At 63.7% G+C, this 57,671-nt stretch carries 49 protein-coding genes and 1 tRNA gene (1 of these 50 running past the window's edge); 29 read left to right on the top strand and 21 right to left on the bottom strand.

Annotated elements, in window-relative coordinates; genetic code table 11:
• The 8 genes from CAG46_RS25550 to CAG46_RS25515 form a co-directional block, all read right to left on the bottom strand.
• Positions 1 to 389, bottom strand: the 5' portion of a protein-coding gene (locus tag CAG46_RS25550) for a phosphoglycolate phosphatase (protein WP_085618962.1). Its footprint begins 430 nt before the window's first position; only the first 389 of its 819 coding nucleotides appear in the window; its start codon is at positions 387 to 389; its stop codon lies beyond the left edge, outside the window.
• Positions 386 to 1,060: a ribulose-phosphate 3-epimerase gene (gene rpe / locus CAG46_RS25545; protein ID WP_075044416.1), complete on the bottom strand. Its 675-nt coding sequence runs from the start codon at positions 1,058 to 1,060 to the stop codon at positions 386 to 388. Before rpe ends, CAG46_RS25550 begins: the two co-directional genes overlap by 4 nt.
• 194 nt (positions 1,061 to 1,254) lie before the next feature.
• Complete coding sequence (locus tag CAG46_RS25540) at positions 1,255 to 2,082, bottom strand: ABC transporter permease (RefSeq protein ID WP_013970603.1); 828 nt, start codon at positions 2,080 to 2,082, stop codon at positions 1,255 to 1,257.
• Positions 2,083 to 2,093: 11 nt separating this feature from the next.
• Positions 2,094 to 3,341 (bottom strand): ABC transporter permease, encoded by a 1,248-nt coding sequence (locus CAG46_RS25535; protein WP_013970602.1) that lies wholly within the window; start codon positions 3,339 to 3,341, stop codon positions 2,094 to 2,096.
• 157 nt (positions 3,342 to 3,498) lie between these two features.
• Positions 3,499 to 4,539, bottom strand: coding sequence for an ABC transporter substrate-binding protein (locus tag CAG46_RS25530; protein WP_085618960.1), 1,041 nt, complete (start codon positions 4,537 to 4,539; stop codon positions 3,499 to 3,501).
• Positions 4,540 to 4,579: 40 nt separating this feature from the next.
• Positions 4,580 to 5,704 (bottom strand): ABC transporter ATP-binding protein, encoded by a 1,125-nt coding sequence (locus CAG46_RS25525; protein ID WP_012270208.1) that lies wholly within the window; start codon positions 5,702 to 5,704, stop codon positions 4,580 to 4,582.
• A gap of 296 nt (positions 5,705 to 6,000) precedes the next feature.
• Entirely contained in the window at positions 6,001 to 6,633 is a 633-nt protein-coding gene (locus tag CAG46_RS25520; RefSeq protein ID WP_170929296.1) for a response regulator transcription factor, read from the bottom strand.
• A 7-nt stretch (positions 6,634 to 6,640) separates the two neighbouring features.
• Positions 6,641 to 9,028 (bottom strand): PAS domain S-box protein, encoded by a 2,388-nt coding sequence (locus CAG46_RS25515; RefSeq protein WP_085618958.1) that lies wholly within the window; start codon positions 9,026 to 9,028, stop codon positions 6,641 to 6,643.
• Positions 9,029 to 9,121: 93 nt separating this feature from the next.
• Here CAG46_RS25515 and CAG46_RS25510 point away from each other — a divergent pair, with 93 nt between their 5' ends.
• A complete protein-coding gene (locus CAG46_RS25510; protein WP_085618956.1) occupies positions 9,122 to 10,120 on the top strand; it encodes an alpha/beta hydrolase family protein in 999 nt (332 codons plus the stop codon).
• A gap of 138 nt (positions 10,121 to 10,258) precedes the next feature.
• Here CAG46_RS25510 and CAG46_RS25505 read toward each other — a convergent pair whose 3' ends face one another.
• Genes CAG46_RS25505 through CAG46_RS25495 form a run of 3 tightly spaced genes read right to left on the bottom strand, consistent with a single transcriptional unit; the run spans position 10,259 to position 12,715 of the window.
• The gene (locus CAG46_RS25505; RefSeq protein ID WP_085618954.1) at positions 10,259 to 11,026 is read right to left on the bottom strand and encodes a TerB family tellurite resistance protein; all 768 of its coding nucleotides are present in this window, start codon (positions 11,024 to 11,026) and stop codon (positions 10,259 to 10,261) included.
• A gap of 1 nt (position 11,027) precedes the next feature.
• Positions 11,028 to 11,699, bottom strand: a complete 672-nt coding sequence (gene murU / locus CAG46_RS25500; protein WP_085618952.1) for an N-acetylmuramate alpha-1-phosphate uridylyltransferase MurU — start codon at positions 11,697 to 11,699, stop codon at positions 11,028 to 11,030.
• The gene (locus CAG46_RS25495) at positions 11,696 to 12,715 is read right to left on the bottom strand and encodes an aminoglycoside phosphotransferase family protein (RefSeq protein WP_085618950.1); all 1,020 of its coding nucleotides are present in this window, start codon (positions 12,713 to 12,715) and stop codon (positions 11,696 to 11,698) included. The genes murU and CAG46_RS25495 overlap by 4 nt, the downstream gene beginning before the upstream one ends.
• Before the next feature lie 130 nt (positions 12,716 to 12,845).
• On the opposite strand from CAG46_RS25495, the gene CAG46_RS25490 reads away from it, so the two are divergent.
• The 11 genes from CAG46_RS25490 (at position 12,846) to CAG46_RS25440 (ending at position 26,862) form a co-directional block, all read left to right on the top strand.
• Positions 12,846 to 15,647 (top strand): LPS-assembly protein LptD, encoded by a 2,802-nt coding sequence (locus CAG46_RS25490; protein WP_085591385.1) that lies wholly within the window; start codon positions 12,846 to 12,848, stop codon positions 15,645 to 15,647.
• Positions 15,628 to 16,947, top strand: coding sequence for a peptidylprolyl isomerase (locus tag CAG46_RS25485; protein ID WP_085618947.1), 1,320 nt, complete (start codon positions 15,628 to 15,630; stop codon positions 16,945 to 16,947). Before CAG46_RS25490 ends, CAG46_RS25485 begins: the two co-directional genes overlap by 20 nt.
• Positions 16,944 to 17,933, top strand: a complete 990-nt coding sequence (gene pdxA / locus CAG46_RS25480; protein ID WP_075044408.1) for a 4-hydroxythreonine-4-phosphate dehydrogenase PdxA — start codon at positions 16,944 to 16,946, stop codon at positions 17,931 to 17,933. Before CAG46_RS25485 ends, pdxA begins: the two co-directional genes overlap by 4 nt.
• Positions 17,930 to 18,730: a 16S rRNA (adenine(1518)-N(6)/adenine(1519)-N(6))-dimethyltransferase RsmA gene (gene rsmA / locus CAG46_RS25475; RefSeq protein WP_025337458.1), complete on the top strand. Its 801-nt coding sequence runs from the start codon at positions 17,930 to 17,932 to the stop codon at positions 18,728 to 18,730. The genes pdxA and rsmA overlap by 4 nt, the downstream gene beginning before the upstream one ends.
• Positions 18,731 to 18,936: 206 nt before the next feature.
• Positions 18,937 to 19,317: a Co2+/Mg2+ efflux protein ApaG gene (gene apaG, locus CAG46_RS25470; RefSeq protein WP_012270198.1), complete on the top strand. Its 381-nt coding sequence runs from the start codon at positions 18,937 to 18,939 to the stop codon at positions 19,315 to 19,317.
• Positions 19,317 to 20,183 carry a symmetrical bis(5'-nucleosyl)-tetraphosphatase gene (locus CAG46_RS25465; RefSeq protein WP_085618945.1) on the top strand — a complete coding sequence of 289 codons (867 nt, stop codon included), beginning with the start codon at positions 19,317 to 19,319 and terminating at the stop codon, positions 20,181 to 20,183. Before apaG ends, CAG46_RS25465 begins: the two co-directional genes overlap by 1 nt.
• A gap of 14 nt (positions 20,184 to 20,197) precedes the next feature.
• A complete protein-coding gene (gene glpE, locus CAG46_RS25460; RefSeq protein ID WP_085618943.1) occupies positions 20,198 to 20,527 on the top strand; it encodes a thiosulfate sulfurtransferase GlpE in 330 nt (109 codons plus the stop codon).
• A 283-nt stretch (positions 20,528 to 20,810) separates the two neighbouring features.
• Positions 20,811 to 22,733 (top strand): PrkA family serine protein kinase, encoded by a 1,923-nt coding sequence (locus CAG46_RS25455; RefSeq protein ID WP_015268718.1) that lies wholly within the window; start codon positions 20,811 to 20,813, stop codon positions 22,731 to 22,733.
• 130 nt (positions 22,734 to 22,863) lie between these two features.
• The gene (locus CAG46_RS25450; RefSeq protein ID WP_013970586.1) at positions 22,864 to 24,135 is read left to right on the top strand and encodes a YeaH/YhbH family protein; all 1,272 of its coding nucleotides are present in this window, start codon (positions 22,864 to 22,866) and stop codon (positions 24,133 to 24,135) included.
• Entirely contained in the window at positions 24,132 to 25,700 is a 1,569-nt protein-coding gene (locus CAG46_RS25445; protein ID WP_085618940.1) for a SpoVR family protein, read from the top strand. Before CAG46_RS25450 ends, CAG46_RS25445 begins: the two co-directional genes overlap by 4 nt.
• 55 nt (positions 25,701 to 25,755) lie before the next feature.
• Positions 25,756 to 26,862, top strand: coding sequence for a multifunctional CCA addition/repair protein (locus tag CAG46_RS25440; protein WP_085618938.1), 1,107 nt, complete (start codon positions 25,756 to 25,758; stop codon positions 26,860 to 26,862).
• A 228-nt stretch (positions 26,863 to 27,090) separates the two neighbouring features.
• On the opposite strand, the gene folK is transcribed toward CAG46_RS25440, so the two are convergent.
• Complete coding sequence (gene folK / locus CAG46_RS25435) at positions 27,091 to 27,600, bottom strand: 2-amino-4-hydroxy-6-hydroxymethyldihydropteridine diphosphokinase (RefSeq protein WP_085618935.1); 510 nt, start codon at positions 27,598 to 27,600, stop codon at positions 27,091 to 27,093.
• Positions 27,591 to 27,947, bottom strand: coding sequence for a dihydroneopterin aldolase (gene folB, locus CAG46_RS25430; protein WP_004375185.1), 357 nt, complete (start codon positions 27,945 to 27,947; stop codon positions 27,591 to 27,593). The genes folK and folB overlap by 10 nt, the downstream gene beginning before the upstream one ends.
• Positions 27,948 to 28,021: 74 nt before the next feature.
• On the opposite strand from folB, the gene plsY reads away from it, so the two are divergent.
• Positions 28,022 to 28,591, top strand: coding sequence for a glycerol-3-phosphate 1-O-acyltransferase PlsY (gene plsY, locus CAG46_RS25425; RefSeq protein WP_013970581.1), 570 nt, complete (start codon positions 28,022 to 28,024; stop codon positions 28,589 to 28,591).
• Between the two features lie 3 nt (positions 28,592 to 28,594).
• Here plsY and tsaD read toward each other — a convergent pair whose 3' ends face one another.
• Complete coding sequence (tsaD, locus tag CAG46_RS25420) at positions 28,595 to 29,620, bottom strand: tRNA (adenosine(37)-N6)-threonylcarbamoyltransferase complex transferase subunit TsaD (RefSeq protein ID WP_025337452.1); 1,026 nt, start codon at positions 29,618 to 29,620, stop codon at positions 28,595 to 28,597.
• 204 nt (positions 29,621 to 29,824) lie between these two features.
• Here tsaD and rpsU point away from each other — a divergent pair, with 204 nt between their 5' ends.
• The 5 genes from rpsU (at position 29,825) to CAG46_RS25395 (ending at position 38,292) form a co-directional block, all read left to right on the top strand.
• Positions 29,825 to 30,040, top strand: a complete 216-nt coding sequence (gene rpsU, locus CAG46_RS25415) for a 30S ribosomal protein S21 (protein ID WP_003255575.1) — start codon at positions 29,825 to 29,827, stop codon at positions 30,038 to 30,040.
• A 303-nt stretch (positions 30,041 to 30,343) separates the two neighbouring features.
• Entirely contained in the window at positions 30,344 to 32,326 is a 1,983-nt protein-coding gene (gene dnaG, locus CAG46_RS25410; RefSeq protein ID WP_025337451.1) for a DNA primase, read from the top strand.
• Between the two features lie 67 nt (positions 32,327 to 32,393).
• A complete protein-coding gene (gene rpoD / locus CAG46_RS25405; RefSeq protein ID WP_025337450.1) occupies positions 32,394 to 34,244 on the top strand; it encodes an RNA polymerase sigma factor RpoD in 1,851 nt (616 codons plus the stop codon).
• A 211-nt stretch (positions 34,245 to 34,455) separates the two neighbouring features.
• On the top strand, positions 34,456 to 38,199 hold the full coding sequence (locus CAG46_RS25400) for an EAL domain-containing protein (RefSeq protein WP_085618933.1): 3,744 nt from the start codon (positions 34,456 to 34,458) through the stop codon (positions 38,197 to 38,199).
• Positions 38,200 to 38,215: 16 nt separating this feature from the next.
• Positions 38,216 to 38,292 (top strand) — tRNA-Ile (locus CAG46_RS25395).
• A 57-nt stretch (positions 38,293 to 38,349) separates the two neighbouring features.
• Here the strand turns inward: CAG46_RS25395 and CAG46_RS25390 are convergent.
• Both CAG46_RS25390 and CAG46_RS25385 read right to left on the bottom strand, forming a co-directional pair.
• The gene (locus CAG46_RS25390) at positions 38,350 to 38,877 is read right to left on the bottom strand and encodes a DUF2442 domain-containing protein (protein ID WP_170978807.1); all 528 of its coding nucleotides are present in this window, start codon (positions 38,875 to 38,877) and stop codon (positions 38,350 to 38,352) included.
• Complete coding sequence (locus CAG46_RS25385) at positions 38,874 to 39,116, bottom strand: DUF4160 domain-containing protein (protein ID WP_075046929.1); 243 nt, start codon at positions 39,114 to 39,116, stop codon at positions 38,874 to 38,876. The genes CAG46_RS25390 and CAG46_RS25385 overlap by 4 nt, the downstream gene beginning before the upstream one ends.
• A gap of 284 nt (positions 39,117 to 39,400) precedes the next feature.
• Here CAG46_RS25385 and CAG46_RS25380 point away from each other — a divergent pair, with 284 nt between their 5' ends.
• A complete protein-coding gene (locus CAG46_RS25380) occupies positions 39,401 to 39,862 on the top strand; it encodes an Lrp/AsnC family transcriptional regulator (RefSeq protein WP_015268712.1) in 462 nt (153 codons plus the stop codon).
• 13 nt (positions 39,863 to 39,875) lie between these two features.
• Here the strand turns inward: CAG46_RS25380 and CAG46_RS25375 are convergent, their stop codons facing one another.
• Complete coding sequence (locus CAG46_RS25375; RefSeq protein ID WP_025337447.1) at positions 39,876 to 40,166, bottom strand: hypothetical protein; 291 nt, start codon at positions 40,164 to 40,166, stop codon at positions 39,876 to 39,878.
• Positions 40,167 to 40,778: 612 nt separating this feature from the next.
• On the opposite strand from CAG46_RS25375, the gene CAG46_RS25370 reads away from it, so the two are divergent.
• The 9 genes from CAG46_RS25370 to CAG46_RS25325 all read left to right on the top strand — a co-directional run bounded on the left by CAG46_RS25370 (position 40,779) and on the right by CAG46_RS25325 (position 51,051).
• On the top strand, positions 40,779 to 42,461 hold the full coding sequence (locus tag CAG46_RS25370) for an NAD(P)/FAD-dependent oxidoreductase (protein WP_013970572.1): 1,683 nt from the start codon (positions 40,779 to 40,781) through the stop codon (positions 42,459 to 42,461).
• A gap of 14 nt (positions 42,462 to 42,475) precedes the next feature.
• Positions 42,476 to 43,270: a carbon-nitrogen hydrolase family protein gene (locus CAG46_RS25365; RefSeq protein WP_085618929.1), complete on the top strand. Its 795-nt coding sequence runs from the start codon at positions 42,476 to 42,478 to the stop codon at positions 43,268 to 43,270.
• A 158-nt stretch (positions 43,271 to 43,428) separates the two neighbouring features.
• The gene (gene pqqF, locus CAG46_RS25360) at positions 43,429 to 45,729 is read left to right on the top strand and encodes a pyrroloquinoline quinone biosynthesis protein PqqF (RefSeq protein WP_085618927.1); all 2,301 of its coding nucleotides are present in this window, start codon (positions 43,429 to 43,431) and stop codon (positions 45,727 to 45,729) included.
• Positions 45,730 to 45,887: 158 nt separating this feature from the next.
• Entirely contained in the window at positions 45,888 to 45,959 is a 72-nt protein-coding gene (pqqA, locus tag CAG46_RS25355; protein ID WP_003243383.1) for a pyrroloquinoline quinone precursor peptide PqqA, read from the top strand.
• A gap of 78 nt (positions 45,960 to 46,037) precedes the next feature.
• On the top strand, positions 46,038 to 46,949 hold the full coding sequence (gene pqqB, locus CAG46_RS25350) for a pyrroloquinoline quinone biosynthesis protein PqqB (protein WP_075044397.1): 912 nt from the start codon (positions 46,038 to 46,040) through the stop codon (positions 46,947 to 46,949).
• 153 nt (positions 46,950 to 47,102) lie between these two features.
• Positions 47,103 to 47,858, top strand: a complete 756-nt coding sequence (gene pqqC / locus CAG46_RS25340) for a pyrroloquinoline-quinone synthase PqqC (RefSeq protein ID WP_003255592.1) — start codon at positions 47,103 to 47,105, stop codon at positions 47,856 to 47,858.
• Positions 47,855 to 48,130 (top strand): pyrroloquinoline quinone biosynthesis peptide chaperone PqqD, encoded by a 276-nt coding sequence (gene pqqD / locus CAG46_RS25335; RefSeq protein ID WP_004375207.1) that lies wholly within the window; start codon positions 47,855 to 47,857, stop codon positions 48,128 to 48,130. Before pqqC ends, pqqD begins: the two co-directional genes overlap by 4 nt.
• Complete coding sequence (gene pqqE, locus CAG46_RS25330; protein WP_085618925.1) at positions 48,102 to 49,262, top strand: pyrroloquinoline quinone biosynthesis protein PqqE; 1,161 nt, start codon at positions 48,102 to 48,104, stop codon at positions 49,260 to 49,262. The genes pqqD and pqqE overlap by 29 nt, the downstream gene beginning before the upstream one ends.
• Complete coding sequence (locus CAG46_RS25325) at positions 49,228 to 51,051, top strand: S9 family peptidase (protein ID WP_085618923.1); 1,824 nt, start codon at positions 49,228 to 49,230, stop codon at positions 51,049 to 51,051. Before pqqE ends, CAG46_RS25325 begins: the two co-directional genes overlap by 35 nt.
• Before the next feature lie 132 nt (positions 51,052 to 51,183).
• On the opposite strand, the gene CAG46_RS25320 is transcribed toward CAG46_RS25325, so the two are convergent.
• On the bottom strand, positions 51,184 to 51,342 hold the full coding sequence (locus CAG46_RS25320; protein ID WP_009681539.1) for a YqaE/Pmp3 family membrane protein: 159 nt from the start codon (positions 51,340 to 51,342) through the stop codon (positions 51,184 to 51,186).
• Positions 51,343 to 51,495: 153 nt separating this feature from the next.
• On the bottom strand, positions 51,496 to 52,776 hold the full coding sequence (locus CAG46_RS25315) for an aspartate aminotransferase family protein (RefSeq protein ID WP_085618921.1): 1,281 nt from the start codon (positions 52,774 to 52,776) through the stop codon (positions 51,496 to 51,498).
• Between the two features lie 209 nt (positions 52,777 to 52,985).
• Between CAG46_RS25315 and CAG46_RS25310 the strand changes: the two genes are divergently transcribed.
• A complete protein-coding gene (locus tag CAG46_RS25310) occupies positions 52,986 to 53,909 on the top strand; it encodes a LysR family transcriptional regulator (RefSeq protein ID WP_004375209.1) in 924 nt (307 codons plus the stop codon).
• A gap of 356 nt (positions 53,910 to 54,265) precedes the next feature.
• Here the strand turns inward: CAG46_RS25310 and CAG46_RS25305 are convergent, their stop codons facing one another.
• A complete protein-coding gene (locus tag CAG46_RS25305; protein WP_085618919.1) occupies positions 54,266 to 56,044 on the bottom strand; it encodes an acyl-CoA dehydrogenase C-terminal domain-containing protein in 1,779 nt (592 codons plus the stop codon).
• Between the two features lie 123 nt (positions 56,045 to 56,167).
• Positions 56,168 to 57,451, bottom strand: a complete 1,284-nt coding sequence (locus CAG46_RS25300; protein ID WP_025337436.1) for a diguanylate cyclase — start codon at positions 57,449 to 57,451, stop codon at positions 56,168 to 56,170.
• Positions 57,452 to 57,671 lie beyond the last annotated feature (220 nt).

The following is a 57,671-nucleotide window of genomic DNA, read 5'->3' as shown; positions in this document are numbered from 1 at the left end:
AAGCGTTCGGGCTTATTGGTGATCAGCGCCATTTCCACGCCCTGCTTGCGCAGCCAGCGCAGGGTGTCCTGCACACCGGGGTAGACCACGGTCAGTTCGTGGCTTTCGGCATAGGCGTCCATGAACAACGCCAACGCCTGGTCGGCCAGCGCATCGTCCACGGCAGCGTGGTCGATGCCACCGGCCAGCGCCCGGCGCACCAGCACCTGGGCACCGTTGCCCACCCAGTGGCGCACCGCCTCCAGGCCGGCAGGCGGGCGCCCCAGTTCGAGCAGCATGCGGTCCACGGCGGCGGCCAGGTCTGGCACGGAATCGATCAGGGTACCGTCCAGATCGAACATCACCAGCCTGGGCAGCGTCCCCGGGAACAGCTGCTCGAAGCCGCTCATGGGCGGGCCTGAGCCAGTTCGGAACGCATCCTGGCGATCACTTCCTGGTAGTCCGGGGCGTTGAAGATTGCCGAGCCGGCCACGAAGGTGTCGGCGCCAGCGGCAGCGATCTCGCGGATGTTGTTGACGTTGACGCCACCGTCGATTTCCAGGCGGATATCACGGCCGCTGGCGTCGATCAGCGCACGCGCCTCGCGCAGCTTGTCGAGGGTGCCAGGGATGAACTTCTGCCCGCCGAAGCCCGGGTTGACGCTCATCAGCAGCACCATGTCGACCTTGTCCATCACGTACTTCAGCGCGTCCAGGCTGGTGGCCGGGTTGAACACCAGGCCGGCCTTGCAGCCACCGTCCTTGATCAGCTGCAGCGAACGGTCGATGTGCTGCGAGGCTTCCGGGTGGAAGGTGATGTAGGTGGCACCAGCTTCGATGAAGTCGCCGATGATGCGGTCGACCGGGCTGACCATCAGGTGCACATCGATCGGGGCGGTGACGCCATACTTGCGCAGGGCGGTGCAGACCATCGGGCCGATGGTCAGGTTGGGGACGTAGTGGTTGTCCATGACATCGAAGTGGACGATGTCGGCACCCGCGGCCAATACCTTGTCGACGTCCTCGCCCAGTCGGGCGAAATCGGCGGAGAGAATGGAGGGGGCAATAGCGTAGGGCTGCATGGCGCACCTGTTGGCAGAATCACGGTGGCGCGCATTGTAACCCAGGGAAGCGGATGAAGGCTGATTAGCATCAACCTGTACCGGCCCCTTCGCGGCTAAAGCCGCTCCCACAGGGACCCCGCAGGCATCGAAAGCTGCGCAAATCCTGTGGGAGCGGCTTTAGCCGCGAAGAGGCCAGCACAGGCAACACACCTTCAACCAGGCTGCTGGGTCCTCAGCTTCTCGCTACGCCCACGCAACCACTCAAGGGTCAGCAGCAATACCACCGAGAAGGCAATCAGCAAGGTCGCCGCCGCGGCAATGGTCGGGCTCAGGTTCTCGCGAATACCACTGAACATCTGTCGCGGCAGGGTCGCCTGCTCCGGCCCGGCCAGGAACAGGGTCACCACTACTTCGTCAAACGACGTGGCAAAGGCGAACAACGCCCCCGAAATCACCCCGGGCGCGATCAGCGGCAGGGTCACCCGGCGGAAAGTCAGCAGCGGCGAGGCGCCCAGGCTGGCTGCCGCGCGCACCAGGTTGTAGTTGAAGCCCTGCAAGGTCGCCGACACGGTAATGATGACGAACGGCACGCCCAGTACCGCATGCACCAGAATCAGCGAGGTGAAGCTGTTGCCCATGCCCAGCGGGGCGAAGAACAGGTAGCTGGCCACACCGATGATCACCACCGGCACCACCATCGGTGAAATCACCAGCGCCATCACCAGCGACTTGCCAGGGAAGTCGCCACGGGTCAGGCCGATGGCCGCCAGGGTGCCGAACACCATGGCCAGCACTGTGGCTGCCGGGGCGACGATGATGCTGTTCTTCAAGGCCCGCATCCACTCGGCCGAGCCGAAGAAGTCCTGGTACCACTGCAGCGAGAAGCCCTGCAGCGGGTACACCAGGAAACTGCCACTGTTGAACGACAGCGGCACGATCACCAGCACCGGCAGTATGAGGAACAGCAGGATCAAACCGCAAAGAATGCGCAGGCTGTAGAACCACACCCGCTCCACGGGCGACATGTAAGGGCTCAGCATGACAAGGCTCCTCAGCTCAGGCGCAGGCGGCTGGCGCCGACCAGCCAGCTATAGATCAGGTACAACAGCACGGTCGCCAGCAGCAACAGCCCGCCCAGCGCGGTGGCCATGCCCCAGTTGATGCTGGTGTTGGTGTAGAAGGCCACGAAGTAGCTGACCATCTGGTCATTCGGGCTGCCCAGCAGTGCCGGGGTGATGTAGTAGCCGATGGCCAGGATGAACACCAGCAGGCAACCAGCGCCAACCCCGGCGTAGGTCTGCGGGAAGTAGACCCGCCAGAAACTGGCGAACGGGTGGCAGCCCAGCGAGATCGCCGCACGCATGTAACTTGGCGAAATGCCCTTCATCACGCTGTACAGCGGCAGGATCATGAACGGCAACAGGATGTGCACCATCGAGATGTACACGCCGGTGCGGTTGAACACCAGTTCCAGCGGCTGGTCGATGATGCCCATGGCCATCAGCGCGCTGTTGATCAGGCCACCCGACTGCAGCAGCACGATCCACGCCGCCACCCGCACCAGGATCGAGGTCCAGAACGGCAGCAGCACCAGGATCATCAGCAGGTTGCTCTGCCGGGTCGGCAGGTTGGCCAGCAGGTAGGCCAGCGGGTAGGCCAGCACCAGGCAGATGGCAGTAATCACCACACCCATCCACAGGGTGCGGGCGAAGATATCCAGGTAGATGGCCTGGTCCGGGGTGGCCTTGGCCAGTTCGCCAAGGTCATCGATGCGGTGGTCGAGCGAAGCCAGCAGGTAGAACGAGGTGACCGTACTGGTGTTGCGGCGGATCGCCTGCCAGTAGGCCGGGTCGCCCCAACGCTCGTCGAGGGCCTGCAAGGCATCTTTATAGGAAGCGGGTTCGCTCTTGAACGGCAGCGCCCGCGCGGTCTTGGCCAACAGGCTGCGGTAACCGGCCAGCTCCATGTTCAGGCGCTTGGAAAGGTCGCCCAGGGTCTGGTTCTTGCGCGACTCGGCCAGGTCCTGGCTCAACGCCTTGTACACGTCCTCGCCCGGCAGGCTCTTGCCATCCCACTGGGTGATGACGCCCACGGTGCGCGGCAGGCCGCCAACCACTTCTGGGTTGCCGACGCTCTTGTACAGCAGCGCCGCGATCGGCACCAGGAACACCAGCAGGAGAAACAGCGCCAGCGGCGCGATCAACGCCTGCGCCTTCCAGCGGTTGACCCGCTCGGCGTGCTTGAGGCGCTGCTTGAGACTTGGACCTGCGCCTTCTTTGAGGGGCACTGCAATGGCCATGGCGAACTCCGCGATACGAACTGAAAATGGGGCTGCTGCGCAGCCCATCGCAGGCAAGCCAGCTCCTACAGATACTCCGCTGGCTCCAGGGCAGCGGCCCCCTGTGGGAGCTGGCTTGCCGGCGATGGGCCGCAACGCGGCCCCCTACGCTGGTCGTTTACTTCTTCGCCGCCCAGGCGTTGAAGCGTTGCTCCAGCTGCTCGCTGTTGTCAGCCCAGAAGGCCACGTCGATCTGCACCTGGTTGGCGATGTTTTCAGGCGTGGTCGGCATGTCCTTCTTCACCGCGTCCGACAGCAGGCTCACGGCCTTGGAATTGGCCGGGCCGTAGGCGATGTTCTCGGAGTAGGTCTTCTGCTGCTCGGGCTGCACGCTGAAGGCGATGAATTTCTTCGCTTCCTCGGCATCCTTGGCGCCTTTCGGGATGGCCCAGGCGTCGAAGTCGTAGATGCCGCCGTTCCACACCACCTTCAGGTTGCTCTCTTTCTGCACCGCAGCGATGCGGCCGTTGTAGGCAGAGCTCATGACCACGTCACCCGAGGCCAGGTACTGCGGCGGCTGGGCGCCAGCTTCCCACCACTGGATGCTTGGCTTGAGTTCGTCGAGTTTCTTGAAGGCACGGTCCACGCCCTCTTTGGTGCCCAGCACCTGGTACACGTCCTTCGGCGCCACGCCGTCGGCCATCAGGGCGAATTCCAGGGTGTACTTGGCGCCCTTGCGCAGGCCGCGCTTGCCCGGGAATTTCTTGGTATCCCAGAAATCGGCCCAGCTGGTCGGTGCGGTCTTCAGCTTGTCGGCGTTGTAGGCCAGCACAGTGGACCATACGAAGAAGCCCACGCCGCATGGCTGGATGGCACCCGGCACGTAGTCGGCCTCATTACCGAACAGGGCCGGGTCGAGTTCTTCGAACATGCCCTCGTCACAGCCGCGGGCCAGTTCTGGCGACTCGACTTCCACCAGGTTCCAGGACACGCTCTTGGTGTCGACCATGGCTTTGACCTTGGCCATCTCGCCGTTGTACTCGCCTGCGACGATCTTGCCCTTGCCGGCCTTCTCCCACGGTTCGTAGAACGCCTTGACCTGGGCCGCCTTGTTGGCACCGCCGAACGAGACCACGGTGAGGTCTGCGGCCATGGCCTGGCCAGCGGCGAACAGCCCCAGGGCCAGGGCCAGGGCGGTCAGTTTCAACTGCTTGCGCATTATTATTCTCTCCACAGTACAGGGTTGGTGAAGCAATCGATCAATGGGCTTCGGCAATCGGATCGAGCGCGCGGGCGTGCTCCACCTCCCAGCCCAGCGGTACCACATCGCCCACGGCCAGGGCCGGGTCGAGCTCGGCAATCGGCTGTTTCACGAAGAAGTCGCCCTTGCCGCAAACCTCCAGGCGCACCCGCACGTGGTCGCCCAGGTAAATGAATTCGGCCACCCGGCCCGAGAAGCGGTTCACGCAGCTTTCGCTGTGGCCGTTCAGGCGCACGCGCTCCGGGCGGATCGACAGGGTCACCGGCTCGCCGGCCTGGCCGACATTCACCGCCAGCGCCTCGACCCGCTCGCCACGCGGCAACTGCACCTGGCAGCGCTTGCCATCACTGGCCAGCAAGGTGCCGTTGATGCGGTTGTTCTCGCCGATGAAGTTGGCGACGAAGGTGTTGCAGGGTTCTTCGTACAGCGTGCGCGGGTCGGCGATCTGCTGGATTTCACCCTGGTGGAACACGGCCACCCGGTCGGACATGGTCAGCGCTTCGCCCTGGTCGTGGGTCACGTACACCACGGTCACGCCCAGGCGCTGGTGGATGTGCTTGATCTCCATCTGCATGTGCTCGCGCAGCTGCTTGTCCAGCGCGCCCAGCGGTTCGTCCATCAGCACCAGCTGCGGCTCGAACACCAGCGCGCGGGCCAGGGCCACACGCTGCTGCTGGCCGCCGGACAGCTGGCCGGGGTAACGCTTGGCGAAGGCATCGAGCTGGACCATGTTCAGCACCCGCTTGACCCGCTCGCTGATGTCGGTCTTGCTCAGGTTGCGCACGGTCAGCGGGAAGGCCAGGTTCTCGGCCACGGTCATGTGCGGGAACAGCGCGTAGTTCTGGAACACCATGCCGATGTCGCGCTTGTGCGGCGGCACGTTGTTGATCGAACGCCCGGCCAGCTGGATTTCACCGGCGGTGGGGGTTTCGAAGCCGGCCAGCATCATCAGGCTGGTGGTCTTGCCCGAGCCGGACGGGCCAAGCAGGGTGAGGAACTCGCCCTTGCGAATATCCAGGTTGAGGTCTTTGACGATCAGCGACTCGCCGTCGTAGCTCTTCTGCACACCACGGAAGCTGACCAGCGTTTCGCTGGTTGCAGCGTTCGACTTCGCCTCGCTCATGCCTGCACCTTCTTGTTGGATGACTGCGTAGGCAAAGACTAGACAAGCGGCAAGCGCCGGAAAATCGGGGGTGCTGAGAGAATGCCATCATCCGGATGGAAGATTTGTTGTAGGGATTCCCCTACAAAGATGGCGGGTTTGGAACACTTCTTTCAGCCCTCCGGTACGCCCCTGTGGGAGCGGGTTCACCCGCGAAGAGGCCAGCCCAGGCACCGCAGATGGCAGGTCAGGCCCTTTCGCGGGTAAACCCGCTCCCACAGGGATTCGCTACAGGCGGCAGGAAGCGCATGTCGCATTCAGACCAGCTTGTGCTCCATGGCGTACTTCACCAGCTCAGCCAGCGAGTTCACTTTCAGCTTCTGCATCAGGCGCGCCTTGTGGGTGCTGATGGTCTTGCTCGACAGCGCCAGCTGCTGGGCGATGTCGTTGACGTTGGCGCCCTGGGCCAGGCGTTCGAACACCGAAAACTCCCGCTCGGACAGCAGCGTGTGCAACGGCCGCGACTCCGTCAGGCCCACTTCGAAGACCATGCGGTCGGCCAGCGCCGGGTCGATATAACGCCCGCCAGCGGCAACCCGGCGAATCGCGGTCAGCAACAGCGCCGGGTCGCTGTCCTTGGTGGCATAGCCCGCCGCCCCGGCCTTCAACGCCCGCGCCGCCATCTGCGCTTCATCGTGCATCGACAGCATCAAAATCGCCGGGGCGTCGTGCAACGCGCGGATCCGCGGGATCGCCTCCAGGCCATTCACACCCGGCATCGAGATATCCAGCAGTACCACCTCGCACGGCGTGTGGCGCAGGGTTTCCAGCAACTGCTCACCGTTACCGGCCTCCCCCGCCACCTGCATGTCCTTGGCCAGGCCAATCAACTGCTTGATGCCCTCACGGACAATGGTGTGGTCTTCGGCCACCAGCACTCGAATCACGATCGCTCTCCTACTCCAACGGTATGGCCACGCTCAGGCTGGTGCCTTCGCCCGGTTCACTGTCCAGCGCCATGCTGCCGCCCAGCATCAGTACCCGCTCACGCACCCCGACCAGGCCGAACGAGGTGGGCCGGGGCTGGTCGCGGCAAAAGCCCTGGCCGTCATCGCTGACAGTCATGCGCAATTGCCCGTGCTCACGCACCAGTTCGATCTCCACGCTGTGCGCCTGGGCATGGCGCATCACGTTGGTCAGTGCCTCCTGGAGGATACGGAACAGCCCGGTGGCCTTGGCGTCGCTCAATGCTGGCAGATTATCCGGTACTTGCACCAGGCAGGGGATCTGCGTGCGTGCTTCAAAACGCCGCGCCTGCCATTCGATGGCCGAGGCGATGCCGGCATCGAGAATCGGCGGGCGCAAGGCGGTGGCCACGTCGCGCACCAGCTGGAACAGTTGGGCGATCAGGCGTTTCATGCTGGTCAGGCGCTCGTTCAGGCCCGGGTCCAGCTCGGCGAAGGCCAGTTCGCACATCGACACCTCCAGCTTGAGCACGGTCAGCATCTGCCCCAGTTCATCGTGCACTTCCCGGGCGATGCGGGCCTTTTCTTCCTCACGCACGCTCTCCAGGTGGGCCGACAGTTCGCGCAGCTGCTCCTGGGACCTGGCCAGCGCCAACTCGGCCCGCTTGCCCTGGGTGATGTCCCACACCACGCCGTCCCACACCACCTGGCCGTTGCCCAGGCGCCGGGTGCTGGCCTTGATGTCGGCCCAGCGCTGTTCACCCTGGCGGGTGAGGATGCGCCCCTGCCAGGACCAGTCCTGGTCGCTGGCCAGGGCCAGGTCCTGCACTCGGTGGTAATCGGCGCGGTCCTCGGGATGGACCAGGTTGCGCAGGCCCATCTGCGGGTGCTGGATCTCGCTGGGCGAATAGCCCACCAAGGCCTCGCTGCCCTCACTGATGTAGGGGAATTCCAGGTCGCCCTCGGCCGGGTCGCGCTCCAGGCGGAACACCAACCCCGGCACGTTGCCGGCAATGCCCTTGAGGCGCGCCTCGCTTTCGCGCAGGGCCGCCAGGGCACGGTGGCGCTCGGTGACATCGGCGAGGTACACCACCAGGTACTCGGAGTCACGAAAGCGCAGAAAACTCAGCGACAGCTCGACCGGCAGCAGGCTGTGGTCAGCCCGGCGGCACTGCGTCTCGAACTGGCCGACACCGCCCGACCCGGTGCGCGCGCCCTTCCACAGCTCCAGCCAGCGGTCCATGGTCAGGCTGGGTTCAAAGTCGCTCAGCGGACGCTCCAGCAGCGCGCCTTCGCCGTAGCCCAGCATGCGCTCGGCGGCATGGTTGGCGTAGCGTACGTGGCTGTCCCAGTTGACCCAGAGGATGCCCACCGTGCTCTGGTCGATGGCGAACTGGCTCAGGCGCAACGCTTCTTCGCGCACCTGCCGCTCCACCAGGCTTTCGCGCGTGGCCAGCAGGCTGCGCTCCAGCTGGCGCTGCTGCCGACGCTGCCACAGCAGGGTGGCCAGCGCGCACAACAGCAGCATGCCGAACAGCAGGGCCAGGTTCTGCCAGAACCCCGTCGACTCGCTCAGGCGTGGGTACTTTGGCTGCAGCCAACGCTGGTGCAGTTGCTCCAGTTCCTTGGCCGGCAGCGTCTGCAGGCCACGCTCGAGCACATCGGCCAGCAGCGGCCAGTCGCGCCGCGAACCGATGCGCAACAGCTGCGGCAGGCCGATATCGCCGACCACCGCCAGCTCGCCGAACTCGCTTTCGCGCGACAGGCGGCTGAGCTGGGCTTCGTCCAGCACTGCGAAACTGGCCTGGCCGCCCACCACCAGTTGCAGGGCCTCGCGCTCGTTGGGCACCCCTTGCAGGTTGAGGTTGCTGTAGTTGCCACGCAGGTAGTCCGCCAACTGGCTGGGCATGCGTACCGCCACCCGCTGCTCGGCCTCGAGCGTTTCCAGTTCCACGGCCATGGTCCCGGTGCGCGGCCCAACCACCAGTTGCGGCACGCGCATGTAAGGGTCGCTGAACAGCCACAGACGCAAGCTGGCAGGGGTCTGGGTAAGCCCCGGGGCAAAGTCGATTTCGCCGGCCTGCAGGGCATGCTCGAGGCTGGCCTGGTCGGCGAAGTTGCGCCAGGTAAGGTCCAGCCGCAGCGCCTGTGCCAGGCTGCTCACCAGCTCCACGTTGGCCCCGTACAACTGCTGCAGGCGCCGGTCGAACTGAGCGTAGGGCGCCTGCAACACCAGGCCGACACGCAGGCTGCGGTGCGTATCCAGCCATTGCTGCTGGGCCGGTTCCAGGGCAACCGTGGGCACCGCCTCGGGCCTGGCCAATGCAATCAAGGGCAGCCAAAAGCAGCCGATAACCAACAGGCGACGCACTCGCTTCATCTACACGCTCGTCTTGGCAAGGCGGCCATGCAGCATGGCCGTCACGGGCAAATACTATTAGGCTTCCGGTATCATTCTGGCCCTGGGTTGATCATGTCCACACTTTATCGCACGACGCTGGCAATGTGCTGCCTGGCCTCGATCCTTCCACTCGGCGCCCTGGCCGCCGATGCCGAAAAACCATCCACCACCACCGAGGCACCCGCTGCCCAAGCCCCTCGCCCGCCGCTGCTGGAGCGCAGCCAGGAGGACGCCCAGGCGCTGGAGCGGCTGGTGCCCAAGGCCGAACAGCAGACCCTGCAGGCCGGTGCCGACAGCTTCCTGGCCCTGTGGAAACCGGCCAACGACAGCGACCCGCAGGGGGCGGTCATCATCGTCCCGGGGGCTGGCGAAACGGCTGACTGGCCAAATGCGGTCGGCCCGCTGCGGCAGAAGTTCCCCGATATCGGCTGGCACAGCCTGAGCATCAGCCTGCCCGACCTGCTCGCCGACAGCCCGCAGGCGCGGGTCGAGGCCAAGCCGGCTGCCGAGCCGCAGCCAGACAAGGGCGAAAGCGCCCCGGCCAAGGACATGCCGGCCGATGCCAATGCCAACGTCGCCCAGGCTACCGCAGCTGATGCCGACACCGCGGAAAGCACTGACGCCAAACAGGTCAGCGAGCAAACCGACCCGGCCGATGCCGAGCGCATTTTCGCCCGCCTGGATGCTGCGGTGGCCTTTGCCCAGCAGCACAACGCCCGCAGCATCGTGCTGATCGGCCATGGCAGCGGCGCGTATTGGGCGGCCCGCTACCTGAGCGAGAAACAGCCACCGCAGGTGCAGAAACTGGTGATGGTTGCCGCGCAGACACCGGCGCGGGTGGAGCATGACCTGGAAAGCCTGGCGCCGACCTTGAAAGTGCCGACTGCCGACATCTACTACGCCACCCGCAGCGCTGACCGCAATGCTGCCGCGCAGCGCCTGCAGGCCAGCAAGCGGCAGAAGGACAGTCAGTACCGGCAGTTGTCGCTGATTGCCATGCCGGGGAACAAGGTGGCCGAGCAGGAGCAACTATTCCGCCGGGTGCGGGGGTGGATGAGCCCACAGGGTTGATCCAGGAATGCTGGGGCCGCTTTGCGGCCCTTTCGCGACACAAGGCCGCTCCCACAGGTGCCGCGCAAAAACCGAGGGCTGCGCTGTACTTGTGGGAGCGGCCTTGTGTCGCGAAAGGGGTGCGAAGCGCCCCCGCTTTTACAGGCCGCGCCGCTTACGGATCATTGCATAGGCCTGATGCAACTCCCGGGTCCGCTCGGTCGCTTCACGCACCTGCGCCTCACTGGCACCAGTGCCCGCCAGCTTGTCCGGGTGGTGCCGGCTGACCAGCCGACGATACGCCTGCTTGACCTTGTCGGCATCGGTATCCGCCTCGACCGCCAGCAAGCGCAACGCCGCCGCATAGGTCATGGCGACCCCTTCCGGCCCCGCCGCCTTGCGTGGTTCGTACTCCAGCGACATGGCTTGCACCTGCCGCCGGCTCAGGCCCAGTTTCTGACCCCAGTCCAACAGCAGTTCACGCTCCTTGTTGCCCATCTTGCCGTCGGCCCAGACCATGCGCCAACAGGCACGCAGGGTGCCCTCGGCCGCATGCGGCTGCTGGCGAATGCGCCGCAGGTGCCCACTCAGCCTGTCCTTGCCCGCCTTGCCACGGTTGAACGCGGCAATCGCACGCAGCCGGGCCGCTTCGGCCAGGTCCAGGCGCACCATCTCCTGGCGCGCCTGCTGGATATGCTGCTCGCCCACCCGGCCATCGCACTTGGCCAGGCGCCCGAGCATAACGAACAGCAACTCATCGTCCTGCAAGGCCGAACGCCCGCCCAGGCGTTCGCGCATGTCCTCCCAGCCTTGCAAACGCAGGCGGCGGTCCATGGCCTGGCCGAGCAACGCGCCGAGCAAGGCCCCGGGGATGCTGGCAACGGCAAAGCCGGCACCGGCACCAATCACCGTGCTTGGCCACCACATGTCAGGCGCGCTCGCCGATCAGGCGCTCGGCCTCGGCCAGGCGCTCGATAGTACCGACATCAACCCAGTGCCCACGGTAGTGCTCGCCACTGACCTGGCCCGCAGCCATGGCCTGGCGCAGCAACGGCGCCAGCTTGAAGGCGCCAGGCTGGCAGCCTTCGAACAGCGCCGGGTGCAGCACCGAAAGGCCGCTGAAGGTCAGCGTGCCAGGGGCATCATCACCATCGACCACCCGCTCGCCCACCAGGCGGAAGTCGCCGCGGCCGTGATGGCCTGGGTTATCGACCAGCACCAAATGGGCCAGGCCTTGCAGGGGAGCCAGCAGGCGCGCGAAGTCGTAGTCGGTCCAGACATCGCCGTTCACCAACAGGAACGGCGCGTCACCCAGCAATGGCAGGGCCTTGAAGATGCCACCGCCGGTTTCCAGCGGCTCGCCTTCGGGCGAATAGCGGATGCTCAGGCCGAAACGGCTGCCGTCACCCAGGTGGTCCTCGATCTGCTGGCCGAGCCAGGCATGGTTGATCACCACCTCGGTGACGCCCGCCGCAGCCAGGGCACGCAGGTGATACTCGATCAGTGGCTGGCCGGCGACCGGGACCAGCGGCTTGGGGGTGTGCAGGGTCAGCGGGCGCATGCGCTCGCCTTTGCCCGCTGCCAATATCATTGCCTTCATGCACGCGCTCCGGCCTGCAACTCGGCAATCAGCTCACCCAGCTCCGCCAATTCGGGCCGGCGGCTGATCACTTCTTCTATATAGGCGAAGAAGCGCGGCACGTCGCCCAGGTAACGGGGTTTGCCGTCGCGGTGGCAGATACGGGCGAAGATACCGATCACCTTCAGGTGGCGCTGCACACCCATCAGGTCGCTGGCACGCTGGAACGCCTCGAAGTCGGCCTGCACCGGGATGCCGGCAGCCTGCGCCTTCTGCCAGTAGTCGCGCAGCCAGCCTTCGACCCGCGCCTGGGGCCAGCTGAGGAAGGCGTCCTTGAACAGGCAGGTGATGTCGTAGGTGACCGGGCCGTACACGGCATCCTGGAAGTCCAGCACGCCGGGGTTGGGCGTGCTCTGCATCAGGTTGCGGGGCATGTAGTCGCGGTGCACCAGTACCTTGGGCTGGGCCAATGCGCTGTCGATCAGCAGCTGACTGATTCGTTGCCAGGTGGCTTTCTGGGCATCGCTGAAGGCCAGGCCAAGCTCACGGCCCACGTACCACTCCGGGAACAACTCGACTTCACGGCGCAGCAGCGCATCATCGTAGCTGGGCAGCGGCGCGTCCATCGGCAGGCGCTGGAACGCCAGCAACGCGTCGATGGCATCGGCGAACAGGCCGTCGGCGTTGTCGGCATCAATGATATCAAGGTATGTCTGGTGGCCCAGGTCACCCAGTAGCAGGAAGCCACGCTCCAGGTCCTGGGCATGGATCAGCGGCACATGCACGCCGGCGCTGGCCAGCAAGTGGTCGATGGCGACGAACGGTCGGCAGTTTTCCTGCGGAGGTGGTGCATCCATGATCACGAAGCTGTGGCCGGCGCCCTGCCAGCGAAAGTAACGACGGAAGCTGGCATCGCTGCTGGCCGCGGTCAGGCTGCCTGCGGGCACTTCGCCCCAGGCGTTTTTCCGGGAAAGATCATTGAGCTGCTCATCGAGCCAGACCGTCAGTTGTTGCAGGCGTACATCGTGTTCAGGCATTACAAGGGTCTCCGACGGCCCTAGCCGTCAAGCGGGTCATGCTTTATTATCCAGCATCTTTTTCAGACCATCGAGAGGCGTGCGGCCCCACACGCGGGCAGATGGCACGCAGGAAGCCCGGACTAATAAGATGGCATTGAAATCCCCCGCGTTTCGTAGAAAGTTTCCGTTGCTGGTAACCGGCGGTTTGCTGGCCCTGCAACCTCTGGCCACGTCTTACGTGGTGGCAGCCGAACAGTTCGACTGCCAAGTGTCCGCCTCCGGTGGTTGGGACTGCAAGCCCAAGACCCCAGCCAACAACCTGCCGCCGCGCCCGGTGCACGAGGGTGCTGCCGTCAGCACCGGCACCGAAGCCGCGAGCGAAGGCGAAACCGCGGACCGGCCGATGCTGGTCACCGAGGCCAAGGGCCGTGGCCTGAAGTCGCGTAGCGAAGACTACAGCCACCTGGACTGGGTTCCGCGTGAAAAGCTCACTGCCGCACAGCTGGCCGAAACCGGCCCGTACTGCGGTGGCGCCTACATCGAACCAACCCGCCCGGGCATGGCCGACACCACGCCGAAGGACGAGTCGCCGACCTACATCAACGCCAAGGTATCCAAGTACCAGCAGGAGCAGCAGATCGCTACCCTCGCCGGTGACGTGGTGATGCGCCAGGGCAGCATGCAGGCCGAGGCCGACGAGGCCAACCTCTACCAGACCGAAAACCGTGGCGAGCTCAAGGGCAACGTCAAGATCCGTGACAACGGTTCGCTGGTGGTCGGTGACGAGGCACAGATCCAGCTCGACACGGGCGAAGCCCAGGTCGACAACGCCGAATACGTGATGCACAAGTCGCACATCCGCGGCAGTGCCCTGTACGCCAAGCGTGGCGAGAACGCCATCATCCGCCTCAAGGACGGTACGTACACCACCTGCGAACCGGGCAGCAACGCCTGGCAGCTAAAGGGCAACAACATCACCCTGAACCCGGCCACCGGTTTCGGTACCGCGACCAACGTTACGCTGCGGGTCAAGGATTTCCCGGTGTTCTACACACCGTACATCTACTTCCCGATCGACGACCGTCGCCAGTCCGGCTTCCTGCCGCCATCGTTCAGCAGCACCAGCGACACCGGCTTCATGCTGGTCACGCCGTACTACTTCAACCTGGCGCCGAACTACGACGCCACGTTGTACCCGCGCTACATGACCAAGCGCGGCCTGCTGATGGAAGGCGAGTTCCGCTACCTGACGCCTTCCAGCGAAGGCCAGTTCGGTGGCGCGTATCTCAACGACAAGAACGACGACCGCAAAGACCAGACTGACTACAAAGAGCAGCGCTGGATGGTCAACTGGCAGCACAAGGGCGGGCTGGACGAGCGCCTGATGACCGAGGTGGACTACACCGACATCAGCGATCCGTTCTACTTCCAGGACCTGGAATCCGACCAGATCGGTATTGAAACCCAGGACCTGCTGAACCAGCAGGGTGCATTGACCTACCGTGGTGACAACTACACCGCGCGGTTGAATGTGCATGCCTACGAGATGGCGACCATCTCGAAGATCACCCCGTATGATCGCCTGCCGCAGATTACCTTCAACGGTAAGCTGCCGTACGAGCCAGGTGGGCTCAATATTGCCTACGAAACCGAGGCAGTCCGTTTCGATCGTGACCTGAAAGACGACTTCGTATTGAACGAAGATGGCCTTCCCGACACTTCGGCGGGTGCGCCTGGTCGCCGCCTGGACCAGAACGTCAGCGGCATCGCTCGCGCCAACGGCAACCGTTTCAACGTCGCACCATCGATCAGCCTGCCGATGGAAGCCAGCTACGGCTTCCTGACCCCCAAGCTGAAGTATGCGTATACCCACTACGATCTGGACTTGGACAGCCAGGGTAAAACCCAGGCTATCGCGCAATCGGCCAACCCGGCGTACGGCAGCTACAACAGCTCGCTGAACCGCGACGTACCGATCTTCAGCGTGGACAGCGGCCTGTACTTCGACCGCAAAACTTCGCTGTTCGGCACCAACTACAAGCAAACCCTCGAACCGCGTATGTACTACCTCTACGTCCCGTACAAGGACCAGAAGGACATCCCGCTGTTCGACTCGGGTGAAACCCTGTTCAGCTACGATTCGCTATTCCGCGACAACCGCTTCAGCGGCACCGACCGTATCGGTGACGAGAACAAGCTGTCGCTGGGCGTAACCACCCGCTGGATCGAAGAAAACGGTTTCGAACGCCAGAACTTCAGCATCGGTCAGGCCTTCTACTTCAAGGACCGCAAAGTTCAGCTCCCTGGTATCGATTACCGTACCCGCAGCGACTCGCAGTCCGATGTGTCGCCATACGCGTTGGTGTACAACTACTACTTCAACCGCGACTGGCGCTTCAATTCGGACTTCAACTGGGACCCGGACAGCCGCAGCACCCGCTCGGGCAGCGCGATGTTCCATTACCAGCCTGAAGACAACCCGAACAAAGTGGTCAACCTCGGTTATCGCTACCGTAACGACACCATCTCCTACGACTCCACGACCGGTACCTGGAAAGTGGGCGGTGGCGACTACGGCGTCCCAGGCAGCGAGAACTACATCAAGGACTACTACAAGATCCAGCAGCATGACTTCTCGGTCATCTGGCCGATCGTTCCGCAGTGGAGCGTCATCGCTCGCTGGCAGCATGACTACAACCGCAATCGCACCCTGGAAGCCATGGGCGGTTTCGAGTACGACAACTGCTGCTGGAAGCTGCGTCTGATCAACCGTTACTGGATCGACTACGACGACTTCAGCCAAGCCCTCCCGGCGAACGAAAAAGGCGACCACGGCATCTTCCTTCAGATCGTCCTGAAAGGCCTCGGTGGTGTAGTCGGCAACAAGGTCGAATCTTTCCTCGACCAAGGCATTCAAGGTTATCGTGAACGTGAAGACCAAGCTTATTGATCGACTGCGCCCGGCGTTGCTGGGCGTTGCATTGCTGAGTGGCGCGGTGCATGCCGCGGTGCAACCTCTTGATCGCGTGGTGGCCATCGTCGACAACGACGTGGTCATGCAAAGCCAGCTGGACCAGCGTGTCCGCGAGGTCCAGCAAACCATCGCCAAGCGCGGCGGCGGCATGCCGCCTGCCGGTGCGCTGGACCAGCAGGTACTGGAACGCCTGATCGTCGAGAACCTGCAGCTGCAGATCGGCGAGCGCTCCGGCATCCGCATCACCGACGAAGAACTGAACCAGGCCATGGGCACCATTGCCCAGCGCAACGGCATGTCGCTGGACCAGTTCCACGCCGCCCTGGCCCGTGACGGCATGTCGTTCGACGACGCCCGCGAGCAGGTCAAGCGCGAGATGATCATCAGCCGCGTGCGCCAGCGCCGCGTGGCCGAGCGTATCCAGGTGTCCGAGCAGGAAGTGAAGAACTTCCTCAACTCCGACCTTGGCAAGATGCAGATGTCGGAAGAGTACCGCCTGGCCAACATCCTGATCCCGACCCCGGAAGCGGCCAACTCGGAAGCCATCCAGGCCGCCGCGCGCCAGGTTGGCGATGTGTACCAGCAGCTCAAGCAGGGCGCGGACTTCGGCCAGATGGCCATTGCCCGCTCCGCCAGCGAAAACGCCCTGGAAGGCGGCGAGATGGGCTGGCGTAAAGCCGGCCAGCTGCCGCCAGACTTCGCCAAGATGCTCAGCAACATGCCGGTTGGCGAAATTACCCAGCCTATCCGCATCCCCAACGGCTTCATCATCCTCAAGCTCGAGGAGAAGCGTGGCGGCAGCGAGAACGTGCTGCGTGATGAAGTGCACGTTCGCCACATCCTGATCAAGCCTAGCGAGATCCGCAGCGAGGCTGCTACCGAGCAACTGGCCGAGCGCCTGTACGAGCGCATCAAGAACGGCGAAGACTTCGGCGAGCTGGCCAAGAGCTTCTCGGAAGACCCGGGTTCGGCGCTCAACGGCGGCGACCTCAACTGGGTTGACCCGAACAGCCTGGTACCGGAGTTCCGCGAGCAGATGGCCAACGCCGCCCAAGGCGAAGTCACCCGTCCGTTCAAGACCCAGTACGGCTGGCATGTCCTGGAAGTGCTGGGCCGTCGCGCCACCGACAGCACCGAGCAGGCTCGTGAGCAACAGGCCATGAACGTACTGCGCAACCGCAAGTACGACGAAGAGCTGCAGACCTGGCTGCGCCAGATCCGCGACGAGGCCTACGTTGAAATCAAGCTGCCTGGCGCTGACCAGGCCGCCCAGTGAAGCCCCTGCGCTTCGCCGTCACCCCCGGCGAGCCGGCCGGCATAGGCCCCGACCTGTGCCTGCTGCTCGCCGCAGACGCCCAGCCCCACCCCCTGATCGCCATCACCAGCCGTGACCTGCTCGCCGAGCGGGCCACGCAGCTGGGGCTGGCCGTCAACCTGCTGCCGGTAGCGCCGGGCCTATGGCCCGAGCAGCCGGCGCCAGCGGGTAGCCTGTACGTCTGGGATACCCCCCTGGCGGCCCCGGTAGTGCCGGGCCAGCTCGACAAGGCCAATGCCGCGTTCGTGCTGGAAACCCTGACCCGTGCCGGGCAAGGCTGCCTGGACGGGCACTTCGCCGGGATGATCACCGCCCCTGTACACAAGGGCGTGATCAACGAAAGCGGTATCGCCTTCTCCGGGCATACCGAATTCCTTGCCGAGCTGACCCACACCGCGCAAGTGGTGATGATGCTGGCCACCCGTGGCCTGCGCGTGGCCCTGGTGACCACACACCTGCCACTGCGCGACATTGCCGACGCCATCACTGCCGAGCGCGTCGAGCGTGTAACCCGTATCCTGCATGCCGACATGCGCGACAAGTTCGGCATTGCCAACCCGCGCATCCTGGTGTGCGGCCTCAACCCGCACGCGGGCGAGGGCGGCCACCTGGGCCGCGAGGAAATCGACATCATCGAGCCGACCCTGGCCCGCCTGCGCACCGAAGGCATGGACCTGCGCGGGCCGCTGCCGGCCGATACCCTGTTTACCCCCAAATATCTGGAGCACTGCGACGCGGTGCTGGCGATGTACCACGACCAGGGCCTGCCTGTACTCAAGTACAAAGGCTTCGGCGCTGCGGTCAACGTGACCCTGGGCCTGCCGATCATCCGCACGTCGGTCGACCACGGCACCGCCCTGGACCTGGCCGGCACCGGCAAGGTCGACACCGGCAGCCTGCGCGTCGCGCTGGAAACCGCCTACCAGATGGCCGAGAACCGACCATGAACGAGCAATACCAACACCGGGCGCGCAAGCGCTTCGGCCAGAACTTCCTGCACGACGCCGGCATCATCGACCGCATCCTGCGTGCCATCAACGCCAAGGCCGGCGAACATCTGCTGGAAATCGGCCCCGGCCAGGGCGCCCTGACCGAAGGCCTGCTGGGCAGCGGGGCACAGCTGGACGTGGTGGAACTGGACAAGGACCTGGTGCCGATCCTGCAGCACAAGTTCGCCGGTCGCAGCAATTTCCGCCTGCACCAGGGCGACGCCCTGAAGTTCGACTTCAACCAGCTGGGTGTGCCACCGCGCAGCCTCAAGGTGGTGGGCAACCTGCCCTACAACATCTCCACCCCACTGATCTTCCACCTGCTCAGCCATGCCGGGCTGATCCGCGACATGCACTTCATGTTGCAGAAGGAAGTGGTCGAGCGCATGGCCGCCGGCCCTGGCGGTGGTGACTGGGGGCGTCTGTCGATCATGGTGCAGTACCACTGCCGGGTCGAGCACCTGTTCAACGTTGGCCCTGGCGCCTTCAACCCGCCGCCGAAAGTGGACTCGGCCATCGTCCGCCTGGTGCCGCACGAAGTGCTGCCGTACCCGGCCAAGGACGCAAAGCTGCTGGAGCAGGTGGTACGCGAAGCCTTCAACCAGCGCCGCAAGACCCTGCGCAACACCATGAAAGGCCTGCTCGACAGCGCGGCCATCGAAGCTGCCGGCGTGGACGGCAGCCTGCGCCCTGAACAGCTGGACCTGGCCGCCTTCGTGCGCCTGGCTGACCAGTTGGCTGACCAACAAGCCTGATATCTCCTGTACCGGCCTCTTCGCGGGTAAACCCGCTCCCACAGGTACTGCACAGCTCTCAAAATCTGCGCAGTACCTTGTAGGAGCGGGTTTACCCGCGAAAGGGCCGGGACAGACAACACAATCCCCAAGCCCCTCACCGCTGGCCCTCCCCCCTCCCAATGGCCTAGACTGCATTATTGCGTCAGTTCGCCCAAGGCCCTTGCATGTCCGACCCCCGCTATCAGATCGACGTCAGCGTCGTGACCCGCTACCTCAAAGAACAATCCGACCCCGAAAACAGTCGTTTCGCTTTCGCCTACACCATCACCGTGCAGAACAATGGCTCGCTCAAGGCCAAGCTGCTGTCGCGCCACTGGCTGATCACCAACGGTGACGGCGAGGTCGAGGAGGTGCGTGGCGCCGGCGTGGTCGGCCAGCAGCCCAATATCGACCCGGGCCAGAGCCATACCTACAGCAGCGGCGCGGTCATCAGCACCCGCGTGGGCACCATGCAGGGCAGCTACCAGATGTTCGCCGAAGACGGCAAACGCTTCGATGCCGAGATCGCCCCCTTCCGCCTGGCGGTGCCCGGGGCGCTGCACTGATGGCTACCTACGCCGTCGGTGACCTGCAGGGCTGCCTGCAGCCACTCAAGTGCCTGCTCGAACGGGTCAACTTCAACCCCGCCGTCGACCGCCTGTGGCTGGTCGGCGACCTGGTCAACCGCGGCCCCGAGTCACTGGAAACCCTGCGCTTCCTTTATTCGATCCGCCAGTCGCTGGTGTGCGTGCTGGGCAACCATGACCTGCACCTGCTGGCCGCCTGGCACAACGTCGAACGCCTGAAGAAAAGCGACACCCTGCGCGAGATCATCGAAGCGCCGGACGCCGACCAGCTGTTCGACTGGCTGCGCCAGCAAAAGCTGCTGCATTACGACGAACCCCGTGGCATTGCCCTGGTTCACGCCGGCATTCCACCGCAATGGACCTTGGGCAAAGCCCTGGAGCTGGCCGCCGAGGTCGAGGAAGTGCTGCGCGACGACGAGCGCCTGAAACTGTACCTGGACGGCATGTACGGCAACGAGCCGAACAAGTGGAGCAAGAACCTCAGCGGCATCGAACGCCTGCGTGTCATCACCAACTACCTCACACGCATGCGCTTCTGCACCGCCGAGGGCAAGCTCGACCTCAAGAGCAAGGAAGGCCTGGATACCGCCCCCAAGGGCTACAAGCCCTGGTACGCACACAAAGGCCGCCGCTCACGCCACGTGAAGATCATCTTCGGCCACTGGGCCGCCTTGCAGGGGCAGGTCGACGAGCCCGGCATCATCGCCCTGGACACCGGTTGCGTGTGGGGCGGTGCCATGACCCTGTACAACGTCGACAGCGGCGAATACCACCGTTGTGACTGCAGCGACGACGGCAACTTACGCCTCCCCACCCAAACGCCTACACTGAACGATCAATCCTGAAGGAAGCCGTACCCATGAGCGAATTCAAGCGCATCCCTCCCGAACAGGCCCTGGCCCTGCGCGCGCAAGGTGCGGTAGTCGTCGACATTCGCGACCCGCAGGCCTTTGCCGCCGGCCACATCACCGGTGCCAAGCATCTGGATAACCATTCGGTCGCCGAGTTCATCCGCAATGCCGACCTCGATGCCCCAACCCTGGTGGTGTGCTACCACGGCAACTCCAGCCAGAGCGCCGCAGCCTATCTGGTGAGCCAGGGCTTCTCGGACGTATACAGCGTGGACGGCGGCTTTGAGCTGTGGCGCGCCACCTACCCGGCCGAAACCGCCCAGGGCACTGCCGAATAATTTTTTCATTTTTACTGCAGCCCGCGCCCCATGCGGGCTTGCGGCTTATCTGACGAACGGTCGTTCGCAACTTCTCCGCCCCTCGCCCTTGACCTTGCGGATAACCAACTATTCTTAAGCGCAGGCCATCCAGAAAAAGGGGAGAGCCGGTACACCGGCGTGCGGGTCATCGGTAGCGTTACAGGGTGTTCTGGGGGGTATACAGCAATCGGCAACCCCGGTTGCATGCCAGCATCAGCTGACTGATCCGGCGTCGTCTCCACGTATCGAGCGAGGTGACGTCATGAGTATTTTTAGCCACTTCCAACAACGTTTCGAGTCTACGCGCCAGGAAGAACTCTCGCTGCAGGAGTACCTCGAGCTGTGCAAAGAGGATCGCAGTGCCTACGCATCGGCGGCCGAACGGCTGTTGCTGGCCATCGGTGAGCCGGAGCTGATCGACACCTCAACCAACTCCAGACTGTCGCGAATCTTCTCCAACAAGGTTATCCGCCGCTATCCGGCCTTTGCCGACTTCCATGGCATGGAAGAGTGCATCGACCAGATCGTGTCCTACTTCCGCCACGCCGCCCAAGGCCTGGAGGAAAAGAAACAGATCCTCTATCTGCTGGGCCCGGTGGGCGGCGGTAAGTCGTCGCTGGCCGAGAAACTCAAGCAGCTGATGGAAAAGGTGCCGTTCTACGCCATCAAGGGCTCGCCGGTATTCGAATCGCCCTTGGGCCTGTTCAACGCCACCGAAGACGGGGCCATCCTCGAGGAAGAGTTCGGCATCCCGCGGCGCTACCTGAACACCATCATGTCGCCCTGGGCCACCAAGCGCCTGCAGGAGTTCGGCGGCGACATCAGCAAGTTCAAGGTGGTGAAGCTGTACCCGTCGATCCTCAACCAGATCGCCATCGCCAAGACCGAACCCGGTGACGAGAACAACCAGGACATTTCGGCGCTGGTCGGCAAGGTGGATATCCGCAAGCTCGAGGAATTCCCGCAGAACGACGCCGACGCCTATGCCTATTCGGGCGCGCTGTGCCGGGCCAACCAGGGCCTGATGGAATTCGTCGAGATGTTCAAGGCCCCGATCAAGGTCCTGCACCCGTTGCTCACCGCCACCCAGGAAGGCAACTACAACAGTACCGAAGGCCTCGGCGCCATCCCCTACTCCGGGATTCTGCTGGCCCACTCCAACGAATCGGAATGGCACACCTTCCGTAACAACAAGAACAACGAGGCGTTCATCGACCGGATCTACATCGTCAAGGTGCCGTACTGCCTGCGCGTCAGCGACGAAATCAAGATCTACGACAAGCTGCTGATCAACAGTTCGCTGGCCAAGGCCCACTGCGCGCCAGACACGCTGAAGATGCTCGCCCAGTTCACCGTACTATCGCGCCTGAAAGAGCCGGAAAACTCCAACATCTATTCGAAGATGCGGGTGTACGATGGGGAAAACCTCAAGGACACCGATCCGAAGGCCAAGTCGATCCAGGAGTACCGCGATGCCGCCGGCGTCGACGAAGGCATGAACGGCCTGTCGACCCGCTTCGCCTTCAAGATCCTGTCCAAGGTGTTCAACTTCGACCCGCATGAAGTGGCCGCCAACCCGGTGCACCTGCTGTATGTGCTGGAGCAGCAGATCGAGCAGGAACAGTTCCCGGCCGAGGTGCGCGAACGCTACCTGCGCTACCTGAAGGAGTACCTGGCCCCGCGCTACATCGAGTTCATCGGCAAGGAAATCCAGACCGCCTACCTGGAGTCCTACAGCGAATACGGCCAGAACATCTTCGACCGCTACGTGCTGTACGCAGACTTCTGGATCCAGGACCAGGAATACCGCGACCCGGAAACCGGCGAAATCCTCAACCGTATCGCCCTCAACGAAGAACTGGAGAAGATCGAGAAGCCGGCCGGCATCAGCAACCCGAAAGATTTCCGCAACGAAATCGTCAACTTCGTGCTGCGTGCCCGGGCCAACAACAACGGCAAGAACCCGAGCTGGCTGAGCTACGAAAAGCTGCGGGTGGTGATCGAGAAGAAAATGTTCTCCAACACCGAGGACCTGCTGCCGGTCATCAGCTTCAACGCCAAGGCAAGCAAGGAGGACCAACAGAAACACAACGACTTCGTCACGCGCATGGTGGAGCGTGGCTACACCGACAAACAGGTTCGTCTGCTGTCGGAATGGTACCTGCGGGTCAGGAAATCGCAATAAAGCGACAAGCTACCCACCGCGCGCCCAGGGCTGCTATGCCAGCCCTGGGCGGCGGCAGCTGCTTTGCTGCCTTTACGTGCAGCAACTCGTAGCTTGAAGCGTGCAGCTGTTCCCAGCTACCGGAGGGACCATGAGCTACGTTATAGATCGACGCCTGAACGGCAAGAACAAGAGCACGGTGAACCGCCAGCGCTTCCTGCGGCGGTACCGCGAACACATCAAGAAAGCCGTCGAAGAGGCGGTAAGCCGCCGTTCCATCATGGACATGGAACATGGCGAGCAGATCAGCATTCCGGGGCGCGACATCGACGAACCGGTGTTGCACCATGGTCGCGGGGGCAAGCAGACCATCGTGCACCCAGGCAACAAGGAATTCACCGCCGGTGAACACATCCCCAGGCCACAAGGCGGTGGCGGTGGCAGCGGCCGAGGCAAGGCCGGCAACTCCGGCGAAGGCATGGACGACTTCGTCTTCCAGATCACCCAGGAAGAATTCCTCGAGTTCATGTTCGAGGACCTCGAGCTACCCAACCTGGTCAAACGTCACCTGACCGGGGCCGACACCTTCAAGACCGTGCGCGCCGGTATCGCCAACGAAGGCAACCCGTCACGCATCAACATCGTGCGCACCCTGCGTTCGGCCCATGCCCGGCGCATCGCCCTGACCGGCAGCAGCCGCGCACTGCTGCGCGAAGCGCAGAAGGAACTCGCCCGCCTGAAGGTCGAGGAGCCAGACAACTTCACCGATATCCAGGAAGTCGAACACGAAATCGAACGCCTGAAGGCACGCATCAACCGCCTGCCCTTCCTCGACACCTTCGACCTCAAGTACAACCTGCTGGTCAAGCAGCCCAACCCCAGCTCCAAGGCAGTGATGTTCTGCCTGATGGACGTGTCCGGCTCGATGACCCAGGCCACCAAGGACATCGCCAAGCGCTTCTTCATCCTGCTGTACCTGTTCCTCAAGCGTAACTACGACCGCATCGAAGTGGTGTTCATCCGCCACCACACCAGCGCCCGTGAAGTCGACGAGGAAGAATTCTTCTATTCGCGGGAAACCGGCGGCACCATCGTTTCCAGCGCGCTGAAGCTGATGCAGGAGGTCATGGCCGAACGCTACCCGGCCAGCGACTGGAACATCTACGCCGCCCAGGCTTCCGACGGCGACAACTGGAACGACGACTCGCCGATCTGCCGCGACATCCTGGCCAAGCAGATCATGCCGCATGTGCAGTACTACACTTACGTTGAAATCACCCCGCGTGAACACCAGGCGCTGTGGTACGAATACGAGCGCATCGGCGAAGCCTTCCCCGACACGTTCGCCCAGCAGCAGTTGGTATCGGCCGGCGATATCTACCCGGTCTTCCGTGAACTCTTCCAGCGCAGGTTAGCCACATGACCGCCAGAGCACAGAGACGCCAACCTATTTCCACCGGGTCCGAGTGGACGTTCGAACTGATCCAGACCTACGACCGGGAAATCAGCCGCCTGGCCGAGCGTTACGCCCTGGACACCTACCCCAACCAGATCGAGGTGATTACCGCCGAGCAGATGATGGACGCCTACGCCTCGGTCGGCATGCCGCTGGGTTATCACCACTGGTCCTACGGCAAGCAGTTCCTCAGCACGGAGAAGTCCTACAGCCGTGGCCAGATGGGCCTGGCCTACGAGATCGTGATCAACTCTGACCCGTGCATCGCCTATCTGATGGAAGAAAACACCATGTGCATGCAGGCACTGGTGATCGCCCATGCCTGCTACGGCCATAACAGTTTCTTCAAGGGCAACTACCTGTTCCGCACCTGGACCGACGCCAGTTCGATCATCGACTACCTGGTGTTCGCCAAGCAGTACATCGCCCAGTGTGAAGAGCGCCATGGCATCGATGCCGTGGAAGACCTGATCGACTCCTGCCACGCCCTGATGAACTACGGCGTCGACCGTTACAAGCGGCCTTATCCGATTTCCGCCGAAGAGGAGCGGCGGCGGCAGAAGGAGCGCGAGGAGCACCTGCAGCGGCAGATCAATGACCTGTGGCGGACCATTCCGAAGAGTGCCGACAAGGGTAACGAGCGCGATGATGCGCGCTTCCCCGCCGAACCGCAGGAAAACATCCTGTATTTCATCGAGAAGAACGCCCCGCTGCTGGAGCCCTGGCAACGTGAAGTGGTGCGCATCGTGCGCAAGATCGCCCAGTATTTCTACCCGCAGCGCCAGACCCAGGTGATGAACGAAGGCTGGGCGACGTTCTGGCACTACACACTGATGAACGACCTGTATGACGAGGGGCTGATCACCGAAGGCTTCATGATGGAGTTCCTGCAGTCGCACACCAGCGTGGTGTTCCAGCCCGGCTTCGACAGCCCCTACTACAACGGCATCAACCCCTACGCACTGGGCTTTGCGATGTACACCGACATCCGCCGCATGTGCGAAGACCCGACTGAAGAAGATCGCCGCTGGTTCCCCGACATTGCCGGCAGTGACTGGCTTTCTACCATCAAGTTCGCCATGAGCAGCTTCAAGGACGAGAGCTTCATCCTGCAGTACCTGTCGCCGAAGGTCATGCGCGATCTGAAGCTGTTCAGCATCCTGGATGACGACCAGCGCGACGACCTGTATGTACCTGCCATCCACGACGAGGCCGGCTACCGGACCATTCGCGAACTGCTGGCGGCGCAGTACAACCTGGGCAACCGCGAACCAAACGTGCAGATCTGGAGCGTCGACCGCCGCGGCGACCGCTCGCTGACCTTGCGTCACCAGCAACACAACCGCAAACCGCTGGGCGACTCTACCGATGAAGTGCTCAAGCACCTGCACCGCCTGTGGGGCTTCGACATCCACCTTGAGACCGTACAGGGCGAGCAGGTGATGAAGACCCACCACATGCCACCACGCGGCGAGCACGGCGAAAGTGCCGACTACGGCCGAATGGACCTGGCCGTCATCCACCACCTCTAGTGCCACGCCATGAGTGCCGACAGGGTATCCTGTCGGCAGTTATGGAGAGCTGCACATGCACATCTACAAAGTCGGCGGCGCCGTGCGCGACCGCCTGCTCGGCCGCCCTGTCAGCGATATCGACTGGCTGGTGGTCGGCGCCACGGTCGAGGAAATGCACGCCAAGGGCTTTCGCCCGGTTGGCGCTGATTTCCCGGTGTTCCTGCACCCGAAAACCGGCGAGGAATATGCCTTGGCGCGCACCGAGCGCAAGAGCGGGCGCGGCTACGGCGGCTTCACCTTCCACGCCAGCCCCGATGTGACCCTGGAAGAAGACCTGATCCGCCGTGACCTGACCATCAATGCGATGGCCGAGGACGAGACGGGTACGGTGTACGACCCCTATCACGGCCAGAGTGATCTCGATCAGCGCCTTTTACGTCATGTTTCTCCGGCATTCGCCGAAGATCCATTGCGCGTACTGCGTGTTGCGCGCTTTGCTGCTCGTTATGCGCCGCTGGGTTTTCGGGTTGCCGATGAGACGCTTGAGCTGATGCGCCAGATCAGCGCCTCGGGCGAACTGCAGGCGCTGACCGCCGAGCGCAGTTGGAAGGAAATCGAGCGGGCGCTGATGGAGGCGCAGCCGCAGGTGTTCTTCCAGGTGCTGCATGCTTGTGGCGCCCTGCAGGAGCTGCTGCCAGAGCTTGATGACGCCCCCCAGGCCCTGGCGGCGCTGGAACAGGCGGCAATGCACGAACAGCCCCTGCATGTACGCTGGGCCTGCCTGCTGCAGTCGCTGACACCGGCCGCGATCAAAGCCATCAACCAGCGCCTGAAGGCGCCGCGGGAGTGCCAGGAGCTGGCGTTACTGACGGGTGAGTGCCTGAAGCTGGGCAACCAGGCGCAGGAGCTGCCTGCCACGGCACTGCTGGGGCTGTTGCAGAAGTTCGATGTGTACCGGCGGCCACAGCGGTTCGAAGACTTCCTGATCGCTTGCGAGATGACAGCGCTGGGCGGGGGCAAAGCGGGTTATCCACAGGCCGACTACCTGCGAGGGGCAGCGGCGGCGGCGCGGGCAGTGGATGTCAAGCCGTTGGTGCAGGCTGGGCTGACTGGCCAGGCCTTGGGGGAAGCGCTCAAAGGTGAACGGCTGAGAGCGCTCGAGGCTTACAAGCTCGGCTGAACATACCGGCCCTTTCGCGGGCTCGCCCGCTCCCACAGGACCCGCGCATTTTCTGAGCCTCGCACCTAACCTGTGGGAGCGGGCAAGCCCGCGAAGGGCCGCAAAGCGGCCCCAATTTTCTTGACTGACCGGCATTAAGGCTCGCCCGCTCCCACAGCGATTGCATGATGCCAAGTGTCGTGCGATCCCTGTGGGAGCGGCTTTAGCCGCGAAAGGGCCGGTACAGGCTTACGCGGGAGTCAGCTGCAGCCCACGCCACTCAAAGGCAACCGGGGCCAACACCTGATCAATCCGCGCCTCCTGCCACAACTGCGCCATTGTCTTGCCTACCCCCGGATGCACCAAATCTGGCGCCAGCAGCGACAGCGGCCACAGCACAAAGGCGTTCTTCAGGATCTCGGCCCGAGGCAACACCAGCCCATCGAACGTGCCGTGCAGGCCGTCATACATCAGCACGTCGATATCCAGCGGAAGGCCCTTGCGGTCCGGCGCATAGCGGCCATTGTCGGCCTCGATGAACTTCAACCGGCGGTCCAGTTCGATCAACGGCAACGCAGTCTGCCCGGTCACCACGAAGTTGATGAACGGCCCGCTCTTGATCCCCACTGCCTGGCTTTCGAACGCCGGCGAACAGCGCATGTCGGTCAGGATACCCGCCAACGCATCGAGCCCGGCGCACAAGTGCGCCTCGCGGTCGATGTTGCTGCCAAGGCCCAGGTAAACCGTGCTCAGAGACATCCGCGCTCGATCTCCACGCCAACACCACCACGGGCCGCCGGCACCGCACCCGGCTTGGTCAGTTTCAACCGCACCCACGGGATGTGGAACTCTTCCATCAACGTCGCCACCAGGCGCTCGGCGAAGGTTTCCACCAACTCGAAACGGGCCTGTTCGGCAAACGCCTGGATGCGCGCCGACACACTGGCATAGTCCAGCGCCAGGTTCAGGTCGTCACCGGCCGCAGCCGGGCGGTTGTCCCAGGCAAAGCTCAGGTCCAGGCGCAAGCACTGGCGAATATCCCGCTCCCAGTCATAGGCACCAATGACGGTATCGACTTCCAGGCCTTCGATGAACACTCTGTCCAAGCACTTCTCTCCACAGCACGACAAGGGCGACTGGCGCCGTTAGAATCAGGGCGTCCTCGCCCGGAATAGTTAGCATGTTTTGGTTACTGGCGTTGCTCGCCTACCTGCTCGGCTCGCTGTCCTTCGCCATCGTCCTCAGCCGCCTTACGGGCAGCCCGGACCCGCGTTCCAGCGGTTCAGGCAATGCCGGCGCCACCAACATGCTACGCCTGGCAGGCCGCAAACTGGCGATCCTGACCCTGCTTGGCGACCTGTGCAAGGGCCTGTTGCCGGTATTGCTCGCCCGCGGTGCCGGGCTGGACCTGCATGCGCAGGCCTGGGTTGGCGTGTGCGCAGTGCTGGGCCACCTGTTCCCGCTGTACTTCCGCTTCCAGGGCGGCAAGGGCGTGGCAACCGCCGCCGGCATGCTCATGGCCCTGTACTTCCCGGCCGCGCTGCTGGCCATCGGTGCCTGGCTGCTGACCTTCTACCTCACCCGCACCAGCTCGCTGGCGGCGCTGATAGCCACACCGCTGACCTTGCCATTGCTGGCCTGGCGCGAGCCAGAGGCCCTGCTGCCGATCACTGTGCTGACGGCGATGATCGTATGGCGCCACCGCAGCAACCTGCGCGACCTGTTCGCCGGCCGCGAACGGCACTTCTAACGCTTAAACCGGCGGCAACTGCTCCATCGGCCAACGTGCCTGCACGCTGATTGCCAGGTCCTGCTTTTGCCCGGCCAACAACCGCTGGCAGCCGGCATAGGCGATCATCGCGCCGTTGTCAGTGCAGAACTGCGGGCGCGCGTAGTACACGTTGCCCTTGATGCTGCCGAGCATGTCCTCGAGGGATGCACGCAGGGCCTTGTTGGCGCTGACGCCACCAGCAATGACCAGGCGCTTGAGGCCAGTCTGCTTCAACGCCCGCTTGCACTTGATGGTCAAAGTCTCCACCACCGCCTGCTGGAATGCCAGGGACAGGTCGCAACGGGTTTGCTCACTGTCGTCGCCGGCATCGCGGCACTGCTGCCAGGTGTTCAGGGCAAAGGTTTTCAGGCCGCTGAAGCTGAACTCCAGGCCCGGGCGGTCGGTCATCGGCCGCGGGAACACGAAGCGACCAGGCACGCCGCGCTCGGCCAGGCGGGCGATTTCCGGGCCACCGGGGTAGTTCAGGCCGATCAGCTTGGCGGTCTTGTCGAACGCTTCGCCGGCGGCGTCATCCAGGCTCTCGCCCAGCAGCTCGTACTGGCCGATGCCATCGACCCGCACCAACTGCGTGTGGCCACCGGAAACCAACAAAGCGACGAACGGAAACTCCGGCGGGTTTTCTTCCAGCATGGGTGCCAGCAGGTGGCCTTCCATGTGGTGTACGCCAATCGCCGGGATGTCCCAGGCAAAGGCCAGCGCCTGGGCGCAGGAGGCCCCCACCAGCAGGGCACCGACCAGGCCAGGGCCCGCGGTATAGGCGATGGCGTCGATCTCGGTGGCGACGCAGCCGGCCTCATCCAGCACCTGGCGGATGAGTGGCAGCATGCGCTTGACGTGGTCACGCGAGGCAAGCTCTGGCACCACACCGCCGAACACGCGGTGCAGGTCGATCTGGCTGAACAGCGCGTCGGCCAACAAACCGCGTTCGCTGTCGTATAATGCGACGCCAGTTTCGTCGCAGGATGTTTCCAATCCCAGTACTAGCATGGGTTCGTCCCTTGTGGGGGCTGAATTCGAAGCCGCGCATGATAGTCCCCGTGTCGGATGCCGACCAGCGGTTTTCGATCAGAGGCTTTGCATTCCGGCTTGCTAAGGGTTAACATCCGCAACCCTTGAAAACCGACGTTCTCCAGCACACCTTTGTTTTGCCAGGAGCACGTCTACCCCGGTAATGAATTAAGGTAGCCCTGGATGCCAGCCGTCAAAGTTAAAGAGAACGAACCCTTCGACGTAGCTCTGCGTCGTTTCAAGCGCTCCTGCGAAAAAGCCGGTGTACTGGCTGAAGTTCGTAGCCGCGAGTTTTACGAGAAGCCGACCGCCGAGCGTAAGCGCAAAGCAGCTGCTGCTGTTAAGCGTCACGCCAAGAAAGTTCAGCGCGAACAGCGCCGCGCCGTTCGTCTGTACTAATACAGACGTTCTACGCAAAGCTTCTGCCCTGCCCGGCTAACCGCCGGGCGATGGCAGTGGTCGTTTCAAACTTGAGCAGCTAGCTCAAGGCCCTGCACAAGCTTCATGCGAACTGCACATGGGCAACCTGCCTGAAACGTCAGAGCTGGTCCTCCTTGTTGTATGACCAGACGTGCACGTCCGACTGACGGGCCCTCAGGGGCCGGCGACGAGCACACATTCCCTCGCACTTTCCCAAGCGGCACTCGCCCCATCCGGCGCGTGAGCGATTAGACTTGCCAGCTGCCAGATGACGAGACTGCCATGGCCGGGCTGATTCCCCAGAGTTTCATCGACGACCTTATCAACCGCCTCGACATCGTCGACGTGGTGAGTTCGCGCGTCCAGCTGAAAAAAACCGGCAAGAACTACTCCGCCTGCTGCCCGTTCCACAAGGAAAAGACCCCTTCCTTCACGGTCAGCCCCGACAAGCAGTTCTACTACTGCTTCGGCTGCGGTGCCGGCGGCAATGCCCTGGGCTTCGTCATGGACCACGACAACCTGGACTTCCCCCAGGCCGTCGAGGAGCTGGCCCGCGCCGCCGGCATGGAAGTGCCCCGCGAGCAAGGCCGCCGCGACCACAAGCCGCGCCAGCCAACCGATTCGCCGCTGTACCCGCTGCTGGACGCCGCCTCGGAGTTCTACCGCCAGGCCCTGCGCAGCCACCCGACCCGCAAGGCGGCGGTGGATTACCTCAAGGGCCGCGGCCTGTCCGGGGAAATCGCCCGCGACTTCGGCCTGGGCTTCGCCCCGCCAGGCTGGGACAACCTGCTCAAGCACCTGGGTGCCGACACTCTGCAGCAGAAGGTGATGATCGATGCCGGCCTGCTGATCGAGAACGCCGAAAGCGGCAAGCGCTACGACCGCTTCCGCGACCGGGTGATGTTCCCGATCCGCGACAGCCGCGGGCGCATCATCGCCTTCGGTGGCCGGGTGCTCGGCGACGACAAACCCAAGTACCTGAACTCCCCGGAAACCCCGGTGTTCCACAAGGGCCAGGAACTCTACGGCCTGTACGAGGCACGCAAGCACAACCGCAACCTCGACGAAATCATCGTCGTCGAGGGCTACATGGACGTGATTGCCCTGGCCCAGCAGGGCCTGCGCAACGCCGTGGCCACCCTCGGTACAGCCACCAGCGAAGAGCACCTCAAGCGCCTGTTCCGCGTGGTACCCAGCGTGCTGTTCTGCTTCGACGGTGACCAGGCCGGGCGCAAGGCCGCCTGGCGCGCCCTGGAGTCGACCCTGTCGAACCTGCAGGACGGCCGCCGCGCGCGCTTCCTGTTCCTGCCCGAAGGCGAAGACCCGGACAGCCTGGTGCGCGCCGAAGGCACCGATGCCTTCATGGCCCGCATCAACCAGCACGCCCAGCCGCTGGCCGATTACTTCTTCGAGCAACTAGGCGTCGAAGCCGACCCGCGCTCGCTGGAAGGCAAGGCGCACATGGCGACCCTGGCCGCACCGCTGATCGAAAAGATCCCCGGCGCCAACCTGCGCCAGCTGATGCGCAACCGCCTGAAGGAAATCACCGGCCTCGACCCGCAGCAGGTCGAACAACTGGCGCAACACGCCCCGGCCGCCAGCAGCGTGCCGGACTACGACCCTGGCTACGACTACGATGCCATGGCCAGCTACACCCCCGACTACGGCGACATGCCGCAGCACGACTTCGCCCCCGTTCATCAGGAACAGGAGTGGAAGCCGAACAAGGGCGCTGGCAAGAAGCAGTGGAGCGACAAACCCTGGGACAAGAACCGCAAGGGTGGCAAGCCATGGCAGCAACGTGACGAAGCGCCACCACGCGTACCGGCCCCGGTCGAGCCGCCCACCCTGGCCGCCCTGCGCACCCTGCTGCACCACCCGCTGCTGGCCGGCAAGGTGGAGGATGCCAGCCACTTCGCCGACGAAGAGCACCTGTACAGCCAGCTTCTGGTGGCACTGATCGAAGCCGCGCAGAAAAATCCTGGGCTAAGCTCAATGCAGTTGATCGCACGTTGGCACGGCACCGAACAGGGGCGCCTGCTGCGGGCTCTGGCGGAAAAGGAATGGCTGATCGTGGCCGACAACCTTGAACAACAGTTTTTCGACACTATAACTAGCTTGTCCGCCCGCCAACGCGAGCGCAGCCTGGAACAACTGCTCAGGAAATCACGTCAAAGCGAATTGACCAGCGAGGAAAAAACCCAGCTCCTCGCCCTGCTGAGCCGGAATGTTCCCGCACAAACGCCGACCTCATCTGGCGCGTGAGGCCCATGCTCGGGTATAATCCTCGGCTTGTTTTTTGCCCGCCAAGACCTTCAGTGGATAGGGTGTTATGTCCGGAAAAGCGCAACAGCAGTCTCGTATCAAAGAGTTGATCACCCGCGGTCGTGAGCAGGGCTACCTGACTTACGCGGAGGTCAACGACCACCTGCCTGAGGATATTTCAGATCCGGAACAGGTGGAAGACATCATCCGCATGATCAACGACATGGGGATCAACGTATTCGAGAGTGCTCCGGATGCGGATGCCCTTCTGTTGGCGGAAGCCGACACCGACGAAGCCGCGGCCGAAGAAGCCGCTGCTGCGTTGGCGGCAGTTGAAACCGATATCGGCCGCACGACCGACCCGGTGCGCATGTACATGCGCGAAATGGGTACCGTCGAGCTGCTGACCCGCGAAGGCGAGATCGAAATCGCCAAGCGTATCGAGGAAGGCATCCGTGAAGTCATGGGCGCCATCGCCCACTTCCCGGGCACTGTCGACTACATTCTCGGCGAATATGACCGTGTCACCACCGAAGGTGGCCGTCTGTCCGACGTTCTCAGCGGTTACATCGACCCTGACGACAATATCGCCGCGCCGACCGAAGAAGTGCCGATCCCGGGCACCAAGGCCGCCGCCGCGAAGGAAGAGTCCGACGACGACGAGGAAGAATCCGAAAGCGGTGACGACGAGGAAGAGGCCGAGAGCGGCCCGGACCCGGAAGTCGCTCGCCAGCGTTTCGGTGCGGTCAACGACCAGCTTCAGGCCACCAACAAGGTCCTGAAGAAGAACGGTCGCGCCCACAAGGAAAGCATCGACGCCCTGCAGGCCCTGGCCGACCTGTTCATGCCGATCAAGCTGGTACCGAAGCAGTTCGAGGTACTGGTAGAGCGTGTTCGTGACGCCCTGAACCGCCTGCGCCAGCAGGAACGCGCCATCATGCAGCTGTGCGTGCGTGACGCCCGCATGCCGCGTGCCGACTTCCTGCGCATGTTCCCGAGCAACGAAACCGACCAGACCTGGAGCGGTGACCTGGCCAAGCGCAACACCAAGTGGGCTGCCGCCCTGGGTGAAAAGGACGCTGCCATCGTCGCTTGCCAGCAGAAGCTGATCGACCTTGAGACCGAAACCGGCCTGACCGTTGCCGAGATCAAGGAAATCAACCGTCGCATGTCGATCGGTGAAGCCAAGGCCCGCCGCGCCAAGAAAGAAATGGTCGAGGCGAACCTGCGTCTGGTGATCTCCATCGCCAAGAAGTACACCAACCGTGGCCTGCAGTTCCTCGACCTGATCCAGGAAGGCAACATCGGCTTGATGAAAGCGGTGGACAAGTTCGAATACCGTCGCGGCTACAAGTTCTCGACCTACGCCACCTGGTGGATCCGCCAGGCGATCACCCGTTCGATCGCCGACCAGGCGCGCACCATCCGTATTCCGGTGCACATGATCGAGACGATCAACAAGCTCAACCGTATTTCCCGCCAGATGCTGCAGGAAATGGGTCGCGAACCGACCCCGGAAGAGCTGGGCGAGCGCATGGAAATGCCTGAGGACAAGATCCGCAAGGTACTGAAGATCGCCAAAGAGCCGATCTCCATGGAAACCCCGATCGGTGACGACGAAGATTCGCACCTGGGCGACTTCATCGAGGACTCGACCATGCAGTCCCCGATCGACGTGGCCACGGTCGAAAGCCTCAAGGAAGCCACCCGTGACGTGCTCTCGGGCCTGACCGCACGCGAAGCCAAGGTGCTGCGCATGCGTTTCGGTATCGACATGAACACCGACCACACCCTCGAAGAGGTGGGCAAGCAGTTCGACGTGACCCGCGAGCGGATCCGTCAGATCGAAGCGAAGGCGTTGCGCAAACTGCGCCACCCGACTCGCAGCGAGCATCTGCGCTCCTTCCTCGACGAGTGATGACAAACCCCGGCCCAGGCCGGGGTTTTTCTTTTCCGGCCCTGCGCGATCCCTGTGGGAGCCGGCTTGCCGGCGATGGGCTGCGCAGCAGCCCCATTTCCTCATTACCTCCCCCTTCCGACAGCCAGAACACAAAGCCCGCCCTTCCACCGCACACCTGCAGCAATGCCCGTCTACACTCGACTTCATACCACTTGAATGTGAGGCCGCTATGCCGCTGATGCCGGCCATCCTGTTGCTGCTCCTGATTTTGTGGAACACAGCGGCCGGCGCCCTGACCCTGACAGACGAGGAGAAAGCCTGGTTGGCTGCCCACCCGCAGCTGAGCCTGGGTGTAGACGCCTCTTGGCCACCGTTCGAGTTTCGCGACCAGGAGGGCCGATACCAGGGATTGGCCGCCGATTACATCGCCACGATCCAGCAACGCCTGGGTGTGACGCTCAAACCGGTCGAACCCAGCAGCTGGACCGAGGTACTGGCGCAAGCCCGCGAAAGCCGCATCGACCTGCTGCCCGGCATCATGTCCACCCCCGAACGCCAAGGCTACCTGGCCTTCACCCGGCCGTACCTCGACTTCCCGATCGTCATCCTCGCCCACAAAGGCGGCGCACAGCCGCGCAACCTGGACGACCTGTACGGTCTGAAGATTGCCGTGGTCGAAAACTACGCCCCGCACGAACTGCTGCGCACCCACCACCCGGACCTCAACCTGGTGGCCCTGCCCAACGTCAGTTCCACCCTGCAGGCCCTGGCCACCGACGAAGTGGACGCGGTGGTCGGTGACCTCGCGTCAAGCATCTGGAGCCTGCGCCAGCTCAAGCTCGATGGCCTCTACGTCAGCGGTGAAACGCCCTACCGCTACCAGCTGGCCATGGCCGCCCCGCGCGACAAGAAGGTGCTGGTCGGCATTCTCGACAAAGTGATGGCCGACATGAGCAGCGCTGAAGTCAGCCAGATCCAGCAACGCTGGGTAGGCAATGTGGTCGACCAACGGATGTTCTGGTCGGACCTGCTGGTATACGGCCTGCCCGCGGTGCTGGTATTGATGGCCGTGCTGGCAGTGGTCATCCGCATCAACCGCCGGCTCAGTTCGGAAATTTCCCGGCGCATCGCCCTGGAACAGGAACTGCGCAGCAGCGAGTACCACTATCGCAGCCTGGTCGAGAGCCTGTCCGCCATCGCCTGGGAGGCCGACGCCAACGACTTCACCTACAGCTACGTCTCACCCCACGCCGAAGGCCTGCTCGGCTACCCATTGACCGACTGGCTCAAACCCGGCTTCTGGCGCAGCATCCTGCACCCGGAGGATGCCCTCTGGGCCCAGGCCTACTGCGACAGCGAAACCGCCGCCGGGCGCGACCACAGCCTCGACTACCGGGTAATCCGGGCCGATGGCCAGCCATTGTGGGTACGCAACATCGTCAGCATGATCGAGCATGGCCACCAGCCGGTGATGCGTGGCCTGATGATCGACATCAGCGAGACCAAGCGCACCGAGGACGCCCTGCGCCTGTCCGAGCAGAAGTTCGCCTCGGTGTTCCAGCAGTGCCCCGACATCCTGCTGATCGCCCGCCACAGCGACGGCTGCCTGCTGGAGGTGAACGAAGCCTTCGAAGAGCAGATCGGCCTCACCCCGGGCCAGGTAATCGGCCGCACCGCCACCGAGCTCAACCTGTGGGGCGTCGAAGGCACCGGCCCGCGGCTGCTCGAACGCCTGCACCAGGGCGGCATCCGCAACCTGGAAATGAGCTTCCGCCGTAGCAACGGCCAACTGTTCACCGGCCTGACCTCGGCCGAAACCTTCGAACTCGACGGCAACCTCGCGCTGGTGGTAGCGGTACGCGATATCAGCCAGCTCAAGGAAACCCAGGAGCAGCTGCAAACTTCGGAAGAGAAATTCGCCAAGGCCTTCCATGCCTCGCCCGATGGCCTGCTGCTGTCGCGCCAGAGCGACGGCTTGCTGCTTGAAGTGAACGAGGGCTTCTGCCGCCTCACCGGCTATGACCTCAGCCCGACGCTCGACCAGACCTCGCTGGACCTGGGCATCTGGGTCGACCTCAACGAGCGCAAGCGCCTGGTCGAACAGCTCAACCGCGACGGCTTCGTACGCGACTTCACGTGCCACCTGCGCCGCAGTGATGGGCAGATTCGCCTCTGCGAGCTCTCTGCACGGCCGCTGCCGATTGCCGGCGACGACTGCATGCTGACCATCGCCCGCGACATCACCGAGCGCCACCTGATGCAGGAAAAACTGCAGCTGGCCGCCACCGTGTTCGAGAACACCGCCGAAGGCGTGCTGATCACCGACATCGACCAGCGCATCAGTGCCGTCAACCGCGCCTTCAGCGAAATCACCGGCTACAGCGAGATCGAAGCCCTCGGCCAGACCCCGCGCCTGCTTGCCTCCGGCCAGCACGACAGTGCGTTCTATGTCGCCATGTGGCACCAGCTGACCGACGAAGGCCACTGGCAAGGCGAGATCTACAACAAGCGCAAGAACGGCGAGCTGTACCCCGGCTGGCTGACCATCAGCGCCGTGCGCAACAGAGAGCGCGAGATCACCCACTTCGTCGCCGTGTTCGCCGACATCTCCAGCCTAAAGCACGCCCAGGCCAAGCTCGACTACCAGGCCCACCACGACCCGCTGACCGGCCTGCCCAATCGTGCCCTGTTCGAGAACCGCCTGCAGGCCGCGCTCACCTGCTCGCAAGTGTCCAACCGCAAGGGCGCGGTGCTGTTCCTCGACCTCGACCGTTTCAAGCACATCAACGACAGCCTCGGCCACCCGGTCGGCGACCTGCTGCTCAAGGGCATCGCCCAACGCCTGAAGGAGCAGGTGCGTGATGTCGACACCGTGGCCCGCCTGGGCGGCGACGAGTTCATCATCCTGCTGCCCGGCTTGCACAAACCCAGTGACGCCAGCGCCATCGCCAACAAGCTGCTGGCCTGCTTCAACGCGCCGTTCCAGGCCGGCGAGCACGAGTTCTTCACCAGCGCCAGCATCGGCATCAGCCTTTATCCACAGGACGGCACAGACGTTGCCACACTGATTCGCAACGCCGACGCAGCCATGTACCGCTCCAAGGCCAAGGGCCGTAACCGCGTCGAAGCCTACACCCTCGACCTCACCGCCCAGGCCAGCGAACGCATCGCCCTGGAGCACGAACTGCGCCGCGCCATCGAGCGCAACGAACTGAGCCTGTGCTTCCAGCCCAAGCTCAGCCTCAAGACCCAGAGCCTGGTCGGCGCCGAAGCGCTGATCCGCTGGAGCCACCCGACCTTTGGTGAAGTGCCGCCAGAGCACTTCATCCACCTGGCGGAAGAGAACGGCACCATCCTCCAGATCGGCGACTGGGTACTGGAACAGGCCTGCCGGCAGATGCAGGCCTGGAAGATGCACTACGACCCCTTTGGCCCGCTGTCGATAAACCTCGCCGGCGCCCAACTGCGCCACCCCCACCTTGCCCGGCGCATCGAACAGTTGCTGAAGCACTACCAGCTCAAGGCCGGCGACCTGCAGCTGGAAATCACCGAAAACTTCATCATGAGCCAGGCAGAGGAAGCCCTGGCCGTGCTGTACCAGCTGAAGAAGCTGGGCGTGCAGCTGGCCATCGACGACTTCGGCACTGGTTATTCATCGCTGAGCTACCTCAAGCGCCTGCCGCTGGACATCCTCAAGATCGACAAATCCTTCATCCGCGGCCTGCCCGACGACCCCCACGACGCCGCCATCGCCCGCGCGATCATCGCCCTGGGCCGCAGCATGCAGCTGACCATCATTGCCGAGGGTGTGGAAAACCAGGCCCAGCAACGCTTCCTCGCGGCTGAAGGCTGTGAGCAGATCCAGGGCTACATCGTCAGCCTGCCCCTGCCCCCGGACGACTTCGCGGCGACGTTTCTTCGCATAGCACTATCGGATCTTTCAGATGGCACAGGTGCGAAACCCTCGTTATAATCCGGCCACTTACTGAGGGCCTATAGCTCAGTCGGTTAGAGCAGAGGACTCATAATCCTTTGGTCCACGGTTCGAGTCCGTGTGGGCCCACCAGATGCGAAAAAAGCCGCGCGATTGCGCGGCTTTTTTTGTCTGTGTTCAGGCGGTGAATCACGCTCGCTTCTTCGGGGCATGCCCGGCCGCCTCATTTGCGAAGCTTCCAGGCAGGTGATAGGGCACACGGCTCACTTCCATGTCAGCCATTCGAAGTGCTTCCCATCCCTTCATCGCCAAAGCGACCGTCCTCGGCACAGGTTTTTCTCCACTACGATAGTAAGCCAACATGCGCCTGCTCAAGCCCAATTCCCGAGCTGCGCGATCCAATGTCAGCTCATGCTTAGCCATCCAGTTCCAGATGAGCTCATGTGAACACTCCCCTGCCTGCTCCACCGCCCGTGCGCGCAGGTTGTCCGCAGCAAGTTCAAGACTGTCGTCATTGGCCCAGATGACTGTGTCTTGCCACTCACCAATCGCAGCCGTTGCAAATACCTTGGGATCCGCAAGCGGGCCCAGAGTCGCGTGCTTCTCAATGATTTCATCCAGCGCCACGGTGAATTGCTGCCCATCCGCAAAAGTCAGTAGCAAGGTGCAAGGGGCAGTGACGGCCACCTCTGTGAGTTGAAAATGTTTGTTGGTCATGGATTCAGCTCCTCCCACATTGCTAGTAGTCGAGCCCTGTTCCGCGATGCCCATTCAAGCGCCTCGCTCATTTCGCGCAAGGAAACCCGTGAACCACCGAAACCGGCCAGCGGGGACAGGTCATTGATCCCAATCAGTGCCTGACGGCCATCACTGAAACGCAGATGGAAATGCGGTGGTAGATGGTCGTTTGCATAGAGATAGATTACGCAATTGGATAATCGATGGATCGTGGGCATGAGCTCATCATATAGTGCAATGGTTGCACCAAACAATACCATCCGACCAATCTGTTCACAGCCCCAAAAATGTAACTCTTTTGGTTATTCCCCTCTCGACCGCGTCTCAGCCTGCCGCCGATTGCAGAAGGTCATACCCGCCGTAAAGTCCTGCGCGCCCAGCGACATCGCCCCGATCATCAGGTCGCCCCAGATTGGACCGCGTCAGCGTGGCCAGCTGTGACTGCCCTTGCTCTGGCCTGCACTGGCTGGCTAGGCTAGCGGGTCAACCGTAGAGACTCGCCATGTCGGATTCCCGCTCCATCACGCTGGATGAAATCGATCGCCAGCTGATCGCCCTGCTGCAGATAAACGCCCGCGAAAGCGTCGCCACCCTCGCCCGTCAGTTGGGCATCGCCCGCACCACCGTCAACTCGCGCCTGGAGCGGTTGGAGAAGAACAAGGTCATCTCCGGCTATGGCGTGCGCCTGGGCCAGCGGGTGATGGGTGGTGGGCTGCAGGCGTATGTGGGGATCAAGGTGCAGCCGCGCTCGGGCAAGGAGGTGGTGCGGCGCCTGAGTGCCATGGGCCAGGTGCAGCAGCTGTGCGCAGTGAGCGGGGAGTTCGACTATGTGGCCTGGCTGCGTACGGATTCGCCCGAGCAACTGGACCAGTTGCTCGACCAGATCGGCAGTGTCGACGGGGTGGAGAAGACCACCACGTCGATCATTCTCAGCAGTAAGGTGGACCGCGGGCAGCCGCTCTGAACCTGGCTGGCGGTCAGGCCTCCTGGCCGTCGAGCAGGCCTTCCAGAATCGCCGAAAGGCTTTCGGCGGAATGCTGCATCGACCAGACAATGTCACGGCTGCGCTCGGGGGCGTGATGCTGGGCGTAGTCGGTGGCGATCTGATTGAGGCCACGGGCTAGCAGGCAGGCGTGGACCAAGGCGTCTGCGGCATCGATGCCGGGGCGTATGGCGAATAATGGCGGGTGGCTGGATTCGCAGTTGCAGAAGGTTTTTTCTGCGGTGGGTTTCAGTTTTTCGGGTTGGTCGGGTAAGCGTTTGGTCATGGTATAGCCTCCAAATCACAAGGGTGATCGGCGGCCAATCGCATCCTTCTCACGGGAATTGGGTGGCAGCCATGCACGAGGTGAGAACCGGCGAACTTGGAGGCGCGTACCCGGCCAGGCAAAGCCTGCCCGCGCACAGCTGCCATAGCAGTGCGCCTCCAGAATGGTCCGCGGGTTCTCACGCCCGATCACCGAATTTCCGGCGACCCAGTGAGGTTAACGATGAAGCGATTCCCGCGATGCCAGACCGAGGCGGTAGAGGCCGTAGGGTAATTCCCTATTTCATGGCATGGGTGTAGGCAATGTCTGATCGACCGCATGGCAAGGGCAACACAGCCCCCTGTGGGAGCGGGTTTACCCGCGAATGCGTTGGTAGATTCACTGCAGCATTCGCGGGTAAACCCGCTCCCACATAGACCGGTTCCACTCTTGGATTAGTCAATCGCCTGCTTCGTCGTAATGCGCCTAAATAGTTCTATTTCGACGATACAAGCTACATTCAGACAACAATCTGCGCCTTAATAACGAACACGCCACTCCCTAAAATGGCCCCCAGGCATCTCCTATACTCAGGCTCCGCCCGCTGCGCAGCCTCTCTGGCAAGGTCACTTCATGAACAAGAAAAACCGCCACCCCGCCGATGGTAAAAAACCCGTCACCATCTTCGGCCCGGACTTCCCCTTCGCCTTCGACGACTGGCTGGAACACCCCGCAGGCCTCGGCAGCATCCCGGCCGAGCGCCATGGTGAGGAAGTGGCAATCGTGGGCGCCGGTATCGCCGGCCTGGTGGCGGCCTACGAGCTGATGAAGCTGGGCCTCAAGCCGGTGGTGTACGAAGCATCCAAGCTGGGTGGCCGGCTGCGCTCGCAAACCTTCAACGGCACCGACGGGATCATCGCCGAACTGGGTGGCATGCGCTTCCCGGTGTCGTCCACTGCCTTCTACCATTACGTGGACAAGCTGGGCCTGGAGACCAAACCGTTCCCCAACCCGCTGACCCCGGCCTCGGGCAGCACGGTGATCGACCTGGAAGGCCAAACCTACTACGCCGAAAAACCCACCGACCTGCCCAAGCTGTTCCACGAAGTGGCCGATGCCTGGGCCGACGCGCTGGAAAGCGGTGCCCGGTTCGCCGACATCCAGCAGGCCATCCGCGACCGTGACGTACCGCGCCTGAAAGAGCTGTGGAACAAGCTGGTACCGCTGTGGGACGACCGCACCTTCTACGACTTCGTCGCCACCTCGCGCTCGTTCGCCCAGCTGAGCTTCCAGCACCGCGAAGTGTTCGGCCAGGTCGGCTTCGGCACCGGCGGCTGGGACTCGGACTTCCCCAACTCGATGCTGGAAATCTTCCGCGTGGTGATGACCAACTGCGACGACCACCAGCACCTGGTAGTCGGCGGTGTGGAGCAGGTACCGCAAGGCATCTGGCGCCATGTACCGGAGCGCTGCGTGCATTGGCCGGAAGGCACCAGCCTGAGCGGGCTGCATGGCGGCGCACCGCGTACCGGGGTCAAGCGCATCGCCCGCGCCGCGGATGGCCGCCTGGCGGTCACCGACAACTGGGGCGACACCCGTCACTACAGTGCCGTGCTCGCCACCTGCCAGACCTGGCTGCTGACCACCCAGATCGACTGCGAGGAATCGCTGTTTTCGCAAAAGATGTGGATGGCCCTGGACCGCACCCGCTACATGCAGTCGTCGAAGACCTTCGTCATGGTCGACCGGCCGTTCTGGAAGGACAAGGACCCGGAAACCGGCCGCGACCTGATGAGCATGACCCTCACCGATCGCCTCACCCGTGGCACCTACCTGTTCGACAACGGTGACGACAAGCCGGGGGTGATCTGCCTGTCCTACTCGTGGATGAGCGATGCGCTGAAGATGCTGCCGCACCCGGTGGAAAAACGCGTGCAACTGGCCCTGGATGCACTGAAGAAGATTTACCCGAAGACCGACATTGCCGGGCACATCATCGGCGACCCGATCACCGTTTCCTGGGAAGCCGACCCGCACTTCCTCGGCGCCTTCAAGGGCGCGCTGCCTGGGCACTACCGCTACAACCAACGCATGTACGCGCACTTCATGCAGCAGGACATGCCTGCCGAGCAGCGCGGCATGTTCATCGCCGGTGATGATGTGTCGTGGACGCCGGCCTGGGTGGAAGGCGCGGTACAGACATCGCTGAATGCGGTGTGGGGTATCATGAATCACTTCGGTGGCCGCACCCACCCGGACAACCCCGGCCCAGGCGACGTGTTCGACGAAATCGGCCCGATCGCCCTGCCGGACTGAGACAAGGAGGCAGCATGCGCATCGCTCTGTTCCAGGGCGCACCCAAGCCACTGGACGTTCCCGGCAACCTGCAACGGTTGCGCCACCAGGCGCAACTGGCGGCCGAACGCGGCGCCAGTTTGCTGGTGTGCCCGGAGATGTTCCTGACCGGCTACAACATCGGCCTGGCCCAGGTCGCTCGCCTGGCCGAGGCCGATGATGGCCCGGCGGCCATGGAGGTGGTGGAGATCGCCCAGGCGCACCGCATCGCAATCGTCTATGGCTACCCGGAGCGTGGCGATGATGGCGCCATCTACAACAGTGTGCAGTTGATCGATGCGCACGGCCGCAGCCTGAGCAACTATCGCAAGACCCACCTGTTCGGCGAGCTGGACCGCTCGATGTTCAGCGCAGGTTCCGATCACTTCCCGGTGGTGGAGCTGGATGGCTGGAAGGTCGGCCTGCTGATCTGCTACGACATCGAGTTCCCGGAGAATGCCCGGCGCCTGGCGCTGGACGGTGCCGAGCTGATCCTGGTGCCGACGGCGAACATGTCGCCGTACGACTTCATCTGCCAGGTGACCGTGAGGGCGCGGGCGCAGGAGAACCAGTGCTACCTGGTGTATGCCAACTATTGCGGCTCGGAAGGCGAGATCCAGTATTGCGGGCAGAGCAGCATCATCGGCCCGGATGGCAGCCTGCTGGCCATGGCCGGGCGGGACGAGTGCCAGTTGCTGGCGGAGCTGGAGCATGAGCGGGTGGTGCAGGGGCGGGGGGCGTTTCCTTACCTGAGCGATCTGCGCCAGGAGCTGCATCTGGGTAAAGGCTGACAGGGGCCGCTGTGCGGCCCATTCGCGGGTAAACCCGCTCCCACAGGGTAAATCACAGGCCTGAAAGCTGTGCAGTGCCTGTGGGAGCGGGCGTGCCCGCGAAGAGGCCGGGCCTGCAAACAAATGGGTTAGCATGGACAGCAGTTACCGGAGCCCCCATGCCTGACGCCACCCGCCACCTCACCCTCGCCAACGGCCTGCAGTTGACCCTGCGCCACGCCCCGCGCCTGAAGCGCTCGGCCGCGGCCCTGCGGGTGCACGCGGGTAGCCACGACGCGCCGACCAGATGGCCCGGCCTGGCCCACTTTCTGGAGCACCTGTTCTTCCTCGGCACCTCGCGCTTCCCTCTGGACGACGGCTTGATGCGCTACGTGCAGGCCCTCGGCGGCCAGGTCAATGCCAGTACTCGCGAACGCACCACCGACTTCTTCTTCGAGGTCCCGCCCAGCGCCCTGGCCGGGGGGCTGGAGCGCCTGTGCCAGATGTTGGCCGAGCCAGACCTTTGCATCGAGCGCCAACGCCGCGAACGCGAAGTAATCCATGCCGAGTTCATTGCCTGGTCGCGCAGCCCTCAGGCCCAGCAGCAGTTCGCCTTGCTGCAATCGGCAGCGCCCGGCCATCCATTGGGCGCTTTTCATGCCGGTAACCGGCACACCCTGGCCTTGCAGGATCCTGCCTTCCAGCAAGCGCTCGGTGGCTTTCACCAGCGCTTCTACCAAGGCGGCCAGGTCACCCTGAGCCTGTGCGGCCCACAATCGCTGGATGAACTGGAATTGCTGGGCCGGCAGCATGCCAAGCTGTTCGCAACGGGTGAACGGGTGCCACAAGCTCTGCCACCGCCTTTATCGACGACCGACACGCACCTGATGTTCAGCCACGAAAACCTGCCGGCAGGTGCCGAGCAGGCCCTTGAGTTGCTGATCGCCTGCCTCGGCGATAGCCGCCCGGGCACCTGGCTGCATGCGCTTCGCCAGCGTGGTTGGCTGCAAGGCTTCAAGGCCGAGGCGCTGTATGCCTTCGCCGGGCAGTTGCTGTGGCACATTGACCTGAAGCTGAGCGAGGACGCCTGCCCAGAGGAAGTCGATGCCCTGTTGCAGGGCTGGTTCGGCTTCATCCGCCAGGCCGCCCCTGAGCAAATGAGCGCCGAGTTCGAGCTGCTGCAGCAAAGTCGCGAACGCAGTGCCAGTGCGCTTGAGCTGGCCCGCCGGGACAGCGCCGGCCAGCCGTTCAGCGGTTTGGACACACAAGGCTTGCAGGCACTTCGTGCCCTGCTGGAAGGCCTGCCGGGCCGCGCACATGGGCATTGGCAACTGCCCGCCGTCGACCCCTTGCTCCTGGCCGACTTGCCTGATGCCAGTCCGCACCCGCTGCCAGCGGCACTGAAAGTGAGCGACCAGCTGCCTGGCGCCCGTCAGTACGCGGCGCTGTACCTGCGCTGGCATGTCCCGTCCCCCTTGCGCCAGCGCCTGCATGCGCTGCTCGAACGCGCCTTGCACCCCCTGCAGGAGCGCTGCGAGCGCGTATCGGTGCAGCTGCAGTTCAGTACCGCTGGCGAATATTGGCAACTGCGCTGCGCCGGGCTGCCGGCAGCGGTATTGCGCACTGTGGAACAGGCCTTGGCACTGATGCTCAAGCCCCCGGCAGGCAGCTGGCTGCCCAGTTCGACGCAGCCTCCAGCACTGATCCCCATCCGGGCCCTGCTCAAGCAGCTGCCCGACGCCGTGTTGGGCGCCGCGCCTGCACCTGCGCCGGCCTGCCCCCTGGCCCAGACGCATCTCGACAGCCTGTGGCAGCAAGCACGCTGGCACGGCCTGGCTGCCGGCTTCGACGATGCCGCCCTGAACGCATTGGGCACCGCGCTTCAGCACTGCCCTGGCCAAGGCTCGGCGCCTGGCCCTCTGCCCGCCTGGGCCAACCACCGTTGGCAACATGCCGAAGTACCTGGCAGTGAGCATGCCCTGCTGCTGTTCTGCCCACTGCCGGCGGCCATGGAAGCCGCTGGCCGCCTGCTCGCCCAATTGCTGCAAGGGCCGGTTTACCAACGGCTGCGGGTAGAATTGCAACTCGGCTATGCGGTATTCAGTACCTTTCGTCAGGTCGAGGGGGTCGGCGGCCTGCTGTTCGGGGTCCAGTCGCCTCATGCCAGCCAGGTACAGATCCTCGACCACCTGCTCACCTTGCTGCGCCAGGGCGTCACCCTGGCCCCTGCCGCTGGTCAGGCCCTGGCCGGGCAATTCGATGAACCGGCGATGGGCAACGCCGAAGTCGCCGAATGGGCGTGGCAGACATTCCTGGCCACACAACCCGGCAAGCTGGATGCGTTGCGCAGGTCTATCCTGAAAACGCGGCAGACGGATCTGGACCAGCTGCTGAGCCACTTGCTCGATAAGGGCTCCACTTGGCTATGCCTTGCCAACGCTGCCGCACCAGATGCTTCCTGGCTGGGTTCAACCCCATGATTGTTACGAAAACCGCAACGGAGTTTTCGAATAATTAACCTTTCGGTACAAATTTTTCTTGTAAGATAGCGCAATCCCAGCCATGGGAACCTCCAGCCAATGGCGGTACCCAAGTAGTAGCTGACAAACCCACCCCCTCATCCGGAAGGAGTAATTCCATGTGGACCAAACCTGCATACACTGATCTGCGCATCGGCTTCGAAGTCACCATGTACTTCGCCAACCGCTAAGCCCGGCTTACGGTTCAACGCCTCGGCCTGCCGGGGCGTTTTCGTTTTTTCGCTACGGTTTCTGCAGAGAGAGTGGCCATGTACATCCAGGTTCTCGGTTCCGCCGCCGGCGGCGGGTTCCCACAGTGGAACTGCAACTGCGTCAACTGCAAGGGCTTGCGCGACGGCACCCTGCGGGCCACGCCACGCACCCAGTCGTCCATCGCCCTGTCCGACGACGGCGTGCACTGGGTGCTGTGCAATGCCTCACCCGACATTCGCGCCCAGCTCCAGGCCTTTGCGCCGATGCAGCCGGCCCGCGCCCTGCGCGACACCGGCATCAACGCCATCATCCTGCTGGACAGCCAGATCGACCACACCACCGGCCTGCTCAGCCTGCGCGAAGGTTGCCCGCACCAGGTGTGGTGCACCGACATGGTCCACCAGGACCTGACCACCGGCTTCCCGCTGTTCAACATGCTCAGCCACTGGAACGGCGGCCTGCAGTGGAACCGCATCGAGCTGGAAGGCAGCTTCGTCATCGACGCCTGCCCCAACCTGCGCTTTACCCCGTTCCCCCTGCGCAGCGCCGCGCCGCCCTACTCGCCGCACCGCTTCGACCCGCACCCGGGCGACAACCTTGGCCTGCTGGTCGAGGACACCCGCACCGGCGGCAAGCTGTTCTACGCCCCGGGCCTGGGCCAGGTGGACGACAAGCTGCTGACGATGATGCACGACGCCGACTGCCTGCTGGTCGACGGCACCCTGTGGGAAGATGATGAAATGCAGCGCCGTGGCGTGGGCACCCGTACCGGCCGCGAGATGGGCCACCTGGCGCAGAACGGCCCCGGCGGCATGCTGGAGGTGCTGGATGGCTTCCCGCGCCAGCGCAAGGTACTTATCCACATCAACAACACCAACCCGATTCTCGACGAAGACTCGCCCGAGCGTGCCGAAGTGCTGCGCCGGGGTGTGGAAGTGGCCTTTGATGGCATGAGTATCGAGTTGTAACAGCCAGATTGCACAAGCAACACAGGCCCTGTGGGAGCGGGTTCACCCGCGAAGAATCCCACACAGTGTATGGCACCGGCTTCGCCGGTGTTCGCGGGTAAACCCGCTCCCACAGGGATCGCGCCGAGACTCAGCTATACAGGAGCCAGCCGAATGAGCGACGCACTGCCAATGTCCCCTGCCGAATTCGAGCAGGCCCTGCGCGCCAAGGGCGCCTACTATCACATTCATCACCCGTACCACGTGGCGATGTATCAGGGTCGCGCCACCCGCGAACAGATCCAGGGCTGGGTGGCCAACCGCTTCTACTACCAGGTCAACATCCCGATGAAGGATGCCGCGATCCTGGCCAACTGCCCGGACCGCGAAGTACGCCGCGAGTGGATCCAGCGCCTGCTCGACCACGATGGCGCGCCCGGCGAGGACGGTGGTATCGAAGCCTGGCTGCGCCTGGGCCAGGCCGTGGGCCTGGACCCGGACCAGCTGCGCTCCCAGGAGCTGGTACTGCCCGGTGTGCGCTTTGCCGTGGACGCCTACGTCAACTTCGCCCGCCGGGCCAGTTGGCAGGAAGCAGCCAGCAGCTCGCTGACCGAGCTGTTCGCCCCGCAGATCCACCAGTCGCGCCTGGACAGCTGGCCGCAGCACTACCCGTGGATCGACCCGGCCGGCTACGAATACTTCCGCACCCGCCTGGGCCAGGCCCGGCGTGACGTGGAGCACGGCCTGGCGATTACCTTGCAGCACTACACCACCCGCGCGGGCCAGGAGCGTATGCTGGAGATACTGCAGTTCAAGCTGGATATTCTCTGGAGCATGCTCGACGCCATGAGCATGGCCTACGAGCTGAACCGCCCGCCCTATCACTCCGTCACCCAGGAACGGGTGTGGCACAAAGGGATCACCCTATGAGTTTCGACCGTAATCAAGTGCCAGCCTGGCGCCCCGGCTACCGCTTCCAGTACGAGCCGGCGCAAAAGGGCCATGTGCTGCTGTACCCCGAGGGCATGATCAAGCTCAACGACAGCGCGGCCCTGATCGGTGGCCTGATCGACGGCCAACGCGACGTTGCCGCGATCATCAGCGAACTCGAACAACAGTTCCCCGGTGTCCCGGAAGTGGCCGATGACATCGAGCAGTTCATGGAGGTGGCCCGTGCCGAACACTGGATCGTCCTCGCCTGAGTTACCGCCCACGCCCGCAGTCGGCCTGCCGCTGTGGCTGCTGGCCGAGCTGACCTACCGCTGCCCGCTGCAGTGCCCGTACTGCTCCAACCCGCTGGACTTCGCCGCCCAGGGCCAGGAGCTGAGCACCGCGCAGTGGTTCAAGGTGATGGCCGAAGCCCGGGAAATGGGTGCCGCGCAAATCGGCTTTTCCGGCGGAGAACCGCTGGTACGCCAAGACCTCGCCGAACTGATCGGCGAGGCCCGCCGGCTGGGCTACTACACCAACCTGATCACCTCGGGCATCGGCCTGACCGAGGCGCGCATCGCCGACTTCAAGAAGGCCGGCCTGGACCATATCCAGATCAGCTTCCAGGCCAGCGACGAGCAGGTCAACAACCTGCTGGCCGGCTCGAAGAAGGCCTTTGCGCAAAAGCTGGAAATGGCCCGTGCGGTAAAGGCCCATGGCTACCCGATGGTGCTCAACTTCGTCACCCACCGGCACAACATCGACAAGATCGACCGCATCATCGAACTGTGCATCGCCCTGGAAGCCGACTTCGTCGAGCTTGCCACCTGCCAGTTCTATGGCTGGGCCCACCTCAACCGGCTGGGCCTGCTGCCGACCCGCGCGCAGCTGGAACGGGCCGAACGCATCACCAACGAGTACCGGGACAAGCTCAAGGCCGAGGGCAACCCGTGCAAGCTGATCTTCGTCACTCCGGACTACTACGAGGAGCGCCCCAAGGCCTGCATGAATGGCTGGGGCAGCCTGTTCCTCACCATCACCCCGGACGGCACCGCCCTGCCCTGCCACGGCGCGCGCCAGCTGCCGGTGCAGTTCCCCAACGTGCGCGACCACGACCTGCACCACATCTGGTACGACTCGTTCGGCTTCAACCGCTTCCGCGGCTATGAGTGGATGCCCGAACCCTGCCGTTCCTGCGACGAGAAGGAAAAGGACTTCGGCGGCTGCCGCTGCCAGGCCTTCATGCTCACCGGCGATGCCAGCAACGCCGACCCGGTGTGCGCCAAGTCGGCCGACCACGGCATCATCCTCAAGGCCCGCGACGAGGCGGAAAGCGCCCAGCTCACCATTGAAGAGATGACCTTCCGCAATGAACGAAACTCCCGTGTCATCGTCCGCGGCTGAGTTCAGCGCGGCCCAGGCAGTTGCCGCCGGCACCGACTTCGCCGAACTCAAGGTCAGCGCCGCGGGGCTGTTCTGGAACGAGTTTCGCCCGGCCGATGGTGCCTGTCGCATCTGGCACTGGCAGCACCAGCAGGCCCGCTGCCTGACCCCCGATGGCTTCAGCGTGCGTAGCCGGGTGTACGAATACGGCGGTGGCAGTTTTTGCCTGGGTGGTGACGGGCTACTGTTCGTCAACGAAAAGGACCAGCAGGTCTATACCCAGGCCCTGGAAGGCGCGGTACCGCGTGCCCTGACCGATGATGCCAGCTGCCGCTATGGCGATGTGCAGTGGCACGACGGCCTGGTGCTGGCGGTCGAGGAGCAGCATGGCGAACAGGTCGAGCATCGCCTGGTCGCCCTGGGTGAACAAGCCCGCGAAGTGCTCGCCGAGGGTGCCGACTTCTATGCCTCGCCTACGGTGAGTACCGACAGCCAGCGCCTGGCGTGGGTCGAATGGGACCGCCCGGCACAACCCTGGACCGTCACCAGGCTGATGTGCCGCACACGTGATGCAAGTGGCCGCTGGGGGCCCGCGCAATGTGTGGCCGGCGCTGACGAATCGCTGCAGCAGCCGCGCTTCGATAGCGAAGGCCGACTCTACTGCCTGTCTGACCGCAATGGCTTCTGGCAACCCTGGGGCGAGGTCGATGGCTGCTGGCAGGCCCTGCCTGCCGAGCCCGCGGACCACGCTGCGGCACCCTGGCAACTGGGCGCCAGTACCTGGTTGGCGCTGGGGTCGCAAAGCTATCTGGCCAGCTGGTTCGAGGACGGCTTCGGGCAACTGGGGCTGCGTACTGCCGATGGCCGCCTGGAGCGTTTCGCCAGCGCCTACACGCGTTTTCGCAGCCTGGCCATGGATGCCGAACACCTGTATGCCATTGCCGCCTCGCCGATCAGCCCGCCGGCGGTCATCGCCATCGCCCGCAGCAACCACGAGGTCAGCGTATTGGCTGGTGGCGCCGAAGTGCTGCCGGCAAGGCATATCAGCCTGCCGCAGTCGATCCACTACGGCAGTGACGGCCACCGCGCCCATGGCTTCTTCTACCCGGCAGCCCGCTCGCAAGGGGCCGCGCCGCTGGTGGTGTTCATCCACGGCGGGCCGACTTCGGCCTGTTATCCCGTGCTCGACCCACGCATCCAGTATTGGACCCAACGCGGCTTCGCCGTCGCCGACCTGAACTACCGGGGCAGCACCGGCTATGGCCGTGAATACCGCCAGGCCTTGCATCTGCGCTGGGGCGAAAGCGATGTGGCCGATGCTTGCGCGGCAGTGGAATACCTGGCCGGACGTGGGCTGATCGACAGCCGCAAGGCGTTCATCCGCGGCGGTAGCGCGGGCGGCTACACCACACTGTGCGCCCTGGCATTCCATGATGTGTTCCGCGCCGGCGCCAGCCTGTACGGGGTCAGCGACCCGGTTGCCCTGGGCCGGGTCACCCACAAGTTCGAAGGGGACTATTTGGACTGGCTGATCGGCGACCCGCTGCAGGATGCCGAGCGCTATCGCCAGCGTACGCCGCTGCTGCATGCGGGGCAGATCAAGGTGCCGGTGATTTTCTTCCAGGGTGAGCTGGATGCGGTGGTGGTGCCGGAGCAGACGCGGTCGATGCTGGCAGCGTTGCAGGCTAACGGGATAGAGGCCGAAGGGCACTTCTATGCGGGGGAGCGTCATGGGTTCCGCAAGGCGGAGAACCTGGCGCATGCGCTGGAAGAAGAATGGAAATTCTATTGCCGGGTGTTGGGGGGCTGAGATTCTGGGGCCGCTTTGCGGCCCATCGCGACACAAGGCCGCTCCTACAGGGATCGGACAAGCCCGAATGTGGCGCTGTACCTGTAGGAGCGGCCTTGTGTCGCGATGGGCTGCAAAGCAGCCCCAAAAATCTCAGCGCTTGGCGATGATATACACCGCATGCACGATCCCCGGAATGTACCCCAGCAAGGTTAGCAAGATATTCAGCCAGAACGCCCCGCCAAACCCCACCTGCAGGAACACGCCCAGCGGTGGCAGGATGATGGCGATGATGATGCGAATAAAGTCCATGCGAGTCTCTCCTGAAGGGGTTACATCAGAGACTAGCCGCCCGCCACAGAGGTTCAACAGGCAAAAAAAAACGCCCCGGGCCGAATGAAACAGGCCAAGGGCGATGCGCAGGAACGCCAGACGGTTCGTAGAATTCTCGATGTCACCAGGCCGCTAGGCTGGCATTTCGCGGCGGGCCTGCTGCTGGGCGTGCAGGCGGGCAAAGGCACGGGCCAGACGCAGCAGCATTTCGTCGATGTTGCCCTTGCTCACGGTCAGCGCTGGCGAAAAACGCACCACATCCGCCTGCGGTGCGTTGAGCAACAGGCCTTCGTGCAAGGCAGCCACCACCAGCTCGCGGGCCAGGTTTTCTTTCATCTGCAGGGCCCACAGCAGGCCTTGCCCGCGCACTTCGCCCTGGCCATAGCGCCCGGCCAGCCGGCTCAGGCCTTCACGCAGGTGGCGGCCGCTGTCCTGCACGTGGGCGAAGAAGCCAGGCTCCAGCACGGTATCCAGCACGGCCAGGCCGGCTGCGCACATCAGTGCGTTGCCATGGTGGCTGCCTTCCAGTTCGCCAGGCTCGGCGCAGCACGCCGTGCCCCGGGCCAGCAAGGCCGCCAGCGGCACGCCACCGCCCAGGCCCTTGCCCAGGGTGATGATGTCGGCGCGCACGCCGTAGGTTTCCTCGGCCAGCAGCGCGCCACAGCGGCCGATGCCGGTCTGCACCTCGTCGAGGATCAGCAGGATGCCCAGTTCGCGGCACAGCGTTTCCACACCCTTGAGGTATTCCTGCGTGGCCGGGATGACACCTGCCTCGCCCTGGATCGGCTCGAGCATGATCGCCACGGTGCGCGAGTCCACCTCGGCGTGCAGCGCCGCCAGGTCGTTGAACGGCACCTTGCTGAAGCCCGGCAGGCCCGGCTCGCAGCGGTTGCATGGCAGCGGGTCGGACGCCGACAACGCGCCCAGGCTGCGGCCATGGCAGGCCTGGCTGGCGGTAATGATGTGATAGGCGCCGTTGCGGTGCAGTTGGCCCCACTTGCGCGCCAGCTTGATCGCACCTTCGCAGGCTTCGGCACCGCTGTTGAGCAGGTAGGCCTGGTCGCTGCCGGTGCTCTGGCACAGGCGGTTGACCAGCCCCAGCAGGCCACGGCTGTGGAAGCCCGAACCCGGGTTGATCAGCGCCTGGGCCTGGTTGCCCAGCGCCTTCACCAGCACACTGGGGCTGTGGCCCAGGCTGTTGACTGCACCACCTTGGGTGAAGTCCAGGTAGGCATGCCCTTCGTTGTCCCACAACCAGGAGCCCTGGCCACGCACGAACACCTGCGCTGCGCGTTCGGTGCTGGGCATCAGGCGCTCACGCGACAGCTGCGGCGCTTCCGGCACGATCACCGGCGCACGCTTGGGCTCGGCGACGGCGGCAGGGGCCGGGCGGCGCAGGTTGAACAGGTTCATCAGGGCTCCAACCAATCACGACAGGGGCGGCCACGGTGCGGTCTGGGTGCCGGCACTCGATATTTTGCCTTGCCTATCAAAAGTGTTTTTCATCCGGGGTAACAATCGATCGATTCATCGCTGTAACCCGTTGGAATACGGCGATAGACTAGGCCTCGCGAGGGTTTTCGACCATTTCGTTTTTCCAGCATTTTCGATAAGCATCACTTATGGATTTCCGCCAACTGCGTTATTTCGTCGCGGTGTATGAAGAAGGCCACGTGGGCCGCGCCGCCGAACGCCTGTCGCTGTCCCAGCCAGCGCTTTCCCAGCAGATCCGCCAGCTGGAGCACAGCCTCGACCTGAGCCTGTTCGAACGCAGCAACAAGCGGCTGCTGCCGACTCTGGCCGCCCACACCCTGTACAACCACGCCCTGCCGTTGCTCGACGGGCTGCAGCGAGCCCACGAGGCCATGCGCAACTTCAAGGGCCAGTCGCTGCGTACTTTGGCCATCGGCGTGCTGCAGACCGTGCGACCGAGCCTGGTGCCGCAGCTGCTCGAGCGCCTGCGCAGGGCACAGCCGCACCTTGTGGTGCAGATCTACGAATTGTCGGGGCTGGAGATCGAACGGCGCTTGCTCAATGGCAGCCTGGACATCGGTATCAGCTACCTGCCGCCACGCCAGCCGGGGCTGCATGGTCTGCTGCTGTACGAAGATGAGCTGCAACTGGTCATCCCCGCTACCCACCCGTTGAAGGACTTCAAGAAGGTGTCCATCCGCCAGGCCGCCGAGCTGCCCATGCTGATGCTGGGCGAGGAGTTCCAGATCCGCCAGATCTGGCAGGCGCAGCTGGCCAGCCAGGGGCGTCGGCCGCAGGTGCAGGCAGAGATGAACAACATGGCGGGGATTCTCGACAGCCTGGCCCATACCGCGCTGGCCACCATCCTGCCGGGGCGGGCCAAGGAGGCCGCGGAGGATGACCAGGGGCTGCTGTGGAAGCCGTTGAGCGAGCCGCGGGTACCGCTGAAGGTTGGCTTGGTGTTCCGCGATGCCCAGCGCCAGCAGGCCTCTGTGGAGCTGCTGCGCACGCTGCTGGAGGAAGAGACGGACGCCCGCCTGTTGGGCGCATCACCGCTGGATGTGCTGGGTTGAAAAACACGCGCACAAAGAAAACCCCGCCGAAGCGGGGTTTTCCAGACTGTTTCCCTGTGACATCCGTATCGCCCCGCCGTCCTGGCAGGTGGTCCTTCGTCGTCGTCCTTGATCTGTCCTTTGCGCTTCCTGCGCAACGTCCATGTGGTAAAGAATAGCCGTGGATCCAATCTGAGAACAGTGGTGAAAAGTCACCACGTTGTGTAGGAAAAAGCTTACACGACAGGGGCCGCTTGGCGGCCCATCGCGACACAAGGCCGCTCCTACAGGGGAACGCATAGCCATTCGAGCTTGCGCGGTACCTGTAGGAGCGGCCTTGTGTCGCGATGGGCTGCAAAGCAGCCCCCCAAAATCCCTCAGAACTGCTCGGCATCCAGCAGATACAACGACTCACTCCCCGCCTTCACCGAAGCCACCAGCGAATCCACCCGCGGCAGCAACCGCGCAAAGTAGAACCGCGCCGTACCCAGCTTGCCCGCATAGAACGCTTCATCCCCCTCACCCGCCTGCGCCGCCCGCGCCATCAATGCCCACATGTAGGCATAGGCGACGTAACCAAAGGCATGCAGGTACTCGACCGAAGCCGCGCCAATCTCGTTCGGGTTGCCCTTGGCCTGTTCCAGCACCCACTCGGTCAGCCCGTCGAGTTGATCGAGACCGGCAGCCAACGGCTTGGCGAATTCATCCAGCTCGCTACCCGCGCTGGCAATGAACTGGCGAATCTCGTCGGAGAACAGCCGGTAGTACGCCCCACCACTGGCCACCACCTTGCGCCCCATCAGGTCGAGGGCCTGGATGCCGTTGGTGCCTTCGTAGATCTGCGTGATACGCACATCGCGCACCAGTTGCTCCTGCCCCCATTCGCGAATGTAGCCATGCCCGCCGAACACCTGCTGGCCGTGCACCGCGCACTCCAGGCCCAGGTCGGTTAGGAAAGCCTTGGCCACCGGCGTCAGCAGTGCCACCAGCTCTTCGCTGCGCTTGCGCACGGCGGGGTCTTCGCTGTACTTGGCACTGTCCAGCTGCATGGCCACGTAGCTGGAGAAGGCACGGCCACCCTCGATCAGCGCCTTCATGGTCAGCAGCATGCGGCGCACGTCCGGGTGGACAATGATCGGGTCAGCGGCCTTGTCCTTGGCTTGTGGCCCGGTCGGGGCGCGGCTTTGCAGGCGGTCGCGGGCGTACTCCACGGCATTCTGGTAGGAGCGCTCGGCCGAAGCCAGGCCCTGGATACCAACACCCAGGCGCTCGTAGTTCATCATGGTGAACATGGCCGCCAGGCCCTTGTTCGGCTCACCGACGAGATAGCCGACCGCTTCGTCGAAGTTCATCACGCAAGTGGCCGAGGCCTGGATGCCCATCTTGTGCTCGATCGAGCCACAGGTGGCCGGGTTGCGCGCCCCCAGGCTGCCGTCTTCATTGACCAGGAACTTCGGCACCAGGAACAGCGAAATGCCTTTCGGCCCCGCCGGTGCGTCCGGCAGCTTGGCCAGCACCAGGTGGATGATGTTCTCGGTCAGGTCGTGCTCGCCGCCGGTGATGAAGATCTTGGTGCCGCTGACCTTGTAGCTGCCGTCGGCCTGGGGCTCGGCCTTGGTGCGGATGATGCCCAGGTCGGTACCGGCATGCGGCTCGGTCAGGCACATGGAACCGGCCCACACGCCGGCGTACATGTTCGGCAGGTACTTTTCCTTCAGCGCTTCACTGGCGTGGGCATTGATCGACAGGCAGGCGCCGGCAGTCAGCATCGGGTACAGGCCGAAGGACAGGCTGGAGGCGTTGACCATTTCCTCGACCTGGGCCGAGATGACCTTGGGCATGCCCATGCCGCCGAACAGCGGGTCGCCGCCCACGCCCACCCAACCGCCTTCGGCGTAGGTGTTGTAGGCCTCGATGAAACCGGCTGGGGTACTTACCGCGCCGTTTTCCCAGTGACAGCCCTCTTCGTCGGCGGCACGGCTGAGCGGTGCGATGGACTTGGCAGTGACCTTGCCGGCTTCTTCCAGCACCGCCATGGCCGTGTCGGCATCGACAACCTCGGCCAGCCCGGGCAACTGCGCCCACTGCTCGGCCACGTTGAAGACTTCATTCAGTACGAAGCGCATGTCGCGCAGGGGCGCTTTATATTCAGCCATGACAACCTCTCGCTAGTCGGTTCGGGGCGGTCTCGGGGAACCGCGACACTGGGTTGCAGGCAGTGTAACCGAACAACTTTTACGAGACATAGGGTCATCACTAGACCGTACAGTCTATTTCGGTCACGCCGTGCGTACTGCCCCTCGCTGCGATTGTTGCCCATGCACCATGACACAATTGCGCCCCGCGCCCTTGGCGCTGTACAGCGCCTGGTCGGCGGATTTCAGCACGGCTTCGGGGTTACGATGATCGGCCTGGCGCTCGGCCACGCCGATGCTGATGGTGACCGACACCGTGCCGCCACTGCTGCCCGCCCGCCGTTGGCGCCCGGTGGTATCGTCCTGCGGGCGGTTGTGCTGGTCGCGCAGGTGCATCACGTAATTGGCGATCACTTCGCGCACGGCCTCCACGTGCGGCACGCATTCCTCCGCGGTCTTGCCAGCAAACACCAGGGCGAATTCCTCGCCGCCATAGCGGTAGGCGCGGCCACCCCCGGTGACCTTGGACAGGCGGCTGGCGACCAGGCGCAACACCTGGTCGCCGACGTCGTGGCCGTGGGTGTCGTTGAATTTCTTGAAGTGGTCGACATCGGTCATGGCGATCACATAGTTGCGCCCCAGGCGCTGCATGCGCTCGTTCAGCGCACGGCGCCCCGGCAGGCCGGTCAGCTCGTCGCGGAAGGCCATCTGGTAGGCCTCGTGCGCCACCGCTGCGGCGATCATCAGCATCACCTGGCTGCACATGATGTTCAGGGTGAACGGCAGGATGAAGGTTTGCGGCAGCATCCAGAAGATGCCCAGCAGGCCCATCACCTGCGCAGCGTGTAGCGGCCGTGGCGCACGCAGGTATTGCACCACCAGCAGGATGAATACGCCGAGGAACAGCGGGTAGACCATCTGGATCAGGCTCATCCACTGGCCATGCAAGGTTGGCCAGCGAATTTCGGCCAACCAGGTCAGCAGCGCTTCGGGGTAGCTTTGCTCCAGGGCCACTGCCACGCTACCCACGGCAAACAGCACGGCGCCACGGGCGACCAGGTCCTGCAGCAGGTGTGTGCGCTCCTGCCAGGCACCATACAGCCCGAACAGGGTGGGCAGCAGCAGGCACACCAGGTGGAAGATCACCGCCGCGTCCTCGCGCACGCGGCCATGGTCACGGTAGAAGTCGGTCTGGGTGTCGAGCAGGTAGTAGGCGATGTACACCGTGAGCATCAGGAACAGCTCGCGCTGGCGACGGTACACCGCACAGTAGGCTCCGCCCAGCAGCAGGACCAAGGTGGGCAGGACGTTGAACAGCGATGTGAAAAAGACACTGAGGTCTCTCACATAGGCCGCGGCGAGGCCTGCCAGCAAAAGAATCAGCGAAGGCAGGAAGTGGCTCGCGCGAACAGCGTTAAAACGAAACAAGGGTAATCTCCAACCCGGCAGATCAATGGTGGCATTGTGCCCTTACTTCATCGGCAGTGCACATGAACAGTTGAATATGCGGATGGAATGAGCAGGAAATTCCGGCGTGCACGCGATCATTGTGGGAGCAACTGTCTTGCTCAATTTCTAAAATCTAGCGCGTCACCTGTGGGAGCGGGCTTGTCCCGCGAACACGGGCGAAGCCCGTGCCATCCAGCGC

It is taken from the genome of Pseudomonas sp. B23(2017) (assembly GCF_002113725.1).
Classification (GTDB): Bacteria; Pseudomonadota; Gammaproteobacteria; order Pseudomonadales; family Pseudomonadaceae; genus Aquipseudomonas; species Aquipseudomonas putida_Z.
The sequence above is the reverse complement of the archived record's forward strand: the minus strand, read 5'-3'. Positions and strand labels throughout refer to the sequence as shown.

Coding starts and splice junctions, on each gene's coding strand:
- rpe (WP_075044416.1), bottom strand. CDS start 1,060: ATGCAGCCCTACGCTATTGCCCCCTCCATTCTCTCCGCCGATTTCGCC.
- CAG46_RS25540 (WP_013970603.1), bottom strand. CDS start 2,082: ATGCTGAGCCCTTACATGTCGCCCGTGGAGCGGGTGTGGTTCTACAGC.
- CAG46_RS25535 (WP_013970602.1), bottom strand. CDS start 3,341: ATGGCCATTGCAGTGCCCCTCAAAGAAGGCGCAGGTCCAAGTCTCAAG.
- CAG46_RS25530 (WP_085618960.1), bottom strand. CDS start 4,539: ATGCGCAAGCAGTTGAAACTGACCGCCCTGGCCCTGGCCCTGGGGCTG.
- CAG46_RS25525 (WP_012270208.1), bottom strand. CDS start 5,704: ATGAGCGAGGCGAAGTCGAACGCTGCAACCAGCGAAACGCTGGTCAGC.
- CAG46_RS25515 (WP_085618958.1), bottom strand. CDS start 9,028: ATGAAGCGAGTGCGTCGCCTGTTGGTTATCGGCTGCTTTTGGCTGCCC.
- CAG46_RS25510 (WP_085618956.1), top strand. CDS start 9,122: ATGTCCACACTTTATCGCACGACGCTGGCAATGTGCTGCCTGGCCTCG.
- CAG46_RS25505 (WP_085618954.1), bottom strand. CDS start 11,026: ATGTGGTGGCCAAGCACGGTGATTGGTGCCGGTGCCGGCTTTGCCGTT.
- murU (WP_085618952.1), bottom strand. CDS start 11,699: ATGAAGGCAATGATATTGGCAGCGGGCAAAGGCGAGCGCATGCGCCCG.
- CAG46_RS25495 (WP_085618950.1), bottom strand. CDS start 12,715: ATGCCTGAACACGATGTACGCCTGCAACAACTGACGGTCTGGCTCGAT.
- CAG46_RS25490 (WP_085591385.1), top strand. CDS start 12,846: ATGGCATTGAAATCCCCCGCGTTTCGTAGAAAGTTTCCGTTGCTGGTA.
- rsmA (WP_025337458.1), top strand. CDS start 17,930: ATGAACGAGCAATACCAACACCGGGCGCGCAAGCGCTTCGGCCAGAAC.
- apaG (WP_012270198.1), top strand. CDS start 18,937: ATGTCCGACCCCCGCTATCAGATCGACGTCAGCGTCGTGACCCGCTAC.
- CAG46_RS25465 (WP_085618945.1), top strand. CDS start 19,317: ATGGCTACCTACGCCGTCGGTGACCTGCAGGGCTGCCTGCAGCCACTC.
- glpE (WP_085618943.1), top strand. CDS start 20,198: ATGAGCGAATTCAAGCGCATCCCTCCCGAACAGGCCCTGGCCCTGCGC.
- CAG46_RS25455 (WP_015268718.1), top strand. CDS start 20,811: ATGAGTATTTTTAGCCACTTCCAACAACGTTTCGAGTCTACGCGCCAG.
- CAG46_RS25450 (WP_013970586.1), top strand. CDS start 22,864: ATGAGCTACGTTATAGATCGACGCCTGAACGGCAAGAACAAGAGCACG.
- CAG46_RS25445 (WP_085618940.1), top strand. CDS start 24,132: ATGACCGCCAGAGCACAGAGACGCCAACCTATTTCCACCGGGTCCGAG.
- CAG46_RS25440 (WP_085618938.1), top strand. CDS start 25,756: ATGCACATCTACAAAGTCGGCGGCGCCGTGCGCGACCGCCTGCTCGGC.
- folK (WP_085618935.1), bottom strand. CDS start 27,600: ATGTCTCTGAGCACGGTTTACCTGGGCCTTGGCAGCAACATCGACCGC.
- plsY (WP_013970581.1), top strand. CDS start 28,022: ATGTTTTGGTTACTGGCGTTGCTCGCCTACCTGCTCGGCTCGCTGTCC.
- tsaD (WP_025337452.1), bottom strand. CDS start 29,620: ATGCTAGTACTGGGATTGGAAACATCCTGCGACGAAACTGGCGTCGCA.
- rpsU (WP_003255575.1), top strand. CDS start 29,825: ATGCCAGCCGTCAAAGTTAAAGAGAACGAACCCTTCGACGTAGCTCTG.
- dnaG (WP_025337451.1), top strand. CDS start 30,344: ATGGCCGGGCTGATTCCCCAGAGTTTCATCGACGACCTTATCAACCGC.
- rpoD (WP_025337450.1), top strand. CDS start 32,394: ATGTCCGGAAAAGCGCAACAGCAGTCTCGTATCAAAGAGTTGATCACC.
- CAG46_RS25400 (WP_085618933.1), top strand. CDS start 34,456: ATGCCGCTGATGCCGGCCATCCTGTTGCTGCTCCTGATTTTGTGGAAC.
- CAG46_RS25390 (WP_170978807.1), bottom strand. CDS start 38,877: ATGACCAACAAACATTTTCAACTCACAGAGGTGGCCGTCACTGCCCCT.
- CAG46_RS25385 (WP_075046929.1), bottom strand. CDS start 39,116: ATGCCCACGATCCATCGATTATCCAATTGCGTAATCTATCTCTATGCA.
- CAG46_RS25380 (WP_015268712.1), top strand. CDS start 39,401: ATGTCGGATTCCCGCTCCATCACGCTGGATGAAATCGATCGCCAGCTG.
- CAG46_RS25375 (WP_025337447.1), bottom strand. CDS start 40,166: ATGACCAAACGCTTACCCGACCAACCCGAAAAACTGAAACCCACCGCA.
- CAG46_RS25370 (WP_013970572.1), top strand. CDS start 40,779: ATGAACAAGAAAAACCGCCACCCCGCCGATGGTAAAAAACCCGTCACC.
- CAG46_RS25365 (WP_085618929.1), top strand. CDS start 42,476: ATGCGCATCGCTCTGTTCCAGGGCGCACCCAAGCCACTGGACGTTCCC.
- pqqF (WP_085618927.1), top strand. CDS start 43,429: ATGCCTGACGCCACCCGCCACCTCACCCTCGCCAACGGCCTGCAGTTG.
- pqqB (WP_075044397.1), top strand. CDS start 46,038: ATGTACATCCAGGTTCTCGGTTCCGCCGCCGGCGGCGGGTTCCCACAG.
- pqqC (WP_003255592.1), top strand. CDS start 47,103: ATGAGCGACGCACTGCCAATGTCCCCTGCCGAATTCGAGCAGGCCCTG.
- pqqD (WP_004375207.1), top strand. CDS start 47,855: ATGAGTTTCGACCGTAATCAAGTGCCAGCCTGGCGCCCCGGCTACCGC.
- CAG46_RS25325 (WP_085618923.1), top strand. CDS start 49,228: ATGAACGAAACTCCCGTGTCATCGTCCGCGGCTGAGTTCAGCGCGGCC.
- CAG46_RS25320 (WP_009681539.1), bottom strand. CDS start 51,342: ATGGACTTTATTCGCATCATCATCGCCATCATCCTGCCACCGCTGGGC.
- CAG46_RS25315 (WP_085618921.1), bottom strand. CDS start 52,776: ATGAACCTGTTCAACCTGCGCCGCCCGGCCCCTGCCGCCGTCGCCGAG.
- CAG46_RS25310 (WP_004375209.1), top strand. CDS start 52,986: ATGGATTTCCGCCAACTGCGTTATTTCGTCGCGGTGTATGAAGAAGGC.
- CAG46_RS25305 (WP_085618919.1), bottom strand. CDS start 56,044: ATGGCTGAATATAAAGCGCCCCTGCGCGACATGCGCTTCGTACTGAAT.